At 60.0% G+C, this 57671-nt stretch carries 48 protein-coding genes, 1 tRNA gene, 7 pseudogenes and 1 other annotated feature; of the genes and pseudogenes, 26 read left to right on the top strand and 30 right to left on the bottom strand.

Features of this window, described 5'->3' with window-relative positions:
• Positions 1–2004 precede the first annotated feature (2004 nt).
• Positions 2005–2328 carry a PilZ domain-containing protein gene (locus IVB13_RS03825; protein WP_247487829.1) on the top strand — a complete coding sequence of 108 codons (324 nt, stop codon included), beginning with the start codon at positions 2005–2007 and terminating at the stop codon, positions 2326–2328.
• A gap of 8 nt (positions 2329–2336) precedes the next feature.
• Positions 2337–2600: a hypothetical protein gene (locus tag IVB13_RS03820; RefSeq protein ID WP_247487828.1), complete on the top strand. Its 264-nt coding sequence runs from the start codon at positions 2337–2339 to the stop codon at positions 2598–2600.
• Positions 2601–2814: 214 nt separating this feature from the next.
• Here the strand turns inward: IVB13_RS03820 and IVB13_RS03815 are convergent, their stop codons facing one another.
• Complete coding sequence (locus tag IVB13_RS03815; protein WP_247487827.1) at positions 2815–2982, bottom strand: hypothetical protein; 168 nt, start codon at positions 2980–2982, stop codon at positions 2815–2817.
• A gap of 388 nt (positions 2983–3370) precedes the next feature.
• Here IVB13_RS03815 and IVB13_RS03810 point away from each other — a divergent pair, with 388 nt between their 5' ends.
• From IVB13_RS03810 to IVB13_RS03785, 6 genes and pseudogenes are all read left to right on the top strand, one after another.
• The gene (locus IVB13_RS03810) at positions 3371–4684 is read left to right on the top strand and encodes a DUF2130 domain-containing protein (protein WP_247487833.1); all 1314 of its coding nucleotides are present in this window, start codon (positions 3371–3373) and stop codon (positions 4682–4684) included.
• Positions 4685–4739: 55 nt separating this feature from the next.
• A tRNA-Ile gene (locus IVB13_RS03805) sits at positions 4740–4815 on the top strand.
• A gap of 388 nt (positions 4816–5203) precedes the next feature.
• Complete coding sequence (locus IVB13_RS03800) at positions 5204–5902, top strand: toll/interleukin-1 receptor domain-containing protein (protein WP_247487832.1); 699 nt, start codon at positions 5204–5206, stop codon at positions 5900–5902.
• Positions 5899–6132 (top strand): hypothetical protein, encoded by a 234-nt coding sequence (locus tag IVB13_RS03795; protein WP_247487825.1) that lies wholly within the window; start codon positions 5899–5901, stop codon positions 6130–6132. The genes IVB13_RS03800 and IVB13_RS03795 overlap by 4 nt, the downstream gene beginning before the upstream one ends.
• Positions 6133–6216: 84 nt before the next feature.
• Complete coding sequence (locus IVB13_RS03790) at positions 6217–6543, top strand: hypothetical protein (RefSeq protein ID WP_247487823.1); 327 nt, start codon at positions 6217–6219, stop codon at positions 6541–6543.
• Between the two features lie 326 nt (positions 6544–6869).
• Positions 6870–6970, top strand: a sequence feature (AL1L pseudoknot).
• 88 nt (positions 6971–7058) lie between these two features.
• Positions 7059–7262 (top strand): annotated as a pseudogene (locus IVB13_RS03785) (DDE-type integrase/transposase/recombinase); the annotation flags it as partial.
• Positions 7263–7301: 39 nt separating this feature from the next.
• Here IVB13_RS03785 and IVB13_RS03780 read toward each other — a convergent pair.
• Positions 7302–7866: pseudogene (locus IVB13_RS03780) on the bottom strand (IS30 family transposase); the annotation flags it as partial.
• Positions 7838–8237, bottom strand: a pseudogene (locus IVB13_RS03775) (hypothetical protein). The pseudogenes IVB13_RS03780 and IVB13_RS03775, both read right to left, overlap by 29 nt.
• Before the next feature lie 160 nt (positions 8238–8397).
• On the opposite strand from IVB13_RS03775, the gene IVB13_RS03770 reads away from it, so the two are divergent.
• The 5 genes from IVB13_RS03770 (at position 8398) to IVB13_RS03750 (ending at position 13495) form a co-directional block, all read left to right on the top strand.
• A complete protein-coding gene (locus IVB13_RS03770; RefSeq protein ID WP_247487821.1) occupies positions 8398–8541 on the top strand; it encodes a hypothetical protein in 144 nt (47 codons plus the stop codon).
• Positions 8542–8975: 434 nt separating this feature from the next.
• Entirely contained in the window at positions 8976–10307 is a 1332-nt protein-coding gene (locus IVB13_RS03765; protein ID WP_247369647.1) for a hypothetical protein, read from the top strand.
• Positions 10308–10309: 2 nt separating this feature from the next.
• Positions 10310–11155 (top strand): hypothetical protein, encoded by an 846-nt coding sequence (locus IVB13_RS03760; protein WP_247487819.1) that lies wholly within the window; start codon positions 10310–10312, stop codon positions 11153–11155.
• Positions 11130–12509, top strand: a complete 1380-nt coding sequence (locus IVB13_RS03755) for a hypothetical protein (RefSeq protein WP_247487818.1) — start codon at positions 11130–11132, stop codon at positions 12507–12509. Before IVB13_RS03760 ends, IVB13_RS03755 begins: the two co-directional genes overlap by 26 nt.
• Entirely contained in the window at positions 12506–13495 is a 990-nt protein-coding gene (locus tag IVB13_RS03750; protein ID WP_247487816.1) for a hypothetical protein, read from the top strand. The genes IVB13_RS03755 and IVB13_RS03750 overlap by 4 nt, the downstream gene beginning before the upstream one ends.
• On the opposite strand, the gene IVB13_RS03745 is transcribed toward IVB13_RS03750, so the two are convergent.
• Positions 13496–13789: a hypothetical protein gene (locus IVB13_RS03745; RefSeq protein ID WP_247369641.1), complete on the bottom strand. Its 294-nt coding sequence runs from the start codon at positions 13787–13789 to the stop codon at positions 13496–13498.
• A complete protein-coding gene (gene thyX, locus IVB13_RS03740; protein WP_247487814.1) occupies positions 13782–14735 on the bottom strand; it encodes an FAD-dependent thymidylate synthase in 954 nt (317 codons plus the stop codon). Before thyX ends, IVB13_RS03745 begins: the two co-directional genes overlap by 8 nt.
• An 894-nt stretch (positions 14736–15629) precedes the next feature.
• On the opposite strand from thyX, the gene IVB13_RS03735 reads away from it, so the two are divergent.
• On the top strand, positions 15630–16259 hold the full coding sequence (locus IVB13_RS03735; RefSeq protein ID WP_247369637.1) for a hypothetical protein: 630 nt from the start codon (positions 15630–15632) through the stop codon (positions 16257–16259).
• Between the two features lie 21 nt (positions 16260–16280).
• Here IVB13_RS03735 and IVB13_RS03730 read toward each other — a convergent pair whose 3' ends face one another.
• Together IVB13_RS03730 and IVB13_RS03725 are read right to left on the bottom strand one after the other, a co-directional pair.
• Positions 16281–16949, bottom strand: a complete 669-nt coding sequence (locus tag IVB13_RS03730) for a nucleotidyltransferase domain-containing protein (RefSeq protein WP_247369636.1) — start codon at positions 16947–16949, stop codon at positions 16281–16283.
• Between the two features lie 55 nt (positions 16950–17004).
• Positions 17005–17946, bottom strand: a complete 942-nt coding sequence (locus IVB13_RS03725) for a WYL domain-containing protein (protein ID WP_247369634.1) — start codon at positions 17944–17946, stop codon at positions 17005–17007.
• Positions 17947–18105: 159 nt separating this feature from the next.
• Here IVB13_RS03725 and IVB13_RS03720 point away from each other — a divergent pair, with 159 nt between their 5' ends.
• From IVB13_RS03720 to IVB13_RS03690, 7 genes are all read left to right on the top strand, one after another.
• Entirely contained in the window at positions 18106–18825 is a 720-nt protein-coding gene (locus IVB13_RS03720) for a multiubiquitin domain-containing protein (RefSeq protein WP_247487811.1), read from the top strand.
• Positions 18825–19262 carry a putative metal-binding protein gene (locus IVB13_RS03715; protein ID WP_247369628.1) on the top strand — a complete coding sequence of 146 codons (438 nt, stop codon included), beginning with the start codon at positions 18825–18827 and terminating at the stop codon, positions 19260–19262. The genes IVB13_RS03720 and IVB13_RS03715 overlap by 1 nt, the downstream gene beginning before the upstream one ends.
• Positions 19259–19729, top strand: a complete 471-nt coding sequence (locus tag IVB13_RS03710) for a hypothetical protein (RefSeq protein WP_247487809.1) — start codon at positions 19259–19261, stop codon at positions 19727–19729. Before IVB13_RS03715 ends, IVB13_RS03710 begins: the two co-directional genes overlap by 4 nt.
• Entirely contained in the window at positions 19711–21216 is a 1506-nt protein-coding gene (locus tag IVB13_RS03705) for a ThiF family adenylyltransferase (RefSeq protein WP_256467678.1), read from the top strand. Before IVB13_RS03710 ends, IVB13_RS03705 begins: the two co-directional genes overlap by 19 nt.
• Before the next feature lie 703 nt (positions 21217–21919).
• Positions 21920–22570, top strand: a complete 651-nt coding sequence (locus IVB13_RS03700; protein WP_247487806.1) for a hypothetical protein — start codon at positions 21920–21922, stop codon at positions 22568–22570.
• Positions 22571–22998: 428 nt separating this feature from the next.
• Positions 22999–23619, top strand: coding sequence for a hypothetical protein (locus IVB13_RS03695; protein WP_247487804.1), 621 nt, complete (start codon positions 22999–23001; stop codon positions 23617–23619).
• Positions 23620–23691: 72 nt separating this feature from the next.
• A complete protein-coding gene (locus IVB13_RS03690) occupies positions 23692–24657 on the top strand; it encodes a hypothetical protein (protein ID WP_247487802.1) in 966 nt (321 codons plus the stop codon).
• A gap of 4 nt (positions 24658–24661) precedes the next feature.
• On the opposite strand, the gene IVB13_RS03685 is transcribed toward IVB13_RS03690, so the two are convergent.
• The 4 genes from IVB13_RS03685 to IVB13_RS03670 all read right to left on the bottom strand — a co-directional run bounded on the left by IVB13_RS03685 (position 24662) and on the right by IVB13_RS03670 (position 28146).
• Positions 24662–25330, bottom strand: a complete 669-nt coding sequence (locus IVB13_RS03685) for a hypothetical protein (protein WP_247487800.1) — start codon at positions 25328–25330, stop codon at positions 24662–24664.
• A 134-nt stretch (positions 25331–25464) separates the two neighbouring features.
• Complete coding sequence (locus IVB13_RS03680) at positions 25465–26301, bottom strand: hypothetical protein (RefSeq protein ID WP_247369615.1); 837 nt, start codon at positions 26299–26301, stop codon at positions 25465–25467.
• A gap of 390 nt (positions 26302–26691) precedes the next feature.
• A complete protein-coding gene (locus tag IVB13_RS03675; RefSeq protein WP_247487798.1) occupies positions 26692–27546 on the bottom strand; it encodes a hypothetical protein in 855 nt (284 codons plus the stop codon).
• Positions 27547–27564: 18 nt separating this feature from the next.
• On the bottom strand, positions 27565–28146 hold the full coding sequence (locus tag IVB13_RS03670) for a hypothetical protein (protein WP_247487796.1): 582 nt from the start codon (positions 28144–28146) through the stop codon (positions 27565–27567).
• Between the two features lie 981 nt (positions 28147–29127).
• Between IVB13_RS03670 and IVB13_RS03665 the strand changes: the two genes are divergently transcribed.
• Positions 29128–29340, top strand: a complete 213-nt coding sequence (locus IVB13_RS03665; protein WP_247369653.1) for a hypothetical protein — start codon at positions 29128–29130, stop codon at positions 29338–29340.
• Positions 29341–29499: 159 nt separating this feature from the next.
• On the opposite strand, the pseudogene IVB13_RS03660 reads toward IVB13_RS03665, so the two are convergent.
• From IVB13_RS03660 to IVB13_RS03615, 10 genes and pseudogenes are all read right to left on the bottom strand, one after another.
• Positions 29500–29688 (bottom strand): annotated as a pseudogene (locus IVB13_RS03660) (hypothetical protein); the annotation flags it as partial.
• An 812-nt stretch (positions 29689–30500) separates the two neighbouring features.
• Positions 30501–30704 carry a hypothetical protein gene (locus tag IVB13_RS03655; RefSeq protein ID WP_247487794.1) on the bottom strand — a complete coding sequence of 68 codons (204 nt, stop codon included), beginning with the start codon at positions 30702–30704 and terminating at the stop codon, positions 30501–30503.
• Between the two features lie 58 nt (positions 30705–30762).
• A complete protein-coding gene (locus tag IVB13_RS03650) occupies positions 30763–31806 on the bottom strand; it encodes a nucleotidyltransferase domain-containing protein (RefSeq protein ID WP_247487792.1) in 1044 nt (347 codons plus the stop codon).
• Between the two features lie 54 nt (positions 31807–31860).
• Positions 31861–32325: a hypothetical protein gene (locus IVB13_RS03645; RefSeq protein ID WP_247487791.1), complete on the bottom strand. Its 465-nt coding sequence runs from the start codon at positions 32323–32325 to the stop codon at positions 31861–31863.
• Positions 32326–32373: 48 nt separating this feature from the next.
• Positions 32374–33879: a nucleotide pyrophosphatase/phosphodiesterase family protein gene (locus IVB13_RS03640; protein ID WP_247487789.1), complete on the bottom strand. Its 1506-nt coding sequence runs from the start codon at positions 33877–33879 to the stop codon at positions 32374–32376.
• A complete protein-coding gene (locus IVB13_RS03635) occupies positions 33876–34733 on the bottom strand; it encodes an ABC transporter permease (protein WP_247357289.1) in 858 nt (285 codons plus the stop codon). The genes IVB13_RS03640 and IVB13_RS03635 overlap by 4 nt, the downstream gene beginning before the upstream one ends.
• A 24-nt stretch (positions 34734–34757) precedes the next feature.
• Complete coding sequence (locus IVB13_RS03630) at positions 34758–35693, bottom strand: ABC transporter permease (protein WP_247487787.1); 936 nt, start codon at positions 35691–35693, stop codon at positions 34758–34760.
• Entirely contained in the window at positions 35693–36691 is a 999-nt protein-coding gene (locus tag IVB13_RS03625) for an oligopeptide/dipeptide ABC transporter ATP-binding protein (protein WP_276577023.1), read from the bottom strand. Before IVB13_RS03625 ends, IVB13_RS03630 begins: the two co-directional genes overlap by 1 nt.
• Positions 36688–37674 carry an ABC transporter ATP-binding protein gene (locus IVB13_RS03620; protein WP_247487785.1) on the bottom strand — a complete coding sequence of 329 codons (987 nt, stop codon included), beginning with the start codon at positions 37672–37674 and terminating at the stop codon, positions 36688–36690. Before IVB13_RS03620 ends, IVB13_RS03625 begins: the two co-directional genes overlap by 4 nt.
• A 128-nt stretch (positions 37675–37802) precedes the next feature.
• Positions 37803–39383, bottom strand: a complete 1581-nt coding sequence (locus IVB13_RS03615) for an ABC transporter substrate-binding protein (protein WP_247487783.1) — start codon at positions 39381–39383, stop codon at positions 37803–37805.
• Between the two features lie 669 nt (positions 39384–40052).
• On the opposite strand from IVB13_RS03615, the gene IVB13_RS03610 reads away from it, so the two are divergent.
• On the top strand, positions 40053–40925 hold the full coding sequence (locus IVB13_RS03610; RefSeq protein ID WP_346732267.1) for an isocitrate lyase/phosphoenolpyruvate mutase family protein: 873 nt from the start codon (positions 40053–40055) through the stop codon (positions 40923–40925).
• Between the two features lie 355 nt (positions 40926–41280).
• Positions 41281–42189, top strand: coding sequence for a LysR family transcriptional regulator (locus IVB13_RS03605; protein ID WP_247282215.1), 909 nt, complete (start codon positions 41281–41283; stop codon positions 42187–42189).
• 270 nt (positions 42190–42459) lie between these two features.
• Here the strand turns inward: IVB13_RS03605 and IVB13_RS03600 are convergent.
• The 6 genes and pseudogenes from IVB13_RS03600 to repA form a co-directional block, all read right to left on the bottom strand.
• Positions 42460–44015 (bottom strand): annotated as a pseudogene (locus IVB13_RS03600) (porin).
• A 267-nt stretch (positions 44016–44282) separates the two neighbouring features.
• Positions 44283–44777, bottom strand: a pseudogene (locus IVB13_RS03595) (DNA-binding protein); the annotation flags it as partial.
• Between the two features lie 172 nt (positions 44778–44949).
• Positions 44950–45381, bottom strand: coding sequence for a hypothetical protein (locus tag IVB13_RS03590; protein WP_346732266.1), 432 nt, complete (start codon positions 45379–45381; stop codon positions 44950–44952).
• Between the two features lie 597 nt (positions 45382–45978).
• Positions 45979–47211, bottom strand: coding sequence for a plasmid replication protein RepC (repC, locus tag IVB13_RS03585; protein ID WP_247294275.1), 1233 nt, complete (start codon positions 47209–47211; stop codon positions 45979–45981).
• 263 nt (positions 47212–47474) lie between these two features.
• Entirely contained in the window at positions 47475–48491 is a 1017-nt protein-coding gene (gene repB / locus IVB13_RS03580; protein WP_247487778.1) for a plasmid partitioning protein RepB, read from the bottom strand.
• A complete protein-coding gene (gene repA / locus IVB13_RS03575; RefSeq protein ID WP_026233724.1) occupies positions 48491–49693 on the bottom strand; it encodes a plasmid partitioning protein RepA in 1203 nt (400 codons plus the stop codon). The genes repB and repA overlap by 1 nt, the downstream gene beginning before the upstream one ends.
• Before the next feature lie 2323 nt (positions 49694–52016).
• Between repA and IVB13_RS03570 the strand changes: the two genes are divergently transcribed.
• A complete protein-coding gene (locus tag IVB13_RS03570; RefSeq protein WP_247487831.1) occupies positions 52017–53177 on the top strand; it encodes an RHE_PE00001 family protein in 1161 nt (386 codons plus the stop codon).
• Positions 53178–54101: 924 nt separating this feature from the next.
• A pseudogene (locus IVB13_RS03565) lies at positions 54102–54311 on the top strand (cell wall hydrolase); the annotation flags it as partial.
• 189 nt (positions 54312–54500) lie between these two features.
• Here IVB13_RS03565 and nadC read toward each other — a convergent pair.
• The 3 genes from nadC to IVB13_RS03550 all read right to left on the bottom strand — a co-directional run.
• Positions 54501–55379 carry a carboxylating nicotinate-nucleotide diphosphorylase gene (gene nadC, locus IVB13_RS03560; RefSeq protein WP_247356994.1) on the bottom strand — a complete coding sequence of 293 codons (879 nt, stop codon included), beginning with the start codon at positions 55377–55379 and terminating at the stop codon, positions 54501–54503.
• An 11-nt stretch (positions 55380–55390) separates the two neighbouring features.
• On the bottom strand, positions 55391–56989 hold the full coding sequence (locus IVB13_RS03555; RefSeq protein WP_247487775.1) for an L-aspartate oxidase: 1599 nt from the start codon (positions 56987–56989) through the stop codon (positions 55391–55393).
• A gap of 9 nt (positions 56990–56998) precedes the next feature.
• Positions 56999–57671: quinolinate synthase (locus tag IVB13_RS03550; protein ID WP_247487773.1), on the bottom strand; the 673-nt coding region annotated here is incomplete at its 5' end.

The raw sequence follows: 57671 nt of genomic DNA, 5'->3' as shown, positions 1-57671 counted from the left end.
TGTGGCCGTCCGAAGGAAAAGTGGATCCCTGATCATCTTCACCGGCCGCTCACGGCTCAGCGCCGGGAGGCGCAGCAGGACCGATAGGTGACGCGCCTTTCATCGCGTGCCCCGCACAGAACTGTGTACTGGCGCGGATGCACGCAAGCTCGGCTTGATTGAGGGCTTGCCCGCTCCCGTCACCTACAGCGAGAAAGCCAAGCCGATGGCGAGCCCCTGTGCGCGCGAACCGCTCGGCGCACTGCGATGCCTGCTATGAACGCCCGCCGCTTCATTGTTCCTCATCGCAGCTTGAGGACGATGGGAAACAGAGTATCACGTCTCGATAGTTGGTGCACTCACAGCGGATAGACGAGACATAGGCGCAGGCGCAACTTCAGGTCATGTGCCGGCACCGCTAGGGACGAGCGTCAAGGTTGCCACGTAGTGGCGCCACTGGATGGGTAGAAGTCATGACTTATCGTGCGCGTACTTTTCCAAAAGCAGCCGATTGTATTCCTCTCTCACGGCCTTCCGCGAAATATGCCCTCTTCGGTCTTTGGCGATCTTCAGAAGATCGGGTCAGTCGGCCCCCGTGATTCTCGCTTAAATCTCGCAAAGAGTCTGGTAGCAGGCGCCGAGGTCCTTCCAAACAGCCGGTCAAACCATCCCATTGTGTCCTCCCGGGCGGACCGCGAATTGCGACACTATCACCACGAATTTGGAGGTCAAACGGACAGTACGACTGCTGTTTCGAAAAACTCGCCACCACATCGTCCGCAACCGGTAATAGCGGAAACCAATACAGATGACCAACAACACCACCCCAGTGAACGGCGCCTTGCCAGATCTCACCTGACGCAATCTCATCGATGAGGGAACCGGCGACAGCGCCGCGGCTTGCCCGTCGCGATAACCACCATGTCCCGTACCGCAGCGCCGGCGATGGCATCCGCCGCTCCGCTTTCCGTGGAGACCCACTTTTGCCGATCAAGCTGAAGGTCAGTGACGTCGTCTTCGGCGAACCGTGATTGTTGTGCAAAGGGGCAGCCGATGAACTGAATCTGATTGCCGACACGATCAGAGGCCCGTCAGTTCACGCTAGCGGGCCTCCTGCACAGGGCTGTGATGCGCATTGTGTGAAGTAGTTCACAAGCGGCAAGTATCACCGAGCGTAGCGTGCGCGCTTCCACTGGAGGGAAGCGATTTGATAGGTTGTTAATTTCCACTTCATTGACTGTATTCAACCCGGCAGATAACTCGCTGGCTTTGTCCTACCGAAATGGCAGCGCCGGGGCTGGCTCATTTCATCACTGAACAGATATTTCCGACCGGCGGGCCTATCTGCGGCCATTTTGTTCGAGCTTCAACTCGGAAATACGCAATCAAACGCGGGTTCGCGCTAGTCACTTTGCTGCTTTTGCCAGATCTCAATAGCGTTTGGGCAGCAATGCTCAATAAAGAAGCGAACCGCGTCCGACGTACAGCGTTTGTTAAGAATTTCGGCGTCAGATTGCATCATAGATTTGTTTCAACCGACTCGGCTCTTTCTGGTCGGGCTCACGTATGAAGTTGCGCGGTCTAGTTAGGCTGCTCCGTCGAGTTCTAATTTACTTTGCCATTCCTTTCCATCGCTTCCGACGAGGGGAGCGATAACGACAGCTATTGGGGCACTCAATGTCTAGGGTCCTAAGATTTCCTCGACCTGATCAGAGACCCGAACCGGATCGTTCGCTCCAGGAAACATCTGTCATTCTTCCCAATATTGCTGCGCTGCTGTCGAGAGTGGAATCTCTTCAAATTCAAACCACCGACGATCTGCGCCTCGCCATCTTCATGCTCGATCTCGCAAACATGTGCATCCCATTGACTGTCGGCCAGATCCCGAATGGACTGAGCAGAAAACAGTTGCTGGCCCAATCCGCGAAGATCGGTCATCTCCTTGAGACTGCGCGTTGCGAGATGCAGCTATAAATCTCAGGAACTGACTACTTAAACTCGCCACTGTTAGTTCGAGGACTCGCCATGAGGTGGAATAATCGAAAGGCGACGCGCGTTCAGTTTGAACGCAAGCACATGGTCAACATCATCGGGGTCGATGGCACATGGCGACGGAGTTGCATCCTCCTCGACGCTTCTGAAATCGGCGCCAAGCTTGAGGTAGAAGGCTCTATCGACGCACTGAAGGCGCAGGAATTTTTCCTGCTTCTATCGTCTACCGGCCTGGCATTTCGCCGATGCGAGTTGGTTTGGGTCAACGGGGCGCACGTAGGCATCAGATTCGTCACCGAAAAGACGAAGAAAAATGAGCGCCCGGGACAGAATAACCATCTCGCTCCTGCGCAATGAGGCGAATGTTGTCGGCCAAGACCTTAGATGACCAAAAATCAAAAATGCAGCTAGTCTCGTCGCGAACGATCTCCTTCATCGATGTCCCCTCTCTTGCAGTTTGTGAGGCCAAAGAAGCTCTGCTTCACGACCAAAGTGGAGGCTTCATTCTCTATCTGTCCGGCGCAGGTTCATCATCAACGATGGAAGAGCGAGTCTTCTTCCTGGAATTGCGCGAGGCGCTGGTGTGGTTGAACGAGCCTCCTGAGGATCAAGGATCATTTTGGGTATGAAGCCGCGCGAGTAAGCCGCTCATCGGAGGCGGCCATCATGCTTGTACATGTTCTGACTGACAGTGCAGCCAAGTTGTCTGATCTTTGTCGCGTATACTTGACCGCAGATTTCGCATAGCGGCGGAACGGCTGGACGTTGATGCGAAGCTTTCTTACGTGCCTCACGCCGTCGTTGTCTGCGCCGACCTACGCCTCGTCGAGAACATCGCGGCTCTCAAGAAGAGAAGTCCTCGTCTATGGCAATCGGAATTGTGATCGCGAAGCCACCGACCAACACGATGACGCCGAGTACAATGCCGACGCGTTTGAAGCCTCTGATGAATCGCGCGCCAGCCGTGAGCGGGGGCTTAAGCGGTCCTGCGTAGGGGCGTAGATCAGTCATGGGGTTTCCATCAAATCGCAACCGCAGGTCGAGGGCAAGGGGAGGTGCTTGATACGATTGGCCTAGTCGTCGCGACTTGCGTCAGATGGCACCCGTCTTCACTGCGTGGGGCGACCATGAATACCGGGAGCGCGATCAGGAACCAACTGGATAGAAGCTTCTGGAACATCTTTAATGTTATGGAACTAAATAGTACTATCATATTGTAACAATTAGCTATTTATGTTCGCATAACATAGATTATGGAATATTTCGACGGATCCGCACGTTCGGATTTCAGATTTGGAAGCCCACAGGTGGAAATCCCATGTGGACACGCACATTCCGCTCTGGCGCCGACACACCAATACAGTTCAATCGCGACTCAGCGACGAATGAGATCAACGCGATGAGCTTCAAAGCGGCAGCCACGAATGGCGCATACGAGCCTACCTTACATTGTCCGAACTGCAATCACGAAATTCGACTGACGGAATCGCTTGCCGCGCCGCTGCTCGAGCAAACCCGCCGTCGCTTCCAGGAACAGCTCGCGGGAAAAGATGCTGAAGTCGCCCGCAAGACTGAGGCGCTCCGTCTGGAACGCGAACAGCTCACCAAGGACCGCGAGGCGGTCGAAGACCAGGTCGCGAAACGATTGACGGCCGAACGCGAGCGGATTGTCGCTTCTGAAGCCAAGAAGGCGCGCGAAGCCTCTGCTGCGGAACTATCAGCGAAAATTAATGAGGCTGCCGAGCTCCGTCAGCTTCTGGAGGCGAATAACCGCAAGCTGGCCGAAGCCCAGCAGGCTCAGGCTGAACTTATTCGCAAGCAGCGCGCGCTGGACGATGAGAAGCGTGAGTTGGACTTGACCATCGAAAAGCGCGTTCAAGCGTCCGTTGCAACGGTTCAGACCAAGGCCAGGCAGGAAGCCGACGACGCTGCCAGGCTTCGCGTTGCCGAAAGGGATCAAACGATCGAGTCGATGGCACGTACGATCGAGGAACTGAAGCGCAAGGCGGAGCAAGGTTCGCAACAGGCCCAAGGCGAAGTCCTCGAACTGGAACTCGAGGAGCTTTTGCGCAGCCGTTTCCCAACGGATATCATAGAACCGGTCGGCAAAGGCGAGCTTGGCGCCGACGTCATCCAGCAGGTCAACGGCGCCGTCGGGCAGCCGGCAGGCATAATCCTATGGGAGACGAAACGGACCAAATCGTGGAGCGACGGTTGGCTGGCGAAGCTCAGGGATGACCAACGGCGGTCGGGCGCCGACGTATCGCTCATCATCTCGCACGCGCTACCCAAACACATCGAACAATTCGATCTGATGGATGGCGTGTGGGTCGCTCATCCTCGGTGCGCCCTCCCCGTTGCGGTGGCGCTGCGTCAAGCGCTGCTCGACGTATGCGGCGCACGGCTCGTGCAACAAGGCCAGCAGACAAAGATGGAGCAGGTCTATGACTATCTGACCGGCACCAGATTCCGGCAACGTGTCGAAGCAGTCATCGAGAAATTCAACGACATGCGAGACGACCTCGACAAGGAACGCAAGTTTATGGGTCGCCAATGGGCGAAACGCGAAACGCAGATTGTATCTGTGATAGATTCGACCGTTGGGATGGTGGGCGACCTCCAAGCGATAGCCGGCAAGTCAATGCCTGAAATTCCCAGTTTGGCGCCTCCCCTGCTAGAAGCCGGTGATCCGCCCGAACGCAAGGCGAGCTAGTTTTCACAAGACGATCGCCTCCCTTCCCTGCGGCGTCAGCATGACGATTGGGAACGGGCCTGTAGCTCAATGGTTAGAGCCGGCCGCTCATAACGGTCTGGTTGCAGGTTCGAGTCCTGCCGGGCCCACCAACTTGATCAATATTATGTTGTGTCGGTTCGCGGCGGCACTGACTCGGATTCGCACGATCGCACGTTCGTTGAGCACAACGGGTGCAGGCGCCCGTTTTCTTGGCGCAAGAAATGGGCGGAGGACTGGGACCAAGTGAAGACGTGTTCGGATCGCTGCGGGGGCGAATTACGTCTCAAGGGTCCAGCAACCAACAAAGGCTTGGCCCAACGATCGGTGCGGGCGCCTTCCGTCCAGGGCCGATGTGGTCACGCGCATTAAGGCCTGAAAACCTGGTTTTGGGGCTGAAAATGACGCGAAACCCCGTTCAGGTGCGCGGCCGAACTGATCTTTTGGCGTTATGATCAATGCGACAACGGATTCGCGTCGCGGGAGGCAGTTTTGGCGAAAGTGTTCTTTTCTTATTGCCACGCCGACGAAGCGTTGCGGGACCAGATCGAAAAGCAGCTTTCGCTACTGAAGCGGCAGGGTGTCGTCGAGACGTGGCACGACCGGCGGATTGAGGCGGGCCAGGATTTCGCCGCCGAAATCGACTGCCATATCGAGACTGACGACATCATCCTGCTGCTGGTCAGCTCGGACTTCCTCTCGTCGGACTATTGTTACGAGATTGAGCTGAAACGGGCGATGGAACGGCACGAGGCGGGCGACGCGATCGTGATCCCGGTCATCCTGCGTGCCTGCGACTGGCACGGCGCACCGTTCGGCAAACTCAACGCGACGCCGCCGGACGGCAAGCCGATCACACAATTCCCCGATCGCGACCAGGCCATGCTGGAAGTGGCGAAGGCCATTCGGGTGGCAGTGGCAAGGTTGAAGCCCGCCCTGCTACACCGAGGCCCACACCGGTGGTTCGCCTACCGCGGGCCGAAAGCGAGCCTAGCATCCGGTCCAGTAACCTGCGACTCGCCAAGACGTTCACCGACCGTGACCGCGACCGGTTCAAGCATGATAGCTTCGAGTTCATGGCCAAGTTCTTCGAGAATTCGCTGCAGGAGGTCGAAAAGCGCAACCCGGGAGTCGAAGGAAACTTCCGCCGCATCGACGCGAACCGGTTCACGGCGGCGGTCTACCGGAATGGGACGGTGATCTCCCGCTGCACCGTCTTCATCGGCGGACTCGGAGGCGGCATCGCGTATTTTGCCGGCGAGAGCTCCACGAGCGATACGCTGAATGATTCGATGTCGGTCGGCAACGACGAGCACGAGCTGTACTTGAAATGTCTTGGCATGCAGCGTGGCGGCGCAAGCAACCTGACCCAGGAAGGCGCGGCCGAATATTATTGGTCGCTGCTCATCGAACGTGTGCAAGGACGCTAAAAATGTTGTCGTCTGAAGAAATGCGCGTGGACTACGTCGGGAGGGCGGAGGGACTCACGCTCGTGGTGCCGGTCGGAAAGCACGATGACTGGCTCCTTCACGACCGCTGATGCCACGCCCGCGACCATCTTTCTCGACGGCGACCACCGCTTCGTTGCCATCGATTGCGCCGACAACACGAATTGCAAAGGGCTTCTGATTCCCAACGTACGGATAGAGGTCGACGAAACGTCGGTTTACGATACGGTGGGCAATTATGCCCCGCCCGGCATGGTCGTTCGGCAGAATGACGGACTATTTGTGGCCGCCTCTGCAGACGCATGCGGATGCGGAGCGATCTTTTTGCTCTGCAGCGCGGACTGGCTGAAAGCGGCGTCAATCTTTCCGCTGGCTTCAGCAAGTGGCAGATAGTGTTGGGAGACGGCCCCCGCCAGCGCGTGCTCAAGACCATCGATCTCACGTAGAAATACCGATTTCCTGTCGGCTGCCATGCTGAGTCCGCCGGGTCCAAAATTGCCCAGCGCTTTTTCAGACCATCCAGCGCGGGCAATCAGGTTAATCGACAACGTCACTACGATCGCCGCACCGCTGAAGGGGAAAGCAGCGCTAGCTTATCAGGTTCGATCGCCGGTCTATCGCGACCCCGTCGCGATGTCTTTTGGCCACGCCTACTATGCGCACGCAAGAAGGTGCTATTGATGCACAACTCAAGCCAACGAGATCCTGCGGAAGGCAAGCGCCTATTTTGCGATGGCGGAGCTCCATAATCGCCTTCATCGACGATCATCGTGGGGCGCATGGGGTCGAGCCAATCTGCAAGGTGTTGCCGATCGCCCCCTCGACCTACCACGCCCATGTGGCCAAGCGGCACGATCCGGCCAGGCTGTCGGCGTGCGCCGGGCAGGACGCCAAGGCCGAACGTTCTCTGGCTCTCCGACTTCACCTATATCTGGACGGCCGAGGGCTGGCTCTACGTGTCGGCCGTGATCGACCTGTTCTCGCGACGAGTGGTCGGCTGGTCGATGAGCGCCAGCATGACGGCGCAGTTGGTCGCCGACGCCCTTCTGATGGCCGTCTGGCGACGCGGCAAGCCGGATGCCCTGATGCATCACTCCGATCGTGGCAGCCAAGGCGGATTCAAACGGTCGTCGCAACACCAGTTTTTTCACTCATAACAGCAATTCGTCAAGCGCCTCCGCCGGCGTTTTCCAGCCCAGTGTCTTTCTCGGTCGCATTGAGGGCCGCTGCCACAGTGGATATCTCGTCGGCGCTATGGATGCTCAGGTCTGTGCCTTTCGGGAAGTACTGCCGCAGCAGCCCGTTGGTGCTCTCGTTAGTGCCGCGCTGCCAAGGGCTTTGCGGGTCGCAAAAGTAGACCTGGATACCCGCATCGATCTTGAGACGATCGTGCTGAGCCATTTCGGCTCCCTGATCCCAGGTCAGCGAGCGACGCAGTTCTTCGGGCAAGGTGATGACGGTGCGCGTGATCGCGTCGCGCACGGCTTCGGCCCCGTGTCCCGCGAGCGCAGGTCCGTTCTTCGCGCGCGGAGCTTCGCCATGCCGCGCCAACCGGGGAAGGTGCAATAGCATCGTGAAGCGCGTCGTGCGCTTGACCGGCGTGCCGATTGCCTAGCTGCCAAGACCGAGAATGAGGTCTCCCTCCCAACGTCCCGGCACTGCTCGATCGGCAGCTTCAGCAGGGCGCTCACTGACCATGATCTCCGGCGAGACAAACCCCTTGGCGCCGCTTTCGATCGCGCTCGCGCCGAACTGGCGCTATCGAAGGCATCGGTGACAGAGTTGGCTCCTCGACGGCGCCGATGGGAGGTGGCTCCGTTGCTTGGGCGCGTGCGGGCCGTGCCTCCATGGTCGCGAGAACCGAGGGTCCCTTGTCGGTGATACGCCAGCCGCCGTTCATCCGCTCGATGAGACCTTGGGAGAAGATATCCAGGTCGAGCACGCGGGGCCGCCAATCGCTTCGCGCGTTCGGCCCAGTCCGGTCCGCTGGTCGCCAGGATCGCCATGTCGCGCTTGAGGTCCGCCATGGCGGCGAAGCCGTCTGGATAGCTGACCAGCACCTCGAGAACCGTCACCTGGAAGTTCACCGCCCCACCCGTACCCGGCTTCCGCGAACTTGCTTCCTCGATATCTTAGGAGCATTCGTCATCCTCTGGTTTTCCTTGGGGGTGTGCGGTGATCGGTCAGCCCGTTGATTGACGCAGTGAATGTGGACATCGAAGATCTCGACATCGCAATCGAGCACGGATGAGTGACCTCCATTTGGGCCGTCCAGGCGCGGATGGCTTTCCGCCGCTCGCCAAAGGCGTCGACATAGTGCTCGTTGGTGAGGGCACCATCGAGGGTCTCGACAACGCCGCGCGCGGCCTACCCGACCACGGAAATCGTTAATCGAGACCGACGACTGGGGGCCGGTTGAAGTGCCAAGTCAAACTGTGGCGTAGTACCCCTCGCCGCCCGAGTTCGCTCGCGACGAACGGGTGGATGTCGTGCACCGTGTACAACGTGTCCCCCTCCTGCAGGCTAGTGGGGGACTTACTGGTCGCGAGGATGACGGCAATGCGGGACTAGCGCCTGCGGCGCCGCCGCCGGGACAGCCTTGGAGGAAAATTCCCCCTGATAAAATCTCATTGAAAACATTACCATTTTTGACGCAACCACTCGCCTGAGCGCAGAGCTCACCTCCGCGTCTAGCTAAAGTTGGTCGTGTTCAGTTACTTCCAGTAACTTGCCCGTTGATAACTTTAGCCGATTTCCTTTGCTCCGCGACACGAGTCAGCGACGCGGATACTATTGTTTTTATTGTCAAATTACGATGACTGTCGATGCTAAAGGCAAATCCTGATCCGCTGCAGCGTGCTTTTGGCGAGGTATACGCCCGATGGCTGGCTGATTTTGATGGCAAACCGCTCAAGGTGAACTTCCGAGAATTGGTTGGAGCGAATTCCGGCGTTGACCGGTTTACACACCTGATCCATCCGTATCCCGCCAAACTTCTCTTCAATATTCCTCTGCTGCTCCTGAACTGCGAACAGCTCGGCGGTCTGGGGGACGCCATCTACGACCCTTTTTGCGGCTCCGGCACCGTCCTGTTGGAAGGCCTTCTCGCAGGGAGACGGGTCTTCGGAACCGACTCGAATCCTCTCGCACGGATATTGTCGTCCGCAAAGACGACTACTCTCTCAGCTCACCGCCTGGAGGAAGCGTATGAGAATGTCATGGAAGGGATTCCGCGGCACGGCGACGGCTTGCCCGCCGGCCCACTGAATCTCGAGCAATGGTTCTCACCAACCGTGCTCCGGCGTCTGGATCGATTGGCAACTTCCCTACGCAACCTCCCCGATTCACCTGAGCGGTCCTTTTTGCTGGCATGCTTCTCAGCCACCATCCAACGAACCAGCTTGGCGGATCCGACCGTGTCCGTTCCCGTTCGCATCAATCCATACAAACGAACTTTGACTCGCGACCAAAAGGCTCAACGGCGCGAGTGGCTAAAACATCGACTTAGCGCAAACGCGTTCGACGAATTCGCGAACATCGTCAGCAACAACATTGCGCGGATGTCGAAACTTCACGACCACCTCGGGGACGCCTCACCGGTCCATATAGCCGGCGACGCGAGAGAACCCGCGCCCGAATCGCTGGACTTGATCCTAACGTCGCCTCCATACGCCAGTGCACAGAAGTATATTCGGTCCAGCAGCCTTTCGATTCAATGGCTCGGATTCGCGGAGGAAGGTCTGCGGCAATTTGAACGTTGCAGCATTGGGCGCGAGCACTTCGGCAGGGGCGAACTGACCGCCCTTGACGACAGGCTGCCTTCGACCGCCCGCGCTATCGTCCGGTACTTGAGAAAGAAAAACGAACTCAGGGCCCACATCGCGCAGACATTCTTGCTAGAGATGCGGGACGCGCTTTCGGCAGCGGTTACGAAGCTGCGGCCTTCAGGGCACCTGGTCCTCATCGTAGGAAACAATCTTGCATGCGGTCGGGTTTTTGATACCCAGCAGTATCTGACTGAGATCTGCGGTGAGCTCGGGCTGAAGCGCAAGCTCAGCCTGATCGACCGGATCCACTCGCGCGGACTGATGACGAAACGAAATGAGACCGCGTCGGTGATTAAACAAGAGTGGATCAACATCTATCAAAAGACATAGGTATGTTCGACGCCGACTCGCTCAAGCGAAAGATCCGAAAACTCAACAAGGCGGTGTGGGAAGAACGTGTTCCCGGTCCCACACTGGACGATTGGCTTGAGTGCTTTCAGTCGCCCTCGCGCTCCGGCATCGATGAACGACTGCAGATGCTATATTTGCTGAGTAACTTCTTGTATTTCGGCACCCTGGAGATCCGCCATCTGTTGCGCGTCCTATTCGCGGAATTCTGCCGCGCTCCGCTGATACAAGGGGTCAGGTCTGAAAACGGCGATACGGTCGATGTAGATCTCATCGACGATCTCTATGAAAAGGCGCTGAGCCGCACCCGCTTCTTGGGCGTTGGCAACCCATCCGAGAGCGGCGCGCACCTCCTCTACTACTTTCGTCAAGAGAATCTTCTTCCCTCCAACCTGTTCATCAACCACATCGAACTTCCTGGCATGGCGGGCGCCAAGCCCGACGACACGACGGGCGTCGATCGGTACATCTTCTTGGATGATCTCTGCGCGACCGGCGATCAGGTTTCGAAGTTCTCGGAACTCGTCGTAACCAAGTTACGCGACGCCGGCTCGAAGGCCCGAGTGTGCTTCCATCCGATATTTGCGACGAGCCGCGCACTTGATCGCATTTCTTCCACTGGCCGTTTCGACGAGGTCGCCTGCGTGGCCGAATTCGACGACACGTTCAGATGCTTCTCGCCTGAATCGCGCTTCTACAAGAGCATACACAGGCAGCTTCACCACGCGTGTTCGGGCTACGCGGGGGACACTTATTTTCGGCATCCCCAAACTCCTGTCCGAAATAGTGGAGGAGTTTCGCGAGGTGACATTTTCATATCAGCTCGATGAACTGGAGAATATTACCGAGGGCCAGCAAAGATACGTTCAATCGCTAATTCGCGAGCGCAAAGCGCCAGCCACCTTTCGGATCGGAAGCCGATTGTACGGAATAAAAACGCTCGAAACTTATTCCGATGATGAGGCCAACCGCGACGGATCTGAGTTCGAGCAGATCGTTCTGGACCACCGGTTGCGCCAGAACAGCGACCAGTGGGACACCTTCGCGGACGAGATTGTGCGCAGACGATTGCAAGTCTTTGGAGCGCTCGCCGAAAGGTCGATTTCCATCCGCACGATCGAGCAGATATTCGAAAACCCGGATCTTAGCTGGGATAGCGAGGCGGTGTTCAAGATGATCGGATCCCCCTCTCCGGGAACCGGCAGACATTTTGATCGCCTGAAAAGATCTTTAAAGGAGGGGCTCTCTCAGGGGCGCGCACCAGGCATCTCAAGCCAGGACGACATCGAGTATGTCGCGAAGGCCGTCGCGCTACCTGGGTTTCCAATTCTAGAGAAGATCAACATGCTGACTCTGTACCAAGGCTGGTACAGAAACCGTTCGCTTCCGAAACTGGCAGACCAGATCGCCGCCCAAGCCGCCGACTTCACTACCGGTAGAACAAAGGGGGCATATGCCACACGCGTGCAGCACTATGCGTCAGATATGGTCGCGCAGCTCCTGCGCGACGAGGGTAAGCGAATTCCATTGCAGTTCGGTCTGAAGAATTTCATCCGGATGGCCGAAGGGCTACCTCGAACGTTGGTCGTGGCACTGCGAAACATATGGGATCTGGCGATCTACAACGAGAGAGAAGAGGTCATCGATCACATCAGCACGGAGGACCAGGCTAACGGCCTCCTCGACACTGCCGAGTGGTTCATGCAAACAATGCGGAAACCTGGAGCCGACGGAACCGCGGTCCGTACAGCGATCGAACGGATAGCGCGCCTGTTCGAAACGAATCGGTTTGCCGACAAGCCAGTCGAATGTTCACTCCTCGGCTTTAGTGTTTTGGAGCGAGAGTTGACGGAGAAGACGCAATCGCTCCTGCTTGTTGCGGAACAGCGCTCGTTCCTGATCCGGACGACAAAGGAAGAGATCGATAGGAATTCTCAAGAGCGGCTCGCAAAATTCCAACTCAATGCAACGCTCGCACCAAAGTGGAGCCTTCCGATTGCGCGCCGCGGTATTGTGAAGTTTTCGCCAACTGCTTTGGACCTGATCTTCGATCCAGCTCGCGCTGATGAATTTGAAGAGTATCATAAGGCCTGGAAAGCCAAGATGACCGCGCCGCAATTCGGGGGGCCCCGCAAGCAGGAAGCCCATCAGACGATGCCAAGCCTGTTCGAGCCCGACGAATGATCCACTACGACTACTTCTCCCGAAAGAAACTTTCCGTTCAATCAAGTTGGTCCGAGGACTGGGACCTTCTACTCAGCTCGTGGGACAACAGCGCCCGCGTGAAAACGTGCTATGAGTTGGCGACGGCCAAGCGCAAACTTTGGTTAGTTCACCCCGAATACGGAATCGCTGGAGATCAGCTGCCGGCTCAAGAATATTTCTCCATAGCAGGAGACGAGGCTGAGGGCATTCAAGCGCTGCTTCTGAAGATCGAGGAGTTGGGCGTCGATTTCAAGGCCGCAAGGATCGCCGTCGACATTACGGGCATGCTGAGGCCTCACATCGCTCTTCTAACTCGATTTCTCCAAATCAAGGGTTGTCGCAAATTTGATGCGATCTATGCCGAGCCGACCTCGTACCCTGACCGCGAGAACACGAAATTCACGTCCGGAGACGTCATAGAGGTACGGGAAGTTATCGGCTTCGAAGGGCACAATCGCGTTAGTCAGGACCGGGAAGTCCTGATTGTTGCCCCGGGCTTCGACGACGTTCTACTGAGAGAGATCGTGAGTCATAAGGAACGAGCGGAACGGATTCAAATCTTTGGCTTGCCATCCCTTCAGCCGGATATGTATCAGCACAATGTGCTCAAGGCGCTCGGTGTAGACACCCCGCTTCCGGAGGAGACTAAAGGTGTCCGGCATTTCGCGTCGGCATTCGATCCGTTCGCAATGGCGACCGAACTGAGCTCAATCGTTTCAGGTTACCGCATGAGATCTGCTGCAACGCGCTTTTATGTTGCGCCACTAGCAACCAAGCCCCAGATGCTCGGCGCTGCCCTCTTCTATCTTACGGAATGTCAACACGGAATGCTGAGCATCCTCTACCCAATCTCGTCATCTCACGTTCCAGGGCCGAGTGTCGGCATTTCGAGAGCATGGCTTTTCAAAATCGATTTCGATCTGTGCGATAGCCTTGGACGCCGGTCGCAAGCGATTCATGCCTGATCACTGAACGTAAAAATATGAGGTCGAGTGCGCCCACTCGCCTAAATTGGTGAGTTTGTACCAATGGCGGTCAGCACTTGCGCCTAACATCGATAAAAACCCGAGTCGAGAAAGCAAGTCGAGATGCTCAAGAACCACTGACGGGTCCCCTCGTATCGCCCCCAAGAGTTCCTGTTCAGTAACCTCGCCTCGTGCGGCGACAAAATCGACGATATCGTAGTTGACCGTTGTCGCATTGGCGCTTCGACTGCCCTTTGCCCTTCTCGCTTCGGCTGTCTGTCGCATGTCAATCATGAAACTCACCGTTCAGAACGCCGAAAACCGAAACTAACTCGGCCCACTCCCTCTGCGACAACTTGCTCTGCTTTTGGCTCACGGTCTTTCCCGACAAAGCATCCTTCACGACCTGTATCGCTGTGGCGGATAGCGTCACCGAGTTGAGCCGGTGCTCGACAAACGCATCGTACGAGATAGGTACCCATGCCTTTAGAATATCGAGCATCTTGTCCGCATAGGCTCGTATCTCAAGCTGGGCATGCGCATCTGCCCGAAGCCGAAGAAAGCCCATGAGGTTGTGGAGGTCTATCTTCCAATACCACTGAGTATAGAAGTTCAGCGAGAGGTCCATCCTTGCGAGCTCGCGAGCGAGTCCGGATCGATCGTCGCGCAAGGTTTGACCATCTTCGTCCTGATTCAGCATTTCGAGATAGTGCTTGTACGCGACCTCGGCATCCTGTTTGAGAAGCCCCAATACCGCTGCGGCCTCCTCTCCTTCCAGAACGGTTCCTCGGCCTTGACGGTTCACATTGGATTGGGCGGCCAGATGCTCCGCTGCCGGAATATAAAACTCCTTGTCCAAAATCGAATATCGAGCCGAGTATTCGTTGATGTTCGCCGTGCGGTGTCGCACCCATTGACGCGCCACGAATATCGGCAGCTTAACGTGGAGCTTGATTTCTGCCATTTCGAAGGGCGTCGTATGGTGATGGCGCATTAGATAGTTGATGAGCCCACGATCCTCCTGAACCTTCTTGGTTCCTCTCCCATACGAAACGCGCGCGGCCTGCACGACAGACGCATCGTCTCCCATGTAGTCGACTACGCGGATGAACCCGTGGTCCAAAACGGGTATCGCTTCGTAAAGGATCGTCTCAAGTGCCGGGACGGTCGGCCGCTTCGTCGACGCCGCTTGCTTGCGGGCCTCGAAAATCTCGCCCTGCTGCTCATCCGTAAGGCTCATGACGTTCTAATGGCTCCGCAGTTTACTCTCGGTTAACTATACTGCCCCGGGAGGGGGGAGCACAGCGTCCTTTTTGCCGTGCCATCAGCCATACCCCGGCTTTTGTGGCGCGCCAATTGGCGTCCGCCGACATTGAGCGCTCGACTGCGTGTGGAGCAATCTCATGCTTTCGAGTTGATTAAAAATGGAACAGTCCGGTCGAGCGCCGGGCCTGGGCGTCCTGACGGAAAGACATCCGAAAGGTTCGCTGGATGGCGCCTGTCATCGAAGGCAAATCCCTTTATCGCGCCTCGCAGGTAGACTTCACTCTTCTTCAAAAGGCATCTCCCGACATTTGAGAAGCCGCGGCCTGCGCGGCGACTCGGCGCCGTGGTCGCCAGCATGTTCTCGAATTGATCCGGAAAAGAAAACTCCCCGAGGCCTTGCAAGCGGCGACTCCTGCTGGGCGAGTAATCGCCTCAAACCACATGATGGTCCCGCTGCCGTCAGACCATGCCGGAGGCAAATGAGCTCACTTGACTCTCGTATAGCCGAGCCGATGGTGGGCGGAGGCGAGCGGTAAAGCCGAGTGAAGCCGAAGCGCACATGCCCGCTGTAATCGCGAAGTGGGCAAAGGAGGTGGGGAGCCCTAGCCACCCGATGGCGGGTATCACTACGGCTTTGTCTCGTTCTGGACATGGCTGCAAAATGGCTCCCACTATGCTTACACACGGTTTCGCGCCCAACCTGACGCGCGCTACGTGGGGAGATGTGGTTCGACAAAATCACGCGGCAGGCGTGGCGCAACTGAGACGACACGACGATACGCGCGTGCGCATGAAGCACACCAGGCCCGGGCTTTCGACAAGTTTATAGCGACTGTCGATCGACATAGCACTAAGTCGAGGAGAGGAAATGGACGAGAATAGACGGTTTGTCGACGATTACGCCAATCCCCATTCTTGGCTGCTCACAGCCGAAAATCTGCACGACCAGGCAATGGAAATGTACAGCCGGCGTGAACAATCCAGCATCCGTACGGTATTGAGTGCGAAGCAAGAAGTGGTTCACCAGATGCGTGGAGTAGATAAACCAGTATTTTTGCTAGGCGGCTTTGCACTTGAGAATGCGATCAAGGCGTTCCTCGTCTACGAAAACCCTCACTGGATCTCGAACGGACGGCTTTCCGGCGAACTCAAGTCGCACAAACTTACTTTGCTGCGAGAACGATCGAAGCTCATTCCGTACAAGAAGACCTATACGCACGTATTGGAGGCGTTTGAGTCCGGGTTGGATTCATGGTTCAGATACCCCTGCGCGCTCACAATTAAGGACACCCCGGAGGAACGACATCTATATGAGCACCTGTGGCAAGGCTACATGAAGCTCATGAGCGCATACGGCAAGAAGTTGGTCAACCTGCTCGACATGGAATGGAAGGGGCCTCATGGAAGCCGGGGGCAATGGAAGATACGAGGCGAGACTCTCGGATGGCGCGGCAAAGCGTTGCCCCCTCAGTATCGCCGCTCAAAAAAGGGGCAATGACGGAGCGTGAATTCCGCGAACTTACTCGTATACTTCAGCGGCGGTGTCACGGGATGCGAAGTAGGTCCTCAACCCGACCGAATTGCCTGTGCGCTTGAAGTACTCGAGATACGCTTCAGCCGGTGCTTCCGGCTCGATGCCGCTTCGGCCCCATTTGTCCAAGAAAGCGGAGAAGCCTTTCAATATCGATGCGTCGAGGACAGGAGCACCCTTGTTCCGGATCAGCTGCTCGACACTTCGGGTATTTGCAAACTCGGCAAGCGCGTTCGCGGCGAAGATCGCCTTCCTCTCTTCGGCGGCGCGGGCGATGAGGATCGTTCTGACACACCACGCGATCCGCCGATTGACGAGGGCCGCGTCGTCGAACCCATCACTGTATCGGAGCATGAAGCGCCCCAGCGACGATGCCTGCTCGACTACGGGATCATAGCTCTTCTTCAGCCGAAACGCCCTGGACATGGCAGCAAAGTCGTCCCTATCGTCATAGATGACCTTGGCCTCCCGAACGAGATGAAGGACGAAGAGGTCGCCTTGCTTGGCCTTCGTGAGAAGGTGCGAGGAGGGATAGAACGAACAGGACATCCTGTTCGAATTGATCAGTCGCGGCTTCTCCTCGTCAGTGATGAACAGGATATCCACGTCCGATTGTGGGTCGTCGTCTCCGCGCGCGCGGCTGCCGAACAGCGCCATCGACCAAAGCGGCATCACATCCCCACTTCCGACTGGCCCTTCCCGTCGGACTTCCTCATTCCGGCTTAGAGAATGAACTTTCGACACGCTTCAACGCTTCTTTCGACATCTTTCGGGCTAAAGCCTGCTCGGCCTTCGCCTCTTCTAGATTGAGCGGCAACAACTGCTGCTGCTCGGCCGGCAGAACTCCCGGCATGACGTCGAGGAGATGTTCGATCTTCAGGTAGAAGATGTGACTGAGGCGTATGGTCTTGGTGAGAACGCCGTCGGTCATCTTATAGTCCCACTCGACGGCCGTACGAGTGTTCTCGGCGAGCCTCAGGTTCGCACACAATCGCAAATCAAAAGTGGTATTCCACTCGTAGTCGAGCGCAACGTCGATCTTCACCGGCCGACGCTCGCCGATGTCATCGATCCGATTGAGGTTGAAGTCGCGAAACTCGTTTCTCTCCCTCGACCAAGCCCGAACGTGCCAACGGCCCTGGCTGTAGACCATGGCGTGAGGCGCGATCCACCTCATCTCCTTTTTGTCGGGCGACGTGATCGAATTGTACGCGACTTCGATCTCCAGGCGGTCCCTGATCGCGTCCAACACGCTCTGAAGCACTTGCCACCCCGTCCGCCTGCGCTCCAACGCGACGACTTCCGAGGGGGGGAGGGAATCGAAGTACGTGTCTTCCTTCCGGATCCAACCGCTCTGTATTCCCACAAGCTGCAGCAGATACCGATCCGTCTCACCTTGCATGAACAGCGGCCGGAAAGTGCCGGCTCTGACGTACGTCCTCTGCGCTCTGTCGTAATCGAGATTGGCCGGCGCCCGCTCCTGGTAGGCAGCGATGTCCGCCGACGCCTGCTGCGACGAGATCTGAAAGGTGTCGCTCAGGTCCTGCCTGTTGAAGCGCCCCGACCAAAGCAACCGAAAGTCGATGAATTCCAGCCGCCGTTGCACGGACAGCTTCAGGGGCTCGGCCGGCTTTTCAGTCGGATTATCGTTCATACACGTCGCTTTTGTTTACTTGACTTTGACAAATCACGTCTATAAATTAGACGCATAGGTCCGACTATGCTTCTAGTTTATCTGCGCGCAACCGACACAGTCAACGCGAAAAGTAAATCCGTCAACAGGACCTTTCCGCACCTACTAAAGGCTAAGATCATGAAAAAGAACGATAAAGACACTTTCCGCTTCCAAGTAGCGGGACGTGACCTCAAATTCACTGAGCGCGCCACCGACGATCCCGTGATTACGGGCCGTCAGGTGGCTGCCACCCTCAACGGCGTCGATGCCGATGACGTCATCGTCATGCGCTGGCCCGAGGGCGCCCCGCTAGTGGAAGTCGCGCCGGATGACACCGTCGATCTCCGCGACGCCGATGAAGAGCGCTTCGTCGCGGTCGTGAGCGATCGTAGCTTCCGTCTCGATATCCAGGGCAAGCGCTACGAGTGGCCGCTGCCGTTCATCACCGCCCCGACCCTCGCGGCCCTCGCGACGATCGACCTAGAAGGCGTCGATCTCGTGTTCGAACGCGAAAGCGAGCCCGATCGCATTCTCGACGACGAGGAGCACGTTTTCCTCACCGGTGAAGGCATCGAGAAGTTCCGCGTCGAGCAGAGCGCGGGCAAGATCTCGGTGAAGGTCTACACCACGTCGGGCGTGTATCCGAAGAGTGGCACCAAGAAAGCTCGGCCCGCCGAGCTGGTGTCGAAGGTCCTCGACAAGGCCAAACAAGCCCTCGAGTTGACGGATGTGACGAACTGGATTGCCACGGTCGGCGATCGCGAGATCCAGCCCGGTCTGACCTTCCAGGCCAACCAACTGGCCGGCGAGGTCGAGATCCACTGGGGTCCTCGCGAGGGCGGCGGCGGAGCGTTCTGATGCACCCGCTGGCCTCGTCCCTCTCCTTCGACGACGATGTCGGGCGCTGGCCGCCCGACATCGCCGAAAAGCGCGGCTGGATCATGCATCGCCGCGAATATCCGCTGATCGACGTCGAATTCACGGCGCCGGGCAGAACGCCTCTTCGACTTCGGCTCGACGCCTCCCATTGGGACGACGAGCCTCCCAGGATCGAACTGCTCAACTCTGCGGGCGAATACCTGACCGTCGTGCCGCAGACGCCATCCTCCATCTTCCACGGTGGGCCCCATCCGAACACGGGCAGACCCTTCGTGTGCATGGCAGGCGTCTGGCAATATCACACTCACTTCAGCCACCTGAACACGCCGTGGGACCAGTATCGCGGCAAGCCGAACTACGGACTCAGCGAGATTCTGACCCAAATCTGGAACGGCTGGAAAAAGGGAACAGGATGACGAACACCGTCCACGTCGAAAAGACGCACATCCAGCAGACACTCGATCATCTTCGTGCCGCAGGGCGCAGGAATGCGGAGTGCGTCGTCCTCTGGCTCGCCGAGGAGGCGGCCGATCGCGCCAAGGTCGTGCGGCAGGTGTACCGGCCGGAGCAGTGGGCGCGCGAGGACATCTTCAGGATTGCGCCTGCCGAGATGCGCCAAATCATCCGCCTGATCAGCGACCGAGGCTGGATGATCGCCGCGCAGGCGCATTCGCATCCCCGCGAAGCCTTTCATTCCCCGGCCGACGACAAGTGGGCCATCGTGCGGCATCGAGGCGCCCTGTCGTTGGTGCTGCCGCACTTCGCCTCGCGGACCACCGTCGAGAATTTCTTCGAGCACACCGCGACCTTTTGCCTGGACTCCGGCAATAGGTGGAACGAGGTCGATACAAAAGGCATTAACGAATGGCTGCACGTAAACTGACGCCGGAAGCTTTTCTCGAAAATCAGCGAGCGCTGATGCTCGCCGCAGGCATCGCGCCCGAGGAGGCTGCGCAACGGCTAGGCAGCACCGTGCTTCTCACGGTCGCCGAAGACGACGACGTCGCGGCGTCGCTCGCCGCGGAGATCGAAATGCTTCTGGAGCGCACGCTGATGGTCGCGCGTGCCCTCGAGCCGGGACAGCCATGCGCCGTCGAACTCGTCGTCGGTCCTGCTGCGCGCCGAACCGAGGCGCCTTGCGTCGGCATCGCGTCGGACGAGGAAGGCTGCACGATCGGTCCCGACATCGGCCGCGGCAAGCTCGTGTCGATCCACCCGCTGCTCGATCTGATCGTCGCCTGCTATGCGTGCGGCGCGGCGCTGTATCGTGCCGTTTGTCGCGACATGCCCAACGCGCCGCCCGACCAGCTCCGGCTCCACTACGAGGCTCTCGGAATCCAACCCAACCTTCTGGCCGGTCCCATCGACATCGGAACCGCGTACATGACCGGCGCCGGCGCTATCGGGAACGGTTTCCTTTGGGCCGCAAGGCACGTCAACTTGCGCGGCCTTCTCAACGTCGTGGACGACGACATCGTCTCGTCTGGCAATCTTCAGCGCCAAATATGGTTCGACACCGACGACCTAGAGAAGCCGAAAGCCTCCCGATTGTGCGCAAGGGCGCAATCGAGGTTTCCAGATCTCGAATTGAAACCTCGGCCATCGCGCCTCCAGGACCTGCCCGAACGAGGCTCGGGTCCATGGCTGGAACGACTGATCGTCGCCGTCGACAGCAGGCAGGCCAGGCGCAGCCTGCAGAAGGAACTCCCGAGGGAAGTATTCGACGCATCGACGACAGGCACTCGTGAGATCGTGCTCCATACGAATCGCCAGCTGAGCGGGTTGGCCTGCATGGGGTGCATCTATCCCAAGGACCAGCGCGAGATCTCGGAACGGATGTCGATGGCCTCCCACCTGGGTATCGAGGTCGCCGACATGGATGCCGACCGCATCGCGCCGCACGTCGCGACCAAAATCGTCGCCAAGTATCCGCAGCTCGATCCCACCGCCGTGGATGGCATGGCTTTCGAGACTCTCTACAAGAGCCTGTGCTCGTCTCAGCAACTGCAGTCGACCGAGGGGCCGGCCGTGGTCGCGCCGTTCGCCTTCGTGTCGGTGCTCGCGGGCGCGATGCTGCTGCTCGAAGTCGTCGACATTCTCCGATCGGGGTCTTCCAGTTCCAGCCACAACGATTGGCGAATCAGTCCATGGCACCCGCCGCTCCCGCAGAAGCGCAGGCGCCGGTCGACAATTTCGGATTGTGAATGTTGCAATCACGCAGGCCTACGCAGTGCTGCCCAACGACTTTGGGGGCCAACGCGACCTGACGTGCCTTCGGCACCGGACTCTCACTTGGGATCCAGAAATCACTCGACAACTGAGGACACACGACGTTGGGGCAACGCTTGTACGACGATTGCACCCTCCTGATTGCGGAACAACACGGTCGCTCACCACGTCGGCAGAACTGCAACGGTAGGTTCGAATCTCATATGCAGGTTGGGAAATCAAACTCACGAATTTCGTGCGCGCCTAAGAAGAACGCGGGTCACCGCGGAATGGGCGGAGGCGCGAGGATTCAAGATGTCACTCGTGGACCGCGATTTTGCGTTGGATTTGCTGTGGGGCCACGGGAGCCGTGTAGCATTGATTGCGGTCGACAACGCACTTGCACTGCAAGCCGTCGAGGACGTCGGGTTCGGACGGCTGATTGAAGCCGAGCCGGCACTGGGCCTCAAGATTGTTTGCGAATCGATTTGCACACGTTCCCCGCATCCAGGTTCCCCTCGCGAGGTTTGGCGGCAGGCTGGTGCCGTTACGCCGACACCATGCTGCCGGCCTACTGTGCGATGTACGAGCGGTCCGGTGACCGTTGCGGAACCGCAAGGCTCGCCGGCCGCTCAATCGGGGCGCCGTTCGTCAGCTCGGTCGCCGCGACGCTCGTCGTTAGCGAATTTGACAGTTTGTATGGGCGGCAAGCCCTACGAACTCATCTCCTGCCATCGGCGCGACTTGCGGGACTGCATTGCGGTTGGCGGAACAGCGCTGCCGGCCTTCGTCCCGGGCAGTGTCGCAGCGGCCGCGTGATCAATCGGGCTCCACAGCGGGATCAAACGTCGCTATACGCTAGTCGATGACCAAAAAACGACAAAAGACTGGGGGCGGAGAACTGGCCAAAACCGCTACCGCGGCGGCGGATCGGTTCTTCCGAGCCTACTACAGGCACAGCTTGGCGTCCGACGAAGATACGTTGTTTGATCTGCTCAACGCGATCCATAGCCTGAACGACAAACTCGGCAAGTCGGCGGGAGCTAATCTTCACGGATCTCCACCCTTTACGGTCCTGCGCAAGCTCCGAAACCTGTTTCATCATGAGGCAGAACTTCTGCATGAAGTGAGGATGATTCACGCGCGCGATATCCCGGTCGTGATTAGCGATTTGGCCTCGGTCTGCCTAGTGTCACGCAGTTTGGTACTTCAGTCCCTGAAGGACGAAAGAAAGCCAGAGGTCAGCACACTGGTGATGACGACCGTCAGATGGTACGGGACGGTCGCCGACATCCAGCCGTGCATTTTCAACGCTGCAGTCGACGTATACGAAGCGGTCCAGCCACTCGACCTCGACCTTCGGTCGGAAGCTTACGCCGCTTTCCGCCACGCCTATGACGAAGAAACACTCCACGGCCAGTCTCATCACGTGAGCGGTGAGCTCTCCTCGCTCGCAGCCGACGTCGACACCATCCTTGAGCGGCTTTTCCGCCAACGGGTTGGGGCTCGTTCGTGACTGGCGCGATAGCCATGCCCGCTCGCAATGGCCTTGTGCCGGCGACTGCTTCGCAGTAGCATCTAAGCTTGTATATTCTTTAAGGTTGTGACACCAATTTTGTTGTTTTGATTATGAGGGCAATATTGCGGCCGCTCGTCGGGTTGGTTGCGCTTTTAGTTTTTTCTTACTTGCCCCAAGCAGTGGCCCAAGGCTTCCCACCGGGTCCACCGCCGCTGCAGCAAATAGGCAATGATCCGAACCTAGGTCCCCTCTGTCAGGGGCCACTGGGACCAGGACGATGCGAGGATGTTCGTCGCTTCCTGGCAATCGAACAGGTGGCCTCGCAAATTTCGCTGCAGCCGATCGGATTCGACCCCAACCTGGGACCAATCTGTGATGGTCCGCTTGGGCGCGGCCAATGCGTCCTGGTTCGGCGTTACCTTGCCATGCAGCAACTTGCGACTCAACAGTACCCGCTTCAACAAATCGGAGTGCTGCCCAATGGAACGCCGCTGTGCATGGGACCACTGGGCCCGGGACCTTGCGAAGCAATCCGCAACTACCTGATGCAACAGCAACCTGGTGCCCCTGCCCTTCAGCCGATTGATCCGGCCCGCCCCCAGTTGGTGAACGCCGGGAGCGCCAGCCAGCCGATCTGCAACGGACCGTTGGGGCAAACGCCTTGTAATCTCGTCGGTCAGATCAGTCTGGATCGGCAGTCGGGCCAAGTTCCGTCACCGAGCTCCTTTGGCGTCGCTGGCGGAGGAGATCCGCAACGGACCGCTGTCGAATGCGCGAAGCGCGTCGGCCTCGACGTGGTGCAGTTTGCCGGCTGCGCCGGCCAGCAGGTCATCCTGCCGCAAAATCAACAGAAGGTCCTCGACTGCGCAGTATCCAGCAGAGACAGCGTGTCCTTTGCGACGTGTGCAGCTCCCAATCTCGGAATTCGGCTATCGGACGATCAGCGCGTCCTTGCGCAGTGCGCGATGAAGTCAAACGGGGACCGGACCAGCTTCCTCGGCTGTGCCGGGGGCAATTTTGTGGGCCGAAATCTCAGCGCGGACTAGCAGACGGTGTTGAACTGTGCTTCGACAGCCGGCGGCGATGCCGCGCGCTTTGCCGGTTGCGCCGCCTCGAGCATGGCTGACAAGCTCTCAGGAGATCAGAGAACCCTGGCGCGATGCGCACTGCGGTCCAATGGTGATCGCAACAACTTCTTCAGCTGCGCCGGAGGAGAGTTTTTGGGCCGAAACCTTGGTCCAAAGGAACAGGCGGTGCTGGCATGCGCGACCAGGGCGAATGGGAGCCTCGTCGATTTTGCAAGCTGTTCAGCGCCACAACTGGGCGTGCGGCTTTCGGATGACCAGCGTGTCGTCGCCGATTGTGCGCTGAAGTCAAGCGGTGATCGCAACAACTTCTTGACCTGCGCGGGCACAACCTTCTTGAACCGGAGTCTCAGCCCGAACGAGCAGGCGGTGCTGAACTGCGCGGCGAACGCGCAAGGCGATGCTTCGAACTTCGCGGGCTGCTCGGTGGGACAGTTGCTGGGCGGGCAGATGAGCCGCGAACAGAGAGTGGCGCTCGAGTGTGCAGCCCAATCCCGGGGCGACACGACCACGATGGCGAGTTGCGCCGGGGCCAACATGTTCAATCTTCAGCTCAACCCGGAGCAGCAAATCGCCGTCCAGTGCGTGGCCTCAACCGGAGGACAGCCCTACGCGGCGGCCGGATGCATGGCATCCAGACTTACGATCCGCGAGTTGACCAAGTGCATGACCGAGGGATTCGGCGGCAAAGGCTGTTTTGGCGACAACAATGACCTGATCGGCAGGAACGGCTGGACCGCCAGGACGCTCGGACAGATCGCCGGCGGACCAAACTCAGTGATCAGAAACCCAGGGCAGATTTGGGGAGGAGACAATTCGTTCGTCCGTAATCCAAGCCAGATCTGGGGCGGCGACAATTCATTCGTACGCAATCCGTCCCAGTTCTGGGGCGGCAACAACTCGATCTTCAACAACCCAAGTCAGCTACTTCCGACCGCCCCGCCTCCTGTTCAGCTTGGCACGATCGGCGGCAAACGCATTTGCCTACCATGGTGTTAGGACTTCAAATCTCACCGCGCGGATCATCATGATCGTCGCCAAGATCGAGAGGGAATGAGGCGTCAATCGCCCGTGAGGTCGAGACCACGCCTTCGACCTCATTGCGCGCCTCCTCGGCCAGGTGGCTGTGGAACGGAACGCCGGTCTGAAGCAGGGCTTGGAGCGATACTGCCAGGCTGGTGACGACTCCAACCAGCGTCCGCAGCTCCTGCATCGTGATCGACTTGCTTCGCGCCTGCTCCCTGAGATGAGCGATATCCAGGTTGCGGAAGTGCTTGAGCCGACCATGCATGCCCCAGTCGATCGTGCGGTATGCGGCCAGAAATTCTGCGATGCGATTGGCGCGCTCTGGCTCGAGCAGCTCTGGGCCACGACGCTCCTCGACAGCTGCAAGCACGGCCGCCTGGACCTCCGGCTCCTTGAGCTGATGATACAGCGTTTGGAAGCTGACTGCTCCTTTGCTGCGGTCGAGCAGGATCACCACTCTGGTCACGGCCATCAGCATGGCGTCGCGCTGCAGAATCGCAATGGGATGGCGCCACGCTCCCCTTGGGACGACATGTCTCTCCAGGACCTGGTCCAACCCGTCGGCGGCCCCGAATGACCACGCGCATCGCGTGGCCACAGTCAGAAGCCGCTCGGCGTGCTCCAGGACGAAATCAGCTTCTGTCATGGCTACTAGCCGGCATGGTCAGCATTCTTCCGAGGGGGGTTGGGCCTTGAGATAGGGCGCGCCATAGCTTCAGTCCGCGACCTGCCTGGTCGGGAGCATCGCACCAAGGTATTCGCCCGGTTGATTGCTTTCCGTCACCGTGGTGGAGCGAATGTACGAATGCCGGTCCGTGCGCCGTTCGAGACCGCGATCCCGAAGTCTTGAGCTGCATGAGAACTGGCAGCGAGATTAGGCGCGCCTGCCTTGAACGTCGGTCCGAACGTCAGGAGCAGGTCGTGCGAGCGCGTGCGCCCCGCACCAACCAAGGGAAGACCGCCATTGCCGGTCGAGATCCGAACCAATTTCCAGGTCGGCGTGACGCCACCGCTGGACACCACAACGAACTTGATGTGGTAGGATAGAAAGTCTTGCTTGAAGAAGGGATCGCCCTTCACGCCAGCGGACGACGGCAGGTAATCGCGCGTCCTCAGCGAATCAATCAGCCAATCCGAGATGCCGAGCTCACTGAGGAGCAATGAACTGCCGACCACCTGCTCGCCTTTGGGCCTGCAAGGATTCCCTGTGCGGGTTTGCAGCTTGTCGAGATCCCAGTAGGTTCCGTACTTGTCCTCGCGTGTGCTCGCTGAGGAGAGCACACCTCCCACACCGAGCGTGAAGGACTGAGAGGCTGCCATCGGGTCGATGAACGTGGCGCCTGGATTAAGTGAACCCGTTTCATCAACCTGCAAATCCAAAGTCGTCTGGACGGCCCAACCCGTCGGCAGGATGCCTGCGCCGCGGGCAGCTAGCACTGCGTCGACGATGTCGCAATACACCTTTGCGCGGATCTTGAATTCGAAGGCTCCGCCTGGCGTGAATTCAGATAGGGCTGAGGGATTTTCTCCGATTTCCTGCATGGCCGGGACGTAAGTGCCACAACCGCCGAGCATCAGGACGGCGGAAAGCGCGGCGAGGGATCGCGACCTGATCATGCTCAGTCCACGAAGTAGTCGGGACAGGTGAACGAGCAGACCTTGCGCCCGTCAATGATCCTGGGTTGACCGACCCTGCAGTGGCTGAACGTACATTTTACGGGCGCCGCCGGGTTTCCCAAGGGGTCGACGATGACGTCACAGCCCCGGACTTTGTCGACCGGGCACATGATGACCCGATCGGACGTGGAAGCGCGCGGGGCGGCAAGAGCAATCGACGAACACAAAAAAACGACGAGCGTCAGAAAAATACGCACGGACGGCCCCCATCCAGCAACTTGCTTGTCTTTCGCCAGCCTAGCGACAGATACCGCGCTGCTCAATCAAGGGTTTCGTCTATGCAATTATCGTCTCTTGGCGTTGCAAAATTGCAACTCTCGCGGTTTCCACTCAACGAGGGGCAGGCGCGCGACAACTTTCGAATTGTTCGACGAGTTCGTGGGAGGTTCGGGTGTTGGCGATGATGTCATTCACGGTCAGGATACGAAGCTCGTAGTTCGGATGACTGAGACCTCTGTCGGCGAACAGATCCTTGGCGCAAAGAGGGGAGCCTCCGAAGTGATCCAAAAGCCGCACAGCCGCAAGATTCCACGACGCATTCGTCACCGCTAATTGCACGTTCATCGCGTCGAGGAAGCCCGACGTTGACTTTGTATCCTTGGACGCTGCGACAAGAGCGCGCGCCGCAAGGGCATCCGCGGCCCGCTCGCGTTCCTTTTGTTCGGTTTCCGTCAGATTGAGATCTGCGGAGGCGTCATCATAAGCGCCCGGATTTCCGTTATCCACGTGTCCGATCTCGTGCAGCAGCATGAAAGCAAGCATATGCGACGGCTCAATGCGCAGCATCTGCTTCGGCTTGCCTGAGTAGGCGGACAGGCTCTTGCGGAAGGCGGACTCCTGCACGAAGACACATCGACACGATTTGAACGGCACCTGGATGACGAATGGCGGCGAGGTCGGCGCGATCAGATAGACGGCCAGCTCGTTCGTTGCCGGCTTGTCCTTATCGGCGGGCGTCCACCCTGCCTTGAGCCTGTAGGCGGAAGACGCGGCCAGGATGGCATTCGCGATCCCGATCGCTTGTGTGATCAGCGGCCGGCCAATCTTTGTCTCGGTGTAGCCACTTGCGGTTACCGGATCCAAAGCTTTCGCATTGCCTGCTCCTGGCAGAACTAGGAGCGATATGCAGACGGATAAGGTGACTCGCTTCGTCAGCCTTCCAGGTGCTCTGGTTCGAAATCGCATAAGGCGAGCTCCAACTGGCTACGGAACGCTTGGGCCTCCAAACACCTTCATCACGTAGGGCCGCGCGTCAAACCCAAAGTAGGCAGCGATGGCGATGATCACCACCAGCGCTCCCAAAGGCTTCAGCATCGCCATCACACTTACCCGCGCGAGAAATCCGATCCCGCCGAACAGGACCCTCCGCGCCGGAATGGACTGCTCGCCCCTTACCTCGATTAGCGACACCAGCTTGATCCAGGCGACGCGGACACGCTCGACGATTGTCGGTTCGCCATCCAGCGTGGTGGCATAGTTGTAGGCAACAAGGTCCTTGAGATCGCGTCTCAGTCGCCCGCACAGCTGAAACCAGCTCAGGCGACCGATATGCAGCAGCACGAACTTCTCGTTGGCGTTCATGACCTCGGATCGTGCTGGCTGGAGGAAAACAGCCACGGCACCGGTCGGACCGAACGAGTAGATCAAGTATGCCCCATCCTCGGTGGCCCATTTCTCCTTCCCGTCCTGGTCAAGATAGCAACGGCCGGGAAAATGCTTTCCGAACCAGAATTGAACCGTGTACCGCGTGGCCGACTGGGCAAGGAAGTCTTGGGCGTCGATCAAGGCTTGCGCTCTTGGAATAGTGGCGACGATCTCGCGCCCCTTCTGTTCCGCCTCGTTGCGGAAGCAGTCGAAATCGATCAGTGCACTCTCGTACCAGAAGCGCCCCCGCGCAAAAGCCCCCCTAAAAACCATGCTTGCCCCCTTCCCAACCGATCAAACAATATGAAGCCACGCGGCGGCAACAGCCGCGAGGATCCCCGAATGGTTGCTAACCTGACAGTTCGTCGCGCAAAATGCGAGAGGCGGGTCTTACCAATTCCCAATTCCATAGCCGCAGCAAACAACAGCGTCATCGCGCACCACGACTTCTGTCGAATTGCCTTGCCGGTTTGGCGCCGCTAGGGGTTAGGCTGAAGGTTCCATCAGAGCATCATGCCACGCTATACCGAAGCCGAACTGCGACTGCAGAGCAGCGCCTCGCCCAGGCGGAAGACCGCGATTTGCGCGGGAGATCCGATTTAGCTCCAACAGCATCTGATTATGCGGGTCCGATCATCTTGTCCGCTCATCGTCTCTCTTGTGGCCGCGTACGTCGCCATTGCCCCCCTGCTCTGCACCCCGGCGACGGCTAGTGGTGAGGTCCGCAAGCCTGCGAGCCACCGTTAGCCCTCCCCGCGCGAGACCGAGCTCGCAAAATCAGGTGCTGGCGCGTGAGAGCCAGTTCACACGCGGTAGCGGGAGGAGCTGCTACGGCTGGTGCGTGGTTTTCAGAGGGGACCGAACCATGGAATGGGCGGCCAAGGCGCTGGCACGCGCGACCGGCACGGACAAGGACGTCGAAGAACTCAAGGCGGTCGCGATCTTCTGCGGCGCCGGGCTGTTGCTATCCCTCTCAGCAGCCATGGTCTTCCCGGACCTCTGGTCCGCCCTCTTCTGAGCGATTGCCACGGACCACGCCGAGTGGCACCAAGCCCCCGCCGTTCTTGACTCCCAGGGCATCGGCATACTCAACTCCGCCGATTGATGTCGTGGGGTTGTGTCATGGAGCAGGAATTCTACCAGGGCCTCGCCCATCGGGTCCGGACCCTCGCCGAGAAGGCCGATCCGTTCACCAGGCGACGCCTGCTGGATCTCGCCAAGCGATACGATGCGAAGAGCGATCAGCCACCCCGCCCTGCAGCGGCCGAGCGTCCGCTGCCGGTACCGCGGACGACGCCACCGGCGTCCATCTTCTCCGGACCCGGCGAAGCCTAAGGTGTGGACGGCGGCTGCCATCGCTGGATAATTGAACGGCTGCGGGTCAAGACGCGTTCGCTCGGACTCGCTCGCGTCCTTCGCGAGCGGCGGCAGCGGAGGCGCGGGCGCAATGACCGTCTGAGCCGCAGCCACCTCGACCGGCACATCGACGACCTTGCGCCCCTCCACGAATTCGAGCACGGTCCGCCCCTTGTCGATGATCTTCCACCCGCCGTTTTCGCGATCGACCAAACCTTGCGAAAAGACGTCGAGTTCCGGCACGCGCGCGGCCAGCCGCCTGGTGCGGTCGGCCCAGTCCCGGACGCTGGTCGCCAGGATCGCCATGTCGCGCTTGATGTCGTCCATCACGGCGAAGCCGCGAAAAAGCGAGCGCTTCAACAGAAAACGCGGGTCTTGGCGCTTGACGTCGAAACCTTCGTGCGAGTCGAATGGCCAGATGACGCAAGCAAACTCCTATTTGGCGCAAGCGCGGACCGACTACTCGTCTGGGCACTATGAGCGATCAATAAAAGCGCTAAATGCCGCGCTTTCGATCGAGCCGCACCAAGTCATAGCTCTGACGCTGCGCGATCCGCATATGGTCTGCTTCACCGCCTGGAAGGGCAATGTCGGACATCTCTAAATCCTTGGAGATAAATCCCAACAACTTCCATGCCTATTGGTTGCGGGCGCGCTTGCGTCCAGGCCCAAGCGCTGGCGACGGCGTCAAACCCCGACTCCGAGATCTTTTCGTGAAAAATAGTAGACCGCTGCCGTGGTGGCTGGAGTTCGGGGAAGTCCGCCCGTCGGGCCGTTTGGCTGACCTTTTCGGCGATGCTCGCCGGCTCAATCATTCATCGCGCTTGCGGCGACATCCGAATGCGCCGACCTCGGTTCAACTGCCCATCCGCCGCCGATCCGAAGTGTTTGGGCGGGACTGCTGGTGGTGGCGGCTCAGCCGATCATCGGCGGAGGGCCGGTATGGTTCTTCCTCGTCTGGATCCCGCTGTGTTCGTACTTGGCGAAGCTGGTTGCGAGCCGGCATCGTCCGCGGCTGATCAGGGAGGCCGAAGCGGAGGCGGCGCGACGCTGGGATCAGACCACTTCCGCAGTCGAGTCGTTTTCAAAGCGAACAACGGGGTGATCGAATCGTTCTTAAAGTCAAAACCGAGTCATTTTCAAAATGCGAGGTCCTGGTTTATCAACGGGATAGCCGAGTCGTTTTCAAAGTGGCCCCACAAGTCCGCGGCGGCGCCCATGCTGGTGCTGATGCTGGGGATGGTGCTGGTGCTGGTGGCGGGGATGATGATGCCGGTGATGATGCCGCTCACGATGATCGTCGGCATGCCGATGAGCAGCAGCATCATGCGGATCACCATCATGGGTGCCGCCGATGATCGGCGCCGGATATGCCGGCCCTCAGTCTTTCGATCCTGACTGTTAGGCGCGGGCCGCGGTGTCTCTCTTAGCGAAAAGCGGCTCCGCGCTGTCTACCACTTCTTTCGGAAGCATCTTCAGCTGCTCTGCGTCGAATGGTAGGTGAGTGAGATAGTTCGCGACCAGAGCCCCGACGGCTTCCGCCTGTGCTGCATCTCGTTGTCGCTTGAGCGGCTCCCTGTCCGCACGCCGGGACAACCAAAGCTTATGGGCGGCCCAAACCCGCGGGTCTGGAGCGACGATGCGCACCGGTTCGCCCTTCTCGTCGATCGCGGTTGCCTCGAAAGCCGGCGAATTCTGCAGCCAATCGAGTCCTTCGATTTGAACGGCAGTCAGGTCTTCGGGGTCCGAGCCGATTTTATCCGGGGCCTTCTTCCAAGGAGGGCTCTGCATAGGTTTGATCAGATCGACGAGATAGCCGTCCCGGTTTACGGCGCGGAACGTCTGCTTGGCGCGCTCGAAGCTGGTGTCGACACGTTGGAGTATCTTCAGCAACGAAGACTCGGAAACGTCGTCATCCGCCACAAACGTAAGGCCGCCGCGCGCGTCGAACAGAAGATCGATGTCTTCCGTCGTGGCCAAGCCAGGATCGATTCTGACGCCGGAGGAGGCCTCATAAGCGTAGATGGCGTTTGTTCCGAGAATCCGAATGCCGGAACCTAACATTCCGAAGCCATCGAGAGCGCGCATGATGCGGGCACCGATCAGAGGGACGCGACCCAAGCCGAGTGCGCGATTGACCGCGGCTTGACGGTCCATCGTGTCGCGCAAGTTCCTCAGTCGGTTTTCCGCCGCTGCTCGCTTAGCCTCGAAGTCGACCTTCATCTTTTCGGTTTCGGCCGAGCGCGTGCCGAGCGAGCTTTGCTTTCGGAGGCCCGCTTTATCGTAGTAGCTCCGGACGAGGTATTCGTGGCCTTTGGACTCAGTCCAGGTCAGGGAACCGCGATGAGCATCGTACGCCTCCTTGGCATCCCGCAAGGCCTGAAAGCGCTGCTGGCTATTGACCACCTCGCGGCGCTGATCATTGTTAAGCTCTTGAAAATCCATGGTTTCAACACTTCGAGTAGTATGACGTCCTCACTGTTGAAACCGTATTTATCATTAAAAATCAACGGTTTCAACAGTTCCGTCGAAGATATAGCGAAACTGTTGAAACCGGGAACTTTTGTCTCCATTCGGCTGCCGTCCATCCGCCTTGCTCACCACCTCCATCGAACCACCGGTCCAGCGCCTGTCTATCGGTTTCATTTTCCGCGCACGCGCGATCCAATTTAGATGAGATCTGCCAACTGTCGATCGTCCAACGAAGGCACCAGGTCGACTTGCTTCGTTTTCAATCATCCGCAGGCGGACGCCTTCTTCGTAGTGCTTGAAAGCTTCTCTCAGATGCTTCGGCAGCCATCGTTCGTAATTGGCAAGATCGACCCGGAGAGCACTGCCGTACCTGCTCCGGGCAAAACGGCTACGGAGGAGTTCCTGATACTCCTCGGCCCGCTTACCTCGCGCTCTGGCCACATGCGCTTGCTTGGAGATGGCGCCGCTTCCGGACGAGCTGCGGGACAGCATGCCGGCGCTCGCTGCCGGTCCCGCTCCCGCATGCGAAAGCCACCAAGTTCACGCGGCGTTCTCTGCAAAGCCGCCTTCGATATAGGCTGCCGCTCCTACCTGTATGCGACGCAAGACCTGGTGGTAAGTGGAGGAGCCTGCCTCGTAGACGGTCTCTACGACCGACGCGGGTGCAGCCCGGGGCAATGTCGCAAACGTCTCGTTGAGGACGCGCCCATCCATTTGGCTAGGGGCGACAATTCCCAGGAGATGCAGAATGGTCGGCGCGATGTCGCAGATTCCCGACGGAACTTCTGAAAGGCTGCCCGAGCGGAAGGCAGTCCCGGCGAGAATGCCGACCGCCGCCATCTCTTTATGATGCAAGCCGCCATGTACTCCTAGTCCGATCGGCGCATCGTTGCTCCAGGTTCGGCCGATGAGTCCGAATGGATCGACTTCACTATCGGCGCGGTAGGAGAAAAGGATGTCGCTGGAACGGACATGATCTGCCATCACAAGCTGTCGCGCAAAACTGCCCGGCGCGATGCCCTCGATGTCATTTCGTCCAGCGGTGAAGATCGGTCCGCACCACGGCGCCTTGGTCATTGCTGCGACGGCTCGCCGGATCTTCAGCTCCGAGGGGTCTGCCAGATAAATGGCCCCCACCTGCCCGGGAATGACGATCGCATCTACGTCTTGCCCAGGCGCCGAGCCGCAACGAAATCCGGCATCTCTGAGCACTTGGTGAACGTCAGCCTGCGCATGGACGCTCACGTGTCCATGATCTGAGACGGCAATGATGTGGACGTCCTGCCGCCGGCCTTCAGCCTCCCACCAGTCCAGAACGCGACCGAATTGCTGATCGGCCCAGGCGAGCGCTTCCAAGGTCCGTACCTCTGCCGTGCCGCAGTAATGAGACGAGCTGTCCGGTTCGCCAAAGGAGAGAATGGTGACGTCAGGCCGAAGCTGTGGCCAGACGATGTCGAGCAAAGCCGCCGTCAGATAGCTCTGGGCTGCGAGGTCGGGCGTTCCTGCAGGCGGGGGCGCCGGGGGAGGACCGATTCGAGCATTCAGCGCCTCGAGAAGAGATCGGGAAGTCGCGAGCCGCGCGAAGTGCCCCGAGATTGTGGGATGACCGAGCGTGCGCGCCTTGTGGTTGAACAGGCGGGTCGTCCCGGCAGAATTGGACGCGAGCACCGCGAGCGTCTTGCCCTGGGAGGCAAGAACCTCGCCGAGCGATGGCACGCCCATGAGACGCCCGCCGCTCAACGTATCCAGGGTTTCGACCAGTTGGTCATCCGCCGTGTCAATGTAGCGGGAGGGCACCGCTGAACGGTCGAGGTATTGGTTCCCGACCATGCCATGGCGCCCGGGTGATGCGCCGGTAACAAGGCTAGGCGTCGCTGCCCGCGTTTCGCTCGGATAGACGGTGACATTCCGGCCGAGGGTCACGCCTTGGCGCTGCAGCCTGTGAAGATGAGGAGTGGCTGTAGCGTTTATAAGATCGGGACGGAGCCCATCGAAACTGACAAGGATGACGCGGCGGGTAGCAGGGGAAGTTACAGAGGCCTTCACGATAATGTCTTGTCCATGCGGTCGCGCAGCCAGTCCCCCACCAGCGAGATGGACAGTGTGGTGAGCGAGATGATCAGCGAAGAGGGGACGAGTATCCAGGGCGCGCGGGTCAGATAGTCACGACCATAGCCGACCATATTGCCGAGGGAGGTGAGCGGGGGCTGCACGCCCAGACCAAGGAAGCTCAGACCACTCTCGAGCAGAATAATATCCGGAAAGGCAAGAGTCATGGTGACGATCAAGGTTGAGGCGATGTTCGGTAGGATGTGGCGCAGGTAAAGGCGGCAAGGTCCTGCGCCCAGCTGGCGTACGGCGACCACATAGCCTTGCGTGTTCGCGCTCATCGCGAGCGCGCGCGTGACGCGCGCGTAGCGCTCCCAGCCATGAAGGCCAAGGAGGGCCACGAAGAGCAGCAGAGAGTTACCCACGAATGCAAGTACCGCGAGCGCTAGAACGAGAAACGGCATGCTGGCCTGGAAATCGACACATGCGAGGATGACCTGTTCGACCCAGCCGCGGAAATGGGCGGCGAGAAAGCCGAGCGTGGTACCCAGGCATGCGCCTATCAACGTGGCTCCAAAAGCAATGAAAAGGCTCATCCGGATCGATATAAGTAAGCGCGCCAGCAGATCCCTGCCAAGCTCGTCGGTGCCGAACAGATGCGATACGTGCCCCCCGAAGCCAATAGGCGCGGCGAGACGATGCCGAAGATCAAGTGCGGCATAATCATAGGGAGCGAGACGATCTGCCAGGATCGCGATGACGAGCATGAGCGCGAGCCAAGCGATGGCGCCTTGCACAGCAACATTGCGCCAACGAAGTACTCTCTTCTTCTTAACGTGAGCAAACGGCATCTGTCCGGCAGACATTTCCGCCATCTACGCTCCTCCAGCAGAGCGCGTATCGCGCAGACGCGGATCGAACATACCGTAAAGGAGATCGACTGCGAGGTTCGTCGCGATCATGGCGGCTGCCACCAGCAGCAAGATGCATTGGACCACAGCCAGATCGCGACTTACGACGGAGACGACGAGCAGACTGCCGATTCCCGGCCAGGAAAAGACGCTTTCGACGAGCACCGTCCCCGCGATTAAGTTGCCTACCATCAAACCCACGATGGTCAACACTGGTATGGCGGCATTGGGCAGGGCATGACCCGTCACGACTCTGCGCCATGGCACACCCTTGGCACTCGCCGTGCGGATATAGGCTTGCCCGAGCACCTCGAGCATGGCGCTGCGGGTGAAACGAGCCAGAACGGCCGCGCCGCCAAGGCCAAGCGTGACCACCGGCAGGACCATATGGCGCACGCTGCCGGCGCCCCCTGAAGGAAACCAGGGAAGCTCGACCGCAAAGGCGAGCACGAGTACGAGCCCGAGCACGAATGATGGCACGGTGAAGCCCGCTACCGTCACCATCATCACCAGACGGTCCGTGAAACTGTCGCGCATGAGGGCTGCATAGATGCCGGCCGGAATGCCTAGGAGAAGATTGAGGGCGAGTGCCGGAGCAGTGAGCATCAGCGTGACCGGGATGCGTTCGGCAACAACCGTGGCGGCAGTACGCCCGTCCCGCATGGATTGGCCGAGATCTCCGTGGACGACCGCAAGAAGATATTTTACGTATTGGACCCAGAGTGGTGCATCGAGCCCCCAAGCCTTGCGAAACGCCTCGACCGCGTCGGCCGACGTTTCCGGCGACAGCATCGCGCGAGCGGGATCGCCAGAGGCTCGCAGAACCACGAAGGCGAATGTGACTACCATCGCTATGGTGAGCACGGCGCGAGCCAGCCGAACCATGATGAAGCGGGTCATCAGGCGACGCTCCCAAGTTGAAGACCATCCCTGTTGATCAGATGGCAAGCGACCCTGCGTCCTGGGCCTACGGATGTGAGCTCTGGCACAATCCGTGCGCAGGCCGGAAGAGCCGCCGGACAACGTGGATGGAAGGCGCAGCCGGCGGGCCGCGCCGATGGATTGGGCGGATCACCTTGCAGGATCGTGCGCTCGTTACGCCGTCCAGGCTTGGGTACGGCAGAAACCAGCGCTTTTGAATACGGATGCAAGGGGGCGCGCAGAACTGCATCGGGCGAGCCTTCTTCGACGATCGAGCCGAGATACATCACGGCGATGCGATCACTGATCTGCCGAACGACGCGCAGGTCATGGCTGATGAAGATCATCGCCATGCGCCGCCGCTCCTGCAGGTCACGCAGAAGATTGACGACTTGAGCCTGGATCGAGACGTCGAGCGCGGACACCGGCTCGTCGCACACGATGAGGTCCGGATCGGTCGCGAGTGCTCGTGCCAACACCGCACGCTGGCGTTGGCCACCTGAGAGTTCATGAGGATAGCGCGCCCCGTGATCGGTTCTGAGGCCAACGTCAGCGAGGAGCCTATTGATCAGGTCCGCTCTTTCGGACTTGCTGCCGATCCGATGAATTTCGAGCGGTTCTGCGATTTGCGCCCCGATCGTCAACCGGCGATCGAGCGCCCCCAGCGGGTCCTGAAATACCATTTGGATTCGCATCCTGAGATGCCGCCAACGGATATCGCCCATCGGCGGCAACTCTTGTCCGCCGAAGCTGACGGTGCCCGCATCCGGTCGTTCCAGGCCAATGAGAAGCCGGCCCGCGGTGGATTTTCCGCAGCCCGATTCGCCAACAAGTCCGAGCGTCTCGCCGCTGGCCAGAGACAGCGACAGTCCATTGACGGCGTGGACCGTCGAGTGGCCCCGAAACAGGCCCTGGCGCAAGGAATATCGTCGGACAAGCCCATCGGCTTGGAGAAGCGGTGCGACCGTCATCGTCATGCGGCGACGGTCTCGTCCTGGCACCCCTGGCCGGTGACATGCAGGCAGGCAATTCTGTGGTCGGCATTATCCTCCACAGAAGTCAATTCGACAGTGCATTCACCACACCGGTCCGTGCGCAGGTCGCAGCGTGGCGCGAAGGGACATCCTGGCGGAAGGTCCGCCGGGCTCGGAACGACGCCGGGAATGGCGGCGAGGCGCTGCCGAGGCCCGTCTAGATTCGGGAGGGCCCCAACAAGCCCGCGTGTATATGGATGAGTGGGATGGTCGAACAGACGCACGGCGGGTGCTTCTTCAATGATGTGCCCGGCGTAAAGCACCAGCACGCGCTCGCAGATCTCGGCGACAACGCCCAGATCATGTGAGATCAGGACCAGCGCCATGCCTCGTTCGCGCTGAATCTCTTGCAGTAGCTCAAGGATCTGCGCCTGAATAGTGACGTCCAAAGCGGTGGTGGGTTCATCGGCGATGAGGATGTCGGGCTGTCCCGCAAGCGCCATGGCAATCATGACCCGCTGATTCTGCCCACCGGAAAACTCGTGCGGATAGGCGCCAAGCCGTCGCGTCGCATCGGGAATGCCGACCTGATCCAGCAGGCGACGCGCTTCGTTCAGCGCGCTGCGCCTGTCCATTCCACGATGGAGTTGCAGAGCTTCGCCGATCTGATCGCCCACGGTACGCACCGGATTGAGCGAGCTGGTCGGATCCTGAAAGATCATTGCAATTCGGCGACCACGCACCTGTTCCAGATGACGGGCGGGAGCATGGAGAAGCTCCTCGCCAGCAAAGCGTACGCTGCCTGCCGTCCGGGCGCGCGACCCCAAGAGACCAAGCGCCGCAAGCCAAGTCACCGACTTTCCGCAACCACTTTCGCCGACCATGCCCAGCGCTTCGCCACGGCGGAGGCCAAGATTTATTCCACGCAGCACCGGCACCTGGTCGAAAGCAACCTGCAGCCCTGTAATCTCAAGAAGTGGTGTCATCTGATCTCCCTGTCCTGCCAGCGTCGTCGCGGCTGCTCCTCGCGGGCGGCGTCGTAGGGACTGCGGGAGCCGGGCAGCCCACGTGGTGGAGCTGCGCGCAAGCGCAGCAACGTGTCATTCATCCTGATTCAGGTCCGGATCAAGGCGCTGTTGAATGGGCCGAAATTGAGATCGAGCGTCAGCCCCGGCAACCAGGGTATGTCGCGCCGCTTGCCATAGAACTGGCCGGACACATGCAAAATCACACAGGGCGGATCGACCTCATTGATGATCTCGAGCATGCGGCGCACGATTGGACGGCGCTGCTCGGGCTCAGCGGTCTCCTGGAGCTGCGCGCCCAAGGCGAAATACTCCTCGTTCTTCCAGACCCCGACCGACTTCGGCAGGGCGCCGCTGGGGCCGTATTCACGCCAGGGATGGCCAAGATGATCCAGAAACAACGCCGTGTTGGAGGTGTCGAAGATCGCCCGCACCGGCTGGCGCTGAACTTGGGCAAAGTTTTCCATCATCTCGATTTTGACGTTCAGGCCGACTGCACGCCACATCTCGATCATGGTTTGCGCGCCAGAGATCTGATTGGGGTAGTAGTTGTTGAGGAGCCGATAAATGATCGGCTCTCCTTTGTAGCCCGCCGCAGCGACCAGCTCCTTGGCCTTATCAGGATCATAAAGCAGCGCGGGGAAATCCTCGATGTAGCCGTGGCCATAGCTCGCGAGTTGATAGCCATTCGGAATCGGCAGACGGTTCGCCCACAGGCTCTCGATCAAGAGCTTGCGATCGAGCGCAAGGCTCATCGCACGGCGGATCCGCACATCTTTCAGCACTGGATCGTTCTGGTCGAGCACGAGCGAGCGGATATTCTGTACTGGCCCGCCCGAGATCTGGAGATCGGCGCGCTTCTCGATACGCTCGAATTGATCGGGTGGGATGTCAGTGATGATGTCGAGCTCGTTGGCAAGAAGGCCGTTCACGCGCGCGGAAAGCTCGGGAATAATGCGATATTCGACGCCCTCAAATGGTGGCCGTCCGCCCCAATATGCATCGTGCGCAGTCAACGTGACATGGATGTCGAGCTTGTAATTGACGAGCTTGTACGGGCCGCTCCCTACAGGAGCTGCCGTCCAGCGCTCCCACGAGCCCGCGGCGATGAACGCGCGCTTGCTGACGATCTCCGCTCCCCAGGAGGCCAGACGCTGCTCAAGCAGCGCGTCGTTCCCTTTGGCGTGGACAATGACCGTATAGGGATCGACGATATCCACTCTGTCGAGCCGGTCCAGCGACTGCAGCGCATCGGACATTCCGCTGCGGCCCGGTCCCAACAGGTGGTCGGGCCCCAGGCTAAAGGCGACATCTTCGGCAGTCAGCGGGCTTCCATCATGGAACGCCACGCCTTTGCGCAGGAACAGCCGCAGCGACTGCGCATCGACTCGCTCCCAACGTTCGGCCAATGCCGGCCGCAGCGCCATCCCATTGGTGTGGTCAAAGGCAATGAGGCTATCGAACAGCTGTGGCATGATCCGCCGAATGGCGGTGTCGGTTGCGATGACTGGGTCAAACGTGCGGGGAAAGCCGGACATGCCAACTCTTAATCGCCGCCGGGCTGGTTTCTTGCCGTCGCTCTCAGCCCAGACGGCGCTCGCGGTCGGCAACAAACCTGCTGCGACCGCACCAGTCAAAGCCTCTCGCCGTGTCAGATGGCTGCGGGTCATCACCGTCTCCCGGAATTCGCTTCAATCAGTACGGAACGCATAGCCTTGACCTTGCGGTGATCAGCAGATCCTCGCAGAAGCCGAAAACCAAGATCGCTGGATCTCGTGCTTGCCAAACGTGTCCGACGTTAGAGCCGCGAAATACTACGCTGCGATGACATTCATCGAGTAAGTCGATGTTCACGTGCGCAGATGAGATGACATGAGGCTTCCGGGCAGACAAAGGTGCCTCCTCGGAACTGGCTCGCTCCCCATTGGGGTGAGTGAAGCTGCCTAACTAGAGAGACGTCAGCGCTCTCACTGTTAGCGCAACCAAATATGGCCTGGAGTGATCGACCGTGGCGCAGAGCGATGTTCCCCCCTTTGACGCTCGAGGCAAGTCTGAGATGAAACGAGCCACGAGACCAACATCGACATGTTCGATCACTAGATCGTAGGAATGCGATCACACCATTGGTTGGCCCGTTTAAGAGCAATTAGAAACCGGCACGATTTCCGCTTTTCACTCAGGTGCTGGCTCTTGTCTCTCGTTTTAGACCGACTCAGATGTCGTCCGTCCCTCAAAAAGCCAAGATCATCACCGCTGGCGCGGCCCAATTGCGCGATCAGGTGCCTGAGGTGACCCCGCCCAGTGATGGCGAGCCGTATCCGCGAAAGAAGGATTTTCCGATGTCCTCCGTCAAACGCCTTCGTGCTCGCCTGGACGAGACCGGTCTCATCCATGTCATGGCCGCCCATAGCCCTCTTTCGGCTCTGCTGGCCGAAGAGGCCGGGTTCGATGCTTTATGGGCATCGGGCTTCGAACTCTCCGCGCTTTACGGTCTGCCCGATATGAGCCTGATCTCGATGACCCAGCATCTCGACATGCTGCGCTCGATCGCTGGACGCACGACGCTGCCGATCATCGCTGACATTGACACCGGTTATGGCAATGCAATCAACGTGATCCACGCCGTTCAGGAATACGAGCGAGCTGGCGCCAGCGCTGTGGTAATCGAAGACAAAACCTTTCCGAAAGTGACAAGCCTTATGGCTGGCGGACGCCAGGAACTGCTCCGCATCGAGGAGTTCCAGGGCAAGATCGAGGCCGCTGTTGCGACAAGACGGGACCCAAATTTTCTCGTTATCGCCCGCACCGAAGCCCTGATTGCGGGTCTCGGCGAAACGGAAGCTCTGCACCGAGCAAAAGCTTACGTAGAGGCCGGCGCCGAAATGGTGCTGATCCATTCGAAAAAGAAGGATGCATCAGAGATCGAAAGCTTTTCGCGCGCCTGGGGCGGATCGGTGCCGCTAGCGATCGTGCCGAACGCCTACCCGGATCTCGACGCCGAGCGGGTCAAAGCACTCGGGAATATCCGCGTAATGATCTACGGCAATTACGGTATCCGCGCTGCTGCAACTGCGATGAGAGAAACCTTCCGCCGAATCATTGCCGATGGCGGCGTCCAGAACGTCCACAAGGATATTCTGCCGGTCGAAGAGATTTTCGACCTCCAGAACGTGGATAGCGTCAAGGCGGCCGAAGCTCGCTTCCTTCGCTAGATCTCTTGTCCAAGACGGCGTCATTGCGTCTGAGCTCTGCTCGGGCGCAGTTTTTGCTGTTCGACAATTGCTATAAACGCCACTCTCCTCCAGAAGAATGACTGCGCAAAGAACGATCACGCCAGCCGATTTAACGGCACGATTTCGTCGCGCCTTTGGAAACCAATGTGCGCACCTAGAACTGAGCTCGTTCGCACGGATTGCACCGCGTCCGAGCGAAATCGCTTTCGCGCGCGACCTGCAGTTGGTATCTAGTAACCCGGCTACGATCATCGAATAATGTGATGGACGATTGATTTCTGGCAATGCCCTCCTGCGAGAACTGACGGGCATGCCCGAAATTCCGGAGCACAAAATGGCTACCGAAACGGATGAAGTGCCACTCAATGCGATCCGGGTATTCGTCACAATTGCGCGCGAGGGAAGCGTAACCCGCGCGGCTAGCGCCTTGAGAATGACCCAGAGTTCGGTCAGCCGCTACCTCGCCGTGCTGCAGGAGTATCTGGGCAGTGACCTCATGCAGCGTCGCGGCCGGCGTAGCGAATTGACGGAATTCGGGCGGCTTTTTGCGAACACGGTTGCAGAACCGCTAGATACCGTTTGCTTCACCGCCAAGAGAATGCGCCGACGGAATCGTCGGGACACCAATCGGATTGTAGTCCGCACGTCACTCTCGACTTTCGCTTACGCCTTTCTGATTCCAAATCTCCAAGCTTTTTCTAATGAAATGGGCGGCGTAGTTGTGGATGTGATTAGCTCACTTTCGCAACCGACGTCGTCCGACGATTACGACATTTTGATCACACGGGATCTTTCCGTCATCGAGCCGGCAGATGATTGGGAAATCTACAACGAGCAACTCGTATGTGTGGGCTCACCAAATCACGTCGATGGCAAGAGCCTCCCGGTTGTTCGCACAGTACCCATCCTGAACATCACATCCCGGCCTGACATAATGCCGACATGGCTTCGGGCCATGAACCTGACCCCAAAAGATATAAAATCGGGAGCGCGATATGATCACAATTACCTGGCCCTGCCGGCGGTGATGACGGGCAAATGTCTTCTCGTCGCGCCCGAAATCATTGTAAGTGACCTGGTACGTGGTGGAGCTCTCAATGTGATTCCACGATCGCGCACTCCCAGCGGCATGCAGTATCGCGCCTATGCTGTCGACCGAGGCGATAATCCCGAAATGTCTCGCGCTTTTTGCCGGTGGCTCGTTCGTCTTTGTAAGAAGACCGCCCTTGCGGAGACGGCATAAGATTGTCGTAGCAGCATTCCAGCTTGCTGAAGATCTCACCTAGCACCCGCTTTTCTTGAACGTGAGAGCAAAGCCCACAACGACGACGCTCGGCCCTTCGTCTGGACCAAGAACAAGGGTCCTTCAACGCCGTTTGAAAGCCGCCGTATGCTCAGCTCTGATTTAGATACTATTTGCAGAAGGCCCCCGGCGGGCATGCCGGAGGCCTCCTTGGAGGTTAACTTCGTTCTTTGAGCCCTCTTTTCTCCTTCCGCTGGTTTAGACAGAGCCTCACCAGTTCCGCTGAGCCCGCAAGAGCAGGGTCAGCGTGCTCTGATCTTTCAATTCGTAAAGAGCCGCCGGCTTGGCGACCGCAGACTGCACAGGCAGTGTCACTGTACTTCCGCTCGCGTACTTTTGGTCGAGCATGGTGTAGGCGAGATCTGCCGTGAAGGTCAGGTTCTTGACCGGTGTCCAGCGCGTGACGACGCCGACAACCCCATAGTTGAAATCAGGATTACAGCCAGCATTGCCGCTCGACAGCGCAACGTTGGCTACGAATGCACCGCAGATGTAGCCCTTCGCTGCGCTGTTATACCGAACGGCGCCCCAGCCGCCGTAGATGGCACTATTCCAATGAGGATCCCAGTTGTGTGTGTAACCAGCATGGAAGCCGTACGTCCTGGTTAGCTCCTGGCCCGCACCGGCAACGAACACGGAGTCAGACAAGCCCGCCAGGCCGACGCTTTGATAAGCACCTGCCAGCCCGTGCCGCCGTACATCGCGTAGGTGGTTGGCATCAAATCGTTGAAGTTGTAGCGGGTCGCGCCGTTGGTATAAGCGCCTGACACGTTGATCGTGTCACCGGCTCCAGTCGGGATGTTCTTGATTGACAAGGCCAAAGCAGCAGCCCAGCCCCACTTGTCGTTCGGATGCCCGGTCGCTTCGTCGCCACCGTAGTACCCAGCATGGTTGTCGTGCGCCGCGAACGACGCCTGGAAGAGACCCCAGCCCTGGTCAATACGAACCATCGCGATGAGGTCTGGAGACGATGAACCGCCGATGTTGTTAGTACCGTACGCACCGGTCGCGAGGGCAGCCGCCGTTGCTCCACTTACATTCCAGATATTGGTCGTGCCGTAGGCGACCTGATCCTGGGCTGAGAAAGCGGCCGTGATGCCTTGTCCAAAGTCAGCGGTATAGGTGAACTGGTTCACGCCGGTGACCCATCCGCCGCCGCCCGGAAGATCATCGAACTCGTTGCCTGGATAGTTGGTCCAGGGCGCCGAGAACTGTGAGACGGCCTTACCCATCGTAAAGCCTGCGAACTGGATAAAGGCGGAGTAGACGCCGAGCGAACCACCAGCGACCTGTGAAGCGGTCGACGTTGTGTAAGCGGTCGCCCCATTGACGGCGCTCGTGCCGGCGCCAGTATAGCCGCCCGACGTCCAGGTGAACACGCCCGAGAAATAGGTGCGAAGGAGGCCGTACTCAGTCGCGGTGCGCGTGTCGATGCTCAGTCCTTCACGAGCGCGCCAAGTGTAGCTGTTGCCTAAACGGTTGCGTGCTCCCGCTACGCCATTGGCGGCCGGGTCAAAATCGCTGTTGCTATTCGCGACAAAGTCAGTGCGCAGATATCCGCCAAGCTTGATGCAAGTGTCCGAGCCAGGGATGTAGTAGAAGCCAGCGCCGTACAGTGAGCAGACCTTCACGTACTCCACTGCTCTGGCTTTGACTGGCAGGTCAGCAGCTTGTGCCCCACTCGACGCGAGAGACGCCGCCGCAAGAGTCAAAACAACATTCTTGATTGTTCGAAGTAAGCGGAAGTTCGTTTCTGAGAGTGTCATTGTCCCTATCCACTAGAGGTCAGCATTTGTGCGGCCGACGCAGTATCGTTGGGACGCAATCGTTTGGTGACGGAGATCAAGTAATCCGATGGCAGGTTCGGATTTCACGATGGATCACATGAGAACTGGAGTCATCCAATCGACTTCTCGGCCGCAAGATACGTAGGGCTAAGCGCGTGTTGCCGCGCAGGTCCAGGCGAGCGGTCGGATGCCACCCAGCGACAAAGCGCTGAGCTGTCGTACTGGCCGATGAGCTTCGCACCCTGGGAGCTCGATCCACTTCCAGCCTTCGGCGGCGATCGTTTCCGCCTCTGCCTTTCGCTTCTCAGCGACCAGACCGTCGAGCAGAGCGACGTCCTCGAGCCAGCCGCCGTCGTCGGACTGGAACGGGTTGCGCAGCACCACGCCACCGGCTGCCTCGTAGGCATCTAGGCCAACAAACATGGCGCGACGGTCGGAGGCGCGCACCGACTTCTCCGTCAGCATGCGGCGGATCTGATAAGGCTCTTTCTACCAAGAGCCGGAGATGGTCTGCCAGACCTGCTCCTGGCGGCCGTGATCCGCGGTGACGGCGAAGGCCATCAACTGCTTGAGCGACATGCCCTCGTCGGCATAGACCTCGAGCAGCGCGGGCGAAACCGAGGCGAGTCGCAGGCATTGGTTCACCACGTGGGCGAGCACGTAGCTCACGCTGTCCCGCGGAAATCGCCCAGATAAACTGCGATGAGTGCGGCGCAATTGCCGGCTGAGGCTTTCTGCCATTGCGGCTTCGTCTGTGGCGACGTACCAGTCTACGACATCGCGGATAATCTGGCGGGCAAGGTCACCGCTTGTTGGGGCAGAGGTTGATCCGTCGAGAAGGAGACATAACACGGCATCGGGGCGCACTCCGACTCCCCCGCAATCCCGGTTATCGCGCCGCCTCTTTCATTGCTCACTGCGCCGATTGATCTCCATTCCCCTCTCGCTCGCCAGCATTGCTCTGGCTTATGGCGACAAAGCGCTCTCGTACAATATCGACCCGGCCTTCAGGTCCCTTGATATTGCCGTCGAGAAAATGATCAAAATCCTCATGACCTAAGAGCGCTTTGAACTTCTCTGCAATGTAGCAGCGAACATCATCGTCTGCGTTTTGGATTTCAGCCACGAGTTCCTCTCGCCCATCAACGACGAGAAGGATGTCCTCGATGTCACGGCTGCCTAGGAGATCGTCGTTGCCGCGGCCGAGATATGCTTCCAACTTTGTCGCCACGAACAGTTCCGGCGTGAGGCGCTTGATGTTCAGCGGCGCAGCATCGATCACTCCTCCCTCGAACATGTCCATTTGAAAAAGGGCTGTCATTCCAAGCACGATGCTGCTGGTCAATCCCGCCCTATTCGATGGAGAGAAAGTGCGTTCCTTGAGGCGTCGTATCGTTCCGCTTAAGATAGGCAGGTACTTGCCTCGCCTTGGAGATCTTCTGCGAGGCTGTACGTAGATCGATACTACTGGTGCTCCGGAGGAGGTTGAGAACGTTGCCGGCCTGACTGCCGGCCGTCGAAGGAAAACCGCACCCACTCGCATCGAGCGGAACGGTCCGTGGATCGCGGCACCGATCTCGTCTCTTCATTAGCCTCTCTCCAGAAGCTCCTCAAAAAGACTGTCGCTGCTCGGCTGCGGTTGGAGGCGACCGTCTAAGTTGCACCAGATGCGAAAGTCTGTTGTCCCGGAACAGCGTGCTCGACCATCTCCCATCCAACGGGATTAGCGCCCCCAAGCTCGGCCCCCCGTCCGCGAACCGCGCCACCTCCATCCGCCGCTCAGCGGCGCCTCCATGACGAGGCTGGAAAAACAGAGTGAGGATCGGGTGGTGTTTTGCCATGACGATCTCTGCGAACAGCTTTGCGTCGACACCGCCGCAGCCGGTTGGACTGGCCTCTTCGATCCACGAGAAACGTAAGGTTTGGGCGGCGCCTCATCGCCTCACGCCCGCTGCTTGTCTCGCCGGCGAGAATTGATCTGCGCCATCAGGATCGGGCCAAGCGAAAATTCGCCGACCTCGGCTTTTCGCGTCAGACCGCGCAAATAACCGCCGGCGGAATTGATCGCCGTCCCGCGCTGCAGGATGCACGCGACGACAATGGCTGCGGGCACCTCGCCCATGACTTTTTGCGCCTCCTCCCAGGCGCTCGGGCTGATGCCCAGCATCGATCGCACAACGGCCGCGGTAGCGAGGAAATCGCGCCAGTTCGAAACCCCACCCTTCGCATAATCGACGATGTCGGGACACGCACTCAGGACCATTCCCAACGGATAGGCCCCCTCCCCGACTCGCGACGGTTGAGGTTTAGGCTCAGCTCCCGCCGCCCTGCCTTCTCGGAAGACAGGTTCAAGATCAATTGGGGTATCTGGATTTGAAGTCTGTATGTGGCGCTCAGGGTGGGACTCATTGGCGCTCGGATTCTTGGATTTGATGTGTTCTTCCAGAAGATTGAGCACGTCGTCGGCAAGCTGAGACAACTCGTCGGCGATCGGCTCGAGCTGCTGGCGGGTGGCCGTGCGCGGAATCTGGTCGACGATCGCGCGGAAGGCGGCGTGCACAACCTGCCAATCGGCAGGCCCCTGCCCTCCCCTTCGCGTCGGAACGGCTTCCTCGATGCCAGTTGCAATCATCTTCGCAATGTCGCGCCGGCACAGCGTGATGCGCTCTCGTACGAGCTTGAGTGCGCGGGCCTCGGCTTCGATATCGGCTGCCAGGCTCTCGAACTCCTCCGAGCGCACGACCAGCGGCGACAGATCGAAGCCGAAGGCGAGCTCGATGTCGCCGGCATTGTCCTTCCGCGCATACCGCTTGCCATTGGGACTGTCGCGCCGAACGATCAGGCCCGCGTCGACCAGCACGGAGAGGTGACGTCGCAGCGTTGACGCTGGCATGCCGTGCGCCCGCCGACTGAGTTGATGATTGGACGGGAAGACAATCAGATCGCCTGCCCCCGTCAGTGCGGTCTCGGGATGGAACGTTAAGAGCGCGTTCAAGACCGAGAGCGAGCGTTCCGACACGCCAAGGCGCGGCCGTGCCGTGCAGATGGCGTGGAAGATCTTCCACTTATGGACGATCTTTTCGGGCGGACGTTCGGTTGCGACCATCTGGCTTGCCACATGGGCAAGCGTCAGCGATCGCCGCCCAAAGGGCGTCGTTGGGGAGTGTGACTGCATGTCTTTGCCTCATGCGGGCAAAGAAAATCCGCTCACCAAAACGGTGCCGTCGCTAAAGACGCTTGACTGCGATTCGTGAAAGTGATTCTCTGTCAGTCGCCAAACGTGACGAGAGAAGGCTTTCGGACGGAGACGTTCCGGGGGCCTTTTTTCTTTTCCGCTATGCTCCTACGGTGAGAGGACGGAAACGCGGGTACGCATCGCGCTGCCCGACCGTGTGAGGTCCAGGCAGCGCCATATCCAAAGCGGCAAGACGCCCGATGTCACTCATCGGTGCCTCCATCGAGAAATGCCCGGTAGAGTTCCGGCAGCCGCGAAATCACAAAGTCTCCAAACGCAGGGGCGGCCTTTTCATCTACAGCTAGCGTGATGCGATCTGCGCGACGTTCAATCTTTACGATCTTTTTGCCTCCGTCGTCCGCCCAGATTGTCGGCCGTGCAACTTTGGGCTTGCGGAGTGCGAGCGCGGCGAAAGCTATCGCGAACCGTTCATCGGAAGTAGCGCGCACAAACCGATCGCTCGCAACGCTGTCGGCCAATACCTTTTGGTCGTGGCGACCTTCAAGCCGCTCTGCCAACTCCATCCAGCGCCGGCGGCCGGTTTTTGGCGCTGGCCCGATTGCATCGAGTAGGCTGCGGGGAAGGGCTCGCGCGACCGTGATGAGGCGAGAGAGCTCCGTCTTGTCGACGCTGAGCGCCGCCATGATGATCTCGCGCTTGAATCCACGATCCTCGAGCGCGGCGGCGTAAGTTGCCCGCTCAATAAAAGACAGATCCTCCCGCTCACCATTCTCCTTGCCTTGTGCCACCACCAGGTCTTCGTCGCTAAGATCGCGGACCACGGCCCGCGCAGGGCGGCCAAGTTCGGCGAGCGCACGAACGCGACGATGGCCATAGGCAATCTGAAACCGGCCCGGGCTGGAAGGATGCGGGCGAAGGAGGATGGGAACCAACTGCCCATTGGCGCGGATCGATTCAACGAGGGCAGAGTGCTTCTCGTCCACGCTCGTCATACGATCGGGAACGATCGAGGCGTCGATCAAATCTGGGGCGATCTCGACGACGGTTTGACCGGTGGTGAGCTGCTCGCTCAAGGCCTTGGCGGCATCGCGCTCCGCGGACAGCATCTCGAGTGAACGGCTCATGGCGCCGACCGCTCCGCGCGACCCAAGTGTTGGCTGGGTTGGTCTGCGATTGTCGCTGGGCTCACCTGACGAGGGTTCGTTGACCGCGGTCAACTTGTCATCAATGAGGTCCGCAAGCAGGTTTTTTCGACCCATTAGGCCCTCCCCCACGCAGCCTGGATGAGGCTTTGGATTTCACCATTGACGCTGTCTAGCGATTCCATGGCGCGGTCGTAGGTAGCCCGTGTGAACTGATCGCGGCTGACCTCATAGAGCGTTTGCTTCGTGATGCCGGCGTCCGAGATCGCCGTACTTTTCAGCATCATGTTCGTGACCATGCGGTCGCCAAACAGCGAGCGCATAAAGCCGACCATTTGGGCCTGCGGTCCATCACCGGGCTCATAACGCGTGACGAGATAGCGCATCCAATCGTAATTCATGTTGCCGCCTGCTTTGGCCACGACGGCAAGAAGGTCGGATGTCATGATTAGAAACTGGCACATCGACATGACATCGAGCATTTGCGGATGCACAGGGATCAGAATTGCCGTTGCTGCGCAGAGCGCAGAAAGCGTGAGAAATCCGAGTTGAGGCGGACAATCGATCACGACAATATCGTAGCGGTCCTGGACCGTGGCGAGGGCACGGGCAACGCGGGCGAAGAACAGCGGGTCACCCGACTGGCGCGCAGCTAGCGCTTTCGGGGTTTCATGTTCGAATTCCATCAGTTCGATGTTGCCGGGAACGATGTCGAGCCCCGAAAAGTAAGTCTGCCGAATGATCTCATTCAGTTCGCGACGCGCGTCGTCGTAGCGGATGGCGCCGTACAGAGTTCCGTTTTCCTCGACATCAAACTCGGGCTGATAGCCGTGCAGCGCGGAGAGCGAGGCCTGCGGATCCAGATCGATCGCGAGCACTCGATAGCCCTGCAGTGTGAGATGTTGGGCGAGATGCGCGGCGGTCGTGGTCTTACCCGACCCTCCCTTGAAATTAACGACGCCAATGACTTGCAACTGTTCGCCCGCGACGCGATACGGTCGGTATCGGCGCGCACCCTTGCCGGATTCATCGAGATAAGCACGAAGACTTTGAATATCGTCGAATGTGTACGACCTTCGACCCGATGGGCTGGTGTCCGGCTGAGGGCCCCTGCCCTCCAGCGACAATTGGCGGAGGTAGCCGTCATTAATGCCGACGAGCTTAGCGACTTCGCCAGATGTAAAGCGGCGCAGATGCTTGCGTGCTTTTGGCGGGAACAGCTTCGTTCGGTGGGCGTGCAGCTTCGCCGACAGTTCCCGCGCGTCTGCCGCGATCGTGTCGTGGATCGCCTGCGGCGCGCCAGGCGTGATTGACGCCATCGCTTGTTGGTCGTTCAGGGCCACGGCTTTCTCGCGTAGTTACGAATTTCGGATGCACGGCATGCGCAAAGCGTGGCTATTACGCCCGATTCTGGCCGGTCTCGCAACAGTTAAAGGGTAAACCAATCCTTAACGGTCCGAATCGGCCCGCGGGTGGTCTAAAGTTGACCGCGGTCAACTCTCGGCACGTTGCCTGCGCGGCTGCTGAGGTTCCGAAGGCGCCGCTCTTAAACAGAAGTTGACCGCGGTCAACTTTCTCCAGTCGGGCCCGACACAGTTCCCGCAATCGACTCGCGCTCGAACTCTATCACCGCCCCATTCGGATCAAATCCAGCGTTGAGCCCTGGCGCGCTCCGCTCAGCCGCAACCGCAACATCCGCAGCGCGGCGCCCGCGCCGAGACCGTGCAGACGCGGGGGATGGCAGGTCGGAAGGATGGCAGGCCGAGAGTCCCGCGACCGTCACGAGCAAGTCGTCCAGCGCATCACCAGATGCGGGCGCTTGCGTTTGCACCGATTCGACGCGTGCTGGCTTGGAATGGCGAGTCGACTCGGCGAGCGCTGCAGCGAGGGAAAGTGCCCTCTTTGACCGCTAAAGCCGGCGCGCTCCCAGCCGCCGTTCCACCCTCGAAGCCGCATGATCATCGGCTGCGAACATGTCGCGCTCGCACAGCACGACCGCGACGTCAGCCCGCATACCGTGACGATCAAGGGCTTTGGCGGACGGTCGGCTCCCAAGCGGCACAACACCCCGGAAGCAGTGGACCTCGCGCGGCAGGCGTTCGAGCTCAGGCACGGGGTTGGACCTGTTATCCCTCGCGGGTGTCCTATGCGGATCATCCGCCGTGCCATCCGGGTTGCTGGGTCCCACGCTCCACGCGACTGGCGGGACTAAGAAAGCAGCAGGGATGGCGGCGCGACGGGCAACAGGTAGACCGGAGCCGGTCGGGCGATCCGTGTCGCCGAAACCGGTCTCGGCCAATCAAGTTCGGAAGGAACGGCATCTCTTCATCTTCGCGGAACGGGCCACAATGCGGATCAACGGCGGTGCAGTCCATTTCCCGCTCGCAGCCGAGGGCGAATGCAGATGTAGTCGGCGGAGGCTTCCTCAGCTCCGCCTCCTGGCGCCTTCCAGCATCCAGGTCGCACCGCGCCGAGGGTTTTCCGAGCGGGTCTCGGATCGGTTGTCTTGAAACCACGCAAGCGCGGGCGAGGGGCATCGACGAGGTTGTGGTCGTCCGGGGCGGATCGAGGTCAGCTAGGGCGGCAACAATGGAAACAAAGCGCGCCTCGTGTCCGGAGACGGAAAGGGCAGGGTAGGGGAGCGGAAAGGACGGAGGAATAGGGGAGGCGTTTATCAGCCGTTAACCATAAAGTTCCAGTCAGCACCATAAAGAGCCGCACGTCGACCTGAGGCCGCCCGGAAGGCCAGCGATCTTGGCGGTCCTACTAACGCGGCCTGCTCCCGTATTCCCTGTATCGAAATCACCTAGGGACGGTTGCGTCTAGAGGAGCATGCCATAGCCTTGTATATCGAGAATCCCGCAGACTAAAGCGATGGCGCGGAATGTGACGGTGGTGGAAAAGGGTCCGCCTCGCCCCAACAGTCATTGGCACGCGCTCATGAGCTCGAGATAGAGCCGAGGTCGTTTTTCCTCCACCGCGGCGTCCAGTTCTGCCCGGATGTGCCAAAAGGGGGGCAACTCCGCGGCGGTCAGCGCGCCAAAAGGAATCCGCGACGGCCTGTATGAGGAGATTCATCGGCGCATCGCCCTTCATCGCGCTCATCAGCGACTGAGACGAGGCACACGGGCTTTTGGCTCGCCTGCAGGAAATCGGAACGCGTCTGACGTCGCCGCAGGCCGTGGGGAAGGGGGGTGTCGTGGCGTCGGCACTAATCTTTGGGTCAGCGCGACCGCGGAGGGGCTCGAAGATTAGCTAGCTGATGCTCATTGCCGCAATCCCGGTGCAGCCTGAGACCGCACGGCTCGTTGGACGCCATTCTCCCTTCGGGCAAGGGCGGTCCGGCGGGCGTCAATTTCCGGGGCTGTTTTTACCTACGCTTCACCTTGCCTCCGCGAAGCCCGTTTTTCGCGGGCGGCCTGCTTTGCCGGGGAGGGCACAGTCACCGGAAAGGTGCGGCTGGTCCGGAATAGGGCAGGGGTTGGCACGAGTGGCGATTTGTGGTTGATTTGAGGCTTGGCGCTGGTGATCTACAGCGCTGCGCGTGCTGATCGCACTGTGGAGCCACCCTACCGATAAGGCGTGCTTATCGATAGCGAGAGGAGAGCGGGAACAGGCCTCGCTGTGACGGAACATAAAGGTGTGTTAGGTTCCGTTTCGCCGTTTCCTCTTAAGGTTATCAAGGCCTTGTCTTCGGGCTACAAAATCTCCGATCCGATGCCTTGGGCTCAGCTCGCGGGGCCGCTTGCCGCGGCCGAGGATGCTGTCGCCCGCCTCGACGAGCGACTGGCCAAAAGCCCAATCCGTGACGGTGCGATCAGCCGAATGCACTTCGTCGACGCTTGCGCCACTCTGTGGCTTGACGGCGAACTTGTCCACCTCGATGACCTCGTGCTCCACGACGCCGGCATGGACGTCCGCGCCCCCACCCACGAGCTGACCCGGGCTCACGCCGTGCTGCGTGCCCGTCGGCGCATTGCCGACGCGAAGCCCAATTGGGCGCTGTCGGTTTCTGGACTGGCTGACCTTCGGGGCCGGCGCGAGCGAGAGGAGGTCGAGGAACGTCTCGGGCTCAACGAGGACGCAGAGCGGGACGCGGTGGGTTTCGACAGACCGCTTGGCGTCATGAACGCCGATCCCCATCTGGCCGCGGCCTTCGCCGCGGTCGACGCCGCCAACGCCAAGGCGGAGCGCAGACTCGCCGACGAGCTTCGGTCGTGGCCAGAGCGGGACTCGCTCGTCTACGATCCGGACTGGGACGAGGACGGCCGCCTCGACGACTGGCGCGCCGTCGTCGATGAGACCCGCAAGCTGCCGCCGACTCTGGCGGCTGCAATCGCCGCGGATGCTTGGGACGCGATTGAACCGCTCGAGCATACGCCTTGGCTAGGGTGCCTGCTCGCAGCTAGCGTGCTGCGCGACCGCGGCAAGACACGCTGGTATTTGTTGTGCCTGCATGGAGGGCTGAAAAGCATCTCGCGTGAGCGTCGGCGGGCGCGTGACGTCGCAGCGCGGCTGGTTGTGCAGCTCGAGGCGATGACGGCCGCCGCCGAGGCCGGCCTAAAGGACCACGACCGCTGGCTGATGACCAGAAACCTGCTGGCCCGAAAACTCGCCGGCCGGCGCGCCACTTCAAAACTGCCGGCGCTCCTCGACTACGTGCTGACCCGGCCGATCGTCTCGGCCGGCATGATCGCGGCGGAGCTTGGGATCACGCCTCGTGCGGCCCAAAACCTTGTCGCCGAACTCGACCTTCGCGAGACCACGGGCCGGGGACGCTATCGCGCGTGGGGCATCCTGTAGAGCGCGAGCCGCAAGCAACGTGAATTCCGTGCAAAGAGCGTAATGGGCGAGCATTCGTGCGCCGCAGAACATCAGTGAGGCAGCACGGAAACCGGGATCCCACAACGCGTCGATGGATCGCCGCTGCCGCAGGTATTGAAAGAGTTGACGCGGATCCACACGCTGCTCGAGAAGCACTAGCGCGACATGCAGGACACCGAGTTTACGGTTGAGCAGGCAAGCTATAGATGCTCCGAACCCGCGGCGGCACATGCCGACTTCGTGGTGCTTCTTCGAGATCATGAAGGGCCTGCCGGTCACGATCGGGCTTCCGGGCACCCTTCATAAATTCCTGGCGACACCGATGCGAGGTCGAGGGAGTGGCCGCACGACAATGGTGAGACAGTGGGAAACACAGCGAGTCCCTTATGATACGGGCGTGCAGGGCTTCTCACCTCGTTGACCGGATGTTTATCGTTTCCATGAGCGGCGGTTTACCAGTGCACGCGGTCACTGCGTGAAACCACCTCTGTTCGCTTGCGTGCGCTGCACGTGCAACGCCGATTAACGCCCCAGCAACCTAAATTAGATACTCACGAGAAGACTCGAATCGCACGGATGTACTGCGGTTCGATTTTTCTGGCGTAAGCGTAGCGTGCGCGTAGCGACTTGTGTGTTTGCGTACCCGTCCGAAGGGCGCGCGGTTCGCGTCCTTCGGCACTGGCTCTGCATCTTCGCATCAACGCCAGGAGAGACCGGCAGTAGCACACCGCCTCTTCGCTGGCGCCTCAGCCGTTCGCGCGCCGCCGCTCGCAATCCCAATCGGTTCCAGGCCCGCGACGCTGCGCGCTCGCTGACGATACAGCCGCTCGAACCGCTGAAGCAGGAAGCAGGCGGAAGCGCGCCAGAAACTCTGGAAGGCGATGCTGGTGGCCAGATCCGGCGCCCGAGGTCGGCAAGTCGACGCACTACCACGCGTAGTGGGTGCATCCGTCCTGGGTGGCCGAGATGAAGAAGATGCGCGGTCCACACCTTCTACCGGCCTTGCGCCTGGGGCGACGGCAGCGAGGAAACCAAACTGGGGCATCCCGCGCAGACCGCCGCACTCCCCCCGAACTCGCCGAGGAAGCGAAGAGCTCGGCCGAGATGGCGTGAGCGAACAGGGTAACCTTTCTTACGTCTCCCCGCTTGCGGGGAGACGTAAGATCGCTCTTGCGATGCGGGCGAGGGGGTACAGGTCTTTCGACAGTCGAATACGAGGAGAGATGCCCCTCACCCCAGTCCTCTCGGCGCGAGCAAATCTCGTTGCGGCCCCGTAGGAACGGGGAGAGGGAAAAGACCTCCTCAGGCCTCGATATCCAGCGCACAGTCGAAATTCGGCGCCGAATGCGTCAGCGCACCGGCTGAGGCGTAGTCGACGCCGGTCGCCGCGATGGCTGCGATCGAGTCCAGGGTGACACCGCCGGATGCCTCCAATTCGAGGCGTCCCTCGTTGATCCCAACGGCTTCGCGCAACGTCGCAATGTCCATGTTGTCGAGCAGCACAGCGTCGGCAAGGCCTGTGTCAAGCACCTCGCGCAACTGCGGCAGCGTGTCGACCTCGATCTCGATCTTGACGAGGTGGCCGGCATGGGCGCGGGCGCGCTCCAGCACGGGGCGGATGCCGCCGGCGACCGCGATGTGGTTGTCCTTGATCAGGATCGCGTCGTCGAGCCCGAAGCGGTGATTGAAGCCGCCGCCGCAACGTACGGCGTATTTCTCCAACGCGCGCAGCCCAGGCGTAGTCTTTCGCGTGCAGCAGATTCTCATCCGGGTGCCCTCGGTCCGCGCAACATAGTCCGCCGTGAGCGTCGCAACACCCGACAGGCGGCCGACGAAATTCAGCGCCGTCCGCTCCGCCGTGAGGATGGCGCGTGCCGGCCCCGAGATCGTCAGCACCTGCTGCCCGCGGGCGACGCGCGCGGCGTCGCGAACATGTGCGCGTATCTCGATGTCGGGCGAGAGTTTTTGCAACGTGGCGAGGGCCAGCGGCAAGCCGGCGATCACGCCGGACTGCCGTGCGACCAGGACCGCTTGCGCCTTCGTTGCCTCGGGGATCGTCGCAAGCGCGGTGATGTCGCCGGCGCGGCCGAGATCCTCATCGAGCGCGCGGAGCACGGCCTCGTCGATCGCGAGCGGGGAGAGAAAGGCGTCGGGATAGAGCAGAGAGCTTGAGGTGATCATGGCAGACTCCGTCAGGCGATCATGGGTTGCGCGGTGCGCGGTGTCGGGCGTTCGGTCAGGCCATCTGCGATCTCGCGCACTGCCGCGAGCGTCGTCATTGTGCGTTGCGCGAGCGCGGGAACGTCCGCGGAATGGTCGGAGCGGAAATGCGCGCCGCGGCTTTCGCACCGGTTCCAGGCCGACGCCGCCACGAGCAGGGCGGCCGTTGCCATGTTGCGGACCGCGATGCTCGTGGCCTCACGTTCGAGCGCGGCGAAGCTGCGAACGGCTTCCGCGAGCCCGTCACCATCGCGGATCACGCCGACATGCGCGCTCATCAGCGTCCGCAGCCGCTTCACGGCCGCAGCATCCGGCGCGCCGCCCCGCGGCGTCGCCACGTCCGAAAGGTGGGCGGGCGAGGGAATCGCGCGGCCGGCGATGTCGTCGGCGATGCGCGCGGCGTAGACCACGGCCTCCAGCAGAGAATTCGAGGCGAGGCGATTGGCGCCATGCGCGCCGGTGGACGACACTTCGCCGCCGGCCCAGAGCCCTTCGATCGAGCTGCGTCCGCGATGGTCGACCGCGATGCCGCCCATGTGATAGTGCGCCGCCGGTGCGATCGGGATGACCTGCGTGGCGGGATCGATGCCGGCGGCGATGCAGCTTGCATGAACGGTCGGGAATCTGTCGGCAAAACGTGCGCCCAGCGCTTGCCGCGCATCGAGGAAGGCGCCGCGCCCGGCCGAGATCTCCGCGAACACGCCGCGGGCCACGATGTCGCGCGGTGCAAGCTCGGCGAGCGGATGACGCGCCGCCATGAAACGCTCGCCACGGCCGTTGATTAGTGTCGCGCCTTCGCCGCGCAGCGCTTCCGTGGCGAGCGGCGCGGGATCGCGGCCGACCATGATGGCGGTCGGGTGAAACTGCACGAACTCGGAATCCGCGATGACCGCGCCTGCGCGTGCAGCAATCGCAAGGCCGGATCCGCTAGCCTCGCGCGGATTGGTGGTGACGGCATAGAGATGGCCGATGCCACCCGTGGCCAGCACCACCGTCCTAGCGGCGAGCAGGACAGGCCGTGCGGCGAAATTGTCGGCTTCGCGCAACTGAAGGCCGGTGACGGCGCCGTCCTCGGTCAACAGCGCCTCGGCGACGAAACCTTCAATCAGTCGGATCGACGGCGTGCGCCGCACGGCATCGCTCAGCGCCGCGATGATGGCGGCGCCCGCGCCATCGCCACGCACATGCACGATGCGGCGCGCCGAATGTGCGGCTTCGCGCCCGACTGCGAGCCTGCCTTCGAGATCGCGGTCGAACGGCACGCCATAGGCGAGCAGATCGTGGATCCGCGGCGCGGCCTCGCGCGCGATGCCTAGTGCGACAGCTTGGTCGACGATGCCGCCGCCGACCGCGACCGTATCCGCGGCGTGCGCTTCCGGCGTATCGCCGTCGGCCACGGCCGCCGCGATGCCGCCTTGTGCCCATGCGGACGACGCGCCCTGTCCAAGCGGCGCAGCCGAGATCAATGTCACCGGCCGCGGCGCGAGTTTTAGCGCGCAGAACAATCCGGCAAGCCCGCCACCGACGATGACGACGTCGTCGGAGCTGTGGGTGTTGATGTTATCTTGCATGTCGTACTCTCAATTCTTCAGATTGATCATCCGCTCGACCGATCGCCTTGCACGGTCTGCAAGGGCGGGATCGATTGTGACTTCTTCGCGGAGCGTCAGCAGGCTCTCCAGAATGTTGGCGAGCGTGATGCGCTTCATGTGCGGGCAGATATTGCAGGGGCGCAGCATCTCCACGTCGGGGAGCTCGGCGCGCACATTGTCGGCCATCGAGCATTCCGTGATCATCACCAGCCGCCGCGGCCGCTTTTCGCGCACCCAGTTGATCATGTGCGCGGTCGAGCCCGTGAAGTCGGCCTCAGCCAGCACGTCCGGCGGGCATTCGGGATGCGCGATGATCTGCACGGAGGGATCGGCCTCGCGATAGCTGCGCAGCTCCGCGCCCGTAAAGCGCTCGTGCACCTCGCAGGCGCCCTTCCAGGCGATGATCTTCACGTCGGTCTTCGAGGCCACGTAAGTGGCGAGATAACGGTCAGGCAGGAAGATCACGCTCGGTGCGCCGAGGCTTTCGACCACCTGCACCGCGTTCGACGAGGTGCAGCAGATGTCGACCTCGGCCTTCACCTCCGCGGAGGTGTTGACATAGGCAACGACAGGCACGCCGGGAAATTTTTCGCGGAGCAGGCGGACGTCGGCGCCGGTGATGCTGGCCGCGAGCGAGCAGCCGGCGCGCGTATCAGGAATC

This window comes from Bradyrhizobium sp. 17 (assembly GCF_023073515.1).
GTDB classification, from domain to species: domain Bacteria; phylum Pseudomonadota; class Alphaproteobacteria; order Rhizobiales; family Xanthobacteraceae; genus Bradyrhizobium; species Bradyrhizobium canariense_D.
This window is presented reverse-complemented; position numbering and strand designations above follow the sequence as displayed.

Bases quoted from the DNA above. Each gene is read 5' to 3' on its own strand.
- IVB13_RS03825 (WP_247487829.1), top strand. From the start codon at position 2,005: ATGAGGTGGAATAATCGAAAGGCGACGCGCGTTCAGTTTGAACGCAAG.
- IVB13_RS03815 (WP_247487827.1), bottom strand. From the start codon at position 2,982: ATGACTGATCTACGCCCCTACGCAGGACCGCTTAAGCCCCCGCTCACG.
- IVB13_RS03810 (WP_247487833.1), top strand. From the start codon at position 3,371: ATGAGCTTCAAAGCGGCAGCCACGAATGGCGCATACGAGCCTACCTTA.
- IVB13_RS03790 (WP_247487823.1), top strand. From the start codon at position 6,217: ATGACTGGCTCCTTCACGACCGCTGATGCCACGCCCGCGACCATCTTT.
- IVB13_RS03770 (WP_247487821.1), top strand. From the start codon at position 8,398: ATGAGTGACCTCCATTTGGGCCGTCCAGGCGCGGATGGCTTTCCGCCG.
- IVB13_RS03765 (WP_247369647.1), top strand. From the start codon at position 8,976: ATGCTAAAGGCAAATCCTGATCCGCTGCAGCGTGCTTTTGGCGAGGTA.
- IVB13_RS03760 (WP_247487819.1), top strand. From the start codon at position 10,310: ATGTTCGACGCCGACTCGCTCAAGCGAAAGATCCGAAAACTCAACAAG.
- IVB13_RS03750 (WP_247487816.1), top strand. From the start codon at position 12,506: ATGATCCACTACGACTACTTCTCCCGAAAGAAACTTTCCGTTCAATCA.
- IVB13_RS03745 (WP_247369641.1), bottom strand. From the start codon at position 13,789: ATGATTGACATGCGACAGACAGCCGAAGCGAGAAGGGCAAAGGGCAGT.
- thyX (WP_247487814.1), bottom strand. From the start codon at position 14,735: ATGAGCCTTACGGATGAGCAGCAGGGCGAGATTTTCGAGGCCCGCAAG.
- IVB13_RS03735 (WP_247369637.1), top strand. From the start codon at position 15,630: ATGGACGAGAATAGACGGTTTGTCGACGATTACGCCAATCCCCATTCT.
- IVB13_RS03730 (WP_247369636.1), bottom strand. From the start codon at position 16,949: ATGGCGCTGTTCGGCAGCCGCGCGCGCGGAGACGACGACCCACAATCG.
- IVB13_RS03725 (WP_247369634.1), bottom strand. From the start codon at position 17,946: ATGAACGATAATCCGACTGAAAAGCCGGCCGAGCCCCTGAAGCTGTCC.
- IVB13_RS03720 (WP_247487811.1), top strand. From the start codon at position 18,106: ATGAAAAAGAACGATAAAGACACTTTCCGCTTCCAAGTAGCGGGACGT.
- IVB13_RS03715 (WP_247369628.1), top strand. From the start codon at position 18,825: ATGCACCCGCTGGCCTCGTCCCTCTCCTTCGACGACGATGTCGGGCGC.
- IVB13_RS03710 (WP_247487809.1), top strand. From the start codon at position 19,259: ATGACGAACACCGTCCACGTCGAAAAGACGCACATCCAGCAGACACTC.
- IVB13_RS03705 (WP_256467678.1), top strand. From the start codon at position 19,711: ATGGCTGCACGTAAACTGACGCCGGAAGCTTTTCTCGAAAATCAGCGA.
- IVB13_RS03700 (WP_247487806.1), top strand. From the start codon at position 21,920: ATGACCAAAAAACGACAAAAGACTGGGGGCGGAGAACTGGCCAAAACC.
- IVB13_RS03695 (WP_247487804.1), top strand. From the start codon at position 22,999: ATGCAGCAACTTGCGACTCAACAGTACCCGCTTCAACAAATCGGAGTG.
- IVB13_RS03690 (WP_247487802.1), top strand. From the start codon at position 23,692: ATGGCTGACAAGCTCTCAGGAGATCAGAGAACCCTGGCGCGATGCGCA.
- IVB13_RS03685 (WP_247487800.1), bottom strand. From the start codon at position 25,330: ATGACAGAAGCTGATTTCGTCCTGGAGCACGCCGAGCGGCTTCTGACT.
- IVB13_RS03680 (WP_247369615.1), bottom strand. From the start codon at position 26,301: ATGATCAGGTCGCGATCCCTCGCCGCGCTTTCCGCCGTCCTGATGCTC.
- IVB13_RS03675 (WP_247487798.1), bottom strand. From the start codon at position 27,546: ATGCGATTTCGAACCAGAGCACCTGGAAGGCTGACGAAGCGAGTCACC.
- IVB13_RS03665 (WP_247369653.1), top strand. From the start codon at position 29,128: ATGGAGCAGGAATTCTACCAGGGCCTCGCCCATCGGGTCCGGACCCTC.
- IVB13_RS03655 (WP_247487794.1), bottom strand. From the start codon at position 30,704: ATGATGGTGATCCGCATGATGCTGCTGCTCATCGGCATGCCGACGATC.
- IVB13_RS03650 (WP_247487792.1), bottom strand. From the start codon at position 31,806: ATGGATTTTCAAGAGCTTAACAATGATCAGCGCCGCGAGGTGGTCAAT.
- IVB13_RS03645 (WP_247487791.1), bottom strand. From the start codon at position 32,325: ATGCTGTCCCGCAGCTCGTCCGGAAGCGGCGCCATCTCCAAGCAAGCG.
- IVB13_RS03635 (WP_247357289.1), bottom strand. From the start codon at position 34,733: ATGCCGTTTGCTCACGTTAAGAAGAAGAGAGTACTTCGTTGGCGCAAT.
- IVB13_RS03630 (WP_247487787.1), bottom strand. From the start codon at position 35,693: ATGACCCGCTTCATCATGGTTCGGCTGGCTCGCGCCGTGCTCACCATA.
- IVB13_RS03625 (WP_276577023.1), bottom strand. From the start codon at position 36,691: ATGACGATGACGGTCGCACCGCTTCTCCAAGCCGATGGGCTTGTCCGA.
- IVB13_RS03620 (WP_247487785.1), bottom strand. From the start codon at position 37,674: ATGACACCACTTCTTGAGATTACAGGGCTGCAGGTTGCTTTCGACCAG.
- IVB13_RS03615 (WP_247487783.1), bottom strand. From the start codon at position 39,383: ATGACCCGCAGCCATCTGACACGGCGAGAGGCTTTGACTGGTGCGGTC.
- IVB13_RS03610 (WP_346732267.1), top strand. From the start codon at position 40,053: ATGTCCTCCGTCAAACGCCTTCGTGCTCGCCTGGACGAGACCGGTCTC.
- IVB13_RS03605 (WP_247282215.1), top strand. From the start codon at position 41,281: ATGGCTACCGAAACGGATGAAGTGCCACTCAATGCGATCCGGGTATTC.
- repC (WP_247294275.1), bottom strand. From the start codon at position 47,211: ATGCAGTCACACTCCCCAACGACGCCCTTTGGGCGGCGATCGCTGACG.
- repB (WP_247487778.1), bottom strand. From the start codon at position 48,491: ATGGGTCGAAAAAACCTGCTTGCGGACCTCATTGATGACAAGTTGACC.
- repA (WP_026233724.1), bottom strand. From the start codon at position 49,693: ATGGCGTCAATCACGCCTGGCGCGCCGCAGGCGATCCACGACACGATC.
- nadC (WP_247356994.1), bottom strand. From the start codon at position 55,379: ATGATCACCTCAAGCTCTCTGCTCTATCCCGACGCCTTTCTCTCCCCG.
- IVB13_RS03555 (WP_247487775.1), bottom strand. From the start codon at position 56,989: ATGCAAGATAACATCAACACCCACAGCTCCGACGACGTCGTCATCGTC.